General features: G+C 33.7%; 48 protein-coding genes and 2 pseudogenes. 39 read left to right on the top strand and 11 right to left on the bottom strand.

Translation table 11 applies throughout. The features are described from left to right. Both ACN4EE_RS09565 and ACN4EE_RS09560 read left to right on the top strand, forming a co-directional pair. Positions 1-189, top strand: a 189-nt coding sequence (locus tag ACN4EE_RS09565; protein WP_431706209.1) for a hypothetical protein, incomplete at its 5' end; no start/stop codon positions are given. Next, positions 189-617: a type II toxin-antitoxin system VapC family toxin gene (locus ACN4EE_RS09560; protein WP_431706208.1), complete on the top strand. Its 429-nt coding sequence runs from the start codon at positions 189-191 to the stop codon at positions 615-617. The genes ACN4EE_RS09565 and ACN4EE_RS09560, both read left to right, overlap by 1 nt. Before the next feature lie 88 nt (positions 618-705). Here the strand turns inward: ACN4EE_RS09560 and ACN4EE_RS09555 are convergent, their stop codons facing one another. Next, positions 706-882 carry a hypothetical protein gene (locus ACN4EE_RS09555; RefSeq protein ID WP_431706207.1) on the bottom strand — a complete coding sequence of 59 codons (177 nt, stop codon included), beginning with the start codon at positions 880-882 and terminating at the stop codon, positions 706-708. Positions 883-930: 48 nt separating this feature from the next. On the opposite strand from ACN4EE_RS09555, the gene ACN4EE_RS09550 reads away from it, so the two are divergent. From ACN4EE_RS09550 to ACN4EE_RS09540, 3 genes are all read left to right on the top strand, one after another. After that, positions 931-4,668 (top strand): DUF1156 domain-containing protein, encoded by a 3,738-nt coding sequence (locus ACN4EE_RS09550; RefSeq protein ID WP_431706205.1) that lies wholly within the window; start codon positions 931-933, stop codon positions 4,666-4,668. A gap of 240 nt (positions 4,669-4,908) precedes the next feature. Continuing rightward, positions 4,909-5,166, top strand: a complete 258-nt coding sequence (locus ACN4EE_RS09545; protein WP_431706204.1) for a type II toxin-antitoxin system Phd/YefM family antitoxin — start codon at positions 4,909-4,911, stop codon at positions 5,164-5,166. A 5-nt stretch (positions 5,167-5,171) separates the two neighbouring features. Further along, a complete protein-coding gene (locus ACN4EE_RS09540; protein ID WP_431706203.1) occupies positions 5,172-5,426 on the top strand; it encodes a Txe/YoeB family addiction module toxin in 255 nt (84 codons plus the stop codon). A 39-nt stretch (positions 5,427-5,465) separates the two neighbouring features. On the opposite strand, the gene ACN4EE_RS09535 is transcribed toward ACN4EE_RS09540, so the two are convergent. The 5 genes from ACN4EE_RS09535 to ACN4EE_RS09515 form a co-directional block, all read right to left on the bottom strand. Then, positions 5,466-6,419, bottom strand: coding sequence for an ABC transporter permease (locus ACN4EE_RS09535; RefSeq protein WP_431706202.1), 954 nt, complete (start codon positions 6,417-6,419; stop codon positions 5,466-5,468). 116 nt (positions 6,420-6,535) lie between these two features. Beyond that, positions 6,536-7,507 (bottom strand): DNA cytosine methyltransferase, encoded by a 972-nt coding sequence (locus ACN4EE_RS09530; protein ID WP_431706200.1) that lies wholly within the window; start codon positions 7,505-7,507, stop codon positions 6,536-6,538. Positions 7,508-7,646: 139 nt separating this feature from the next. Continuing rightward, a complete protein-coding gene (locus ACN4EE_RS09525) occupies positions 7,647-8,828 on the bottom strand; it encodes a DUF4336 domain-containing protein (protein ID WP_431706199.1) in 1,182 nt (393 codons plus the stop codon). A gap of 82 nt (positions 8,829-8,910) precedes the next feature. Next, positions 8,911-9,480 (bottom strand): FKBP-type peptidyl-prolyl cis-trans isomerase, encoded by a 570-nt coding sequence (locus tag ACN4EE_RS09520; protein WP_431706198.1) that lies wholly within the window; start codon positions 9,478-9,480, stop codon positions 8,911-8,913. Between the two features lie 159 nt (positions 9,481-9,639). After that, positions 9,640-10,317 (bottom strand): ABC transporter ATP-binding protein, encoded by a 678-nt coding sequence (locus ACN4EE_RS09515; protein ID WP_431706197.1) that lies wholly within the window; start codon positions 10,315-10,317, stop codon positions 9,640-9,642. Positions 10,318-10,338: 21 nt separating this feature from the next. Between ACN4EE_RS09515 and ACN4EE_RS09510 the strand changes: the two genes are divergently transcribed. Then, positions 10,339-10,503, top strand: a complete 165-nt coding sequence (locus ACN4EE_RS09510) for a hypothetical protein (RefSeq protein WP_431706196.1) — start codon at positions 10,339-10,341, stop codon at positions 10,501-10,503. A gap of 41 nt (positions 10,504-10,544) precedes the next feature. Here ACN4EE_RS09510 and ACN4EE_RS09505 read toward each other — a convergent pair whose 3' ends face one another. From ACN4EE_RS09505 to ACN4EE_RS09490, 4 genes are all read right to left on the bottom strand, one after another. Then, entirely contained in the window at positions 10,545-10,820 is a 276-nt protein-coding gene (locus tag ACN4EE_RS09505) for a hypothetical protein (protein ID WP_431706195.1), read from the bottom strand. A 39-nt stretch (positions 10,821-10,859) separates the two neighbouring features. Next, a complete protein-coding gene (locus ACN4EE_RS09500; protein ID WP_431706194.1) occupies positions 10,860-12,125 on the bottom strand; it encodes a hypothetical protein in 1,266 nt (421 codons plus the stop codon). Positions 12,126-12,246: 121 nt separating this feature from the next. Then, positions 12,247-14,970 (bottom strand): cation-transporting P-type ATPase, encoded by a 2,724-nt coding sequence (locus ACN4EE_RS09495; RefSeq protein ID WP_431706193.1) that lies wholly within the window; start codon positions 14,968-14,970, stop codon positions 12,247-12,249. A gap of 150 nt (positions 14,971-15,120) precedes the next feature. Further along, positions 15,121-15,996 (bottom strand): NAD(P)-dependent oxidoreductase, encoded by an 876-nt coding sequence (locus ACN4EE_RS09490; RefSeq protein WP_431706212.1) that lies wholly within the window; start codon positions 15,994-15,996, stop codon positions 15,121-15,123. A gap of 26 nt (positions 15,997-16,022) precedes the next feature. Here ACN4EE_RS09490 and mltA point away from each other — a divergent pair, with 26 nt between their 5' ends. After that, complete coding sequence (mltA, locus tag ACN4EE_RS09485; protein WP_431706192.1) at positions 16,023-17,243, top strand: murein transglycosylase A; 1,221 nt, start codon at positions 16,023-16,025, stop codon at positions 17,241-17,243. Positions 17,244-17,326: 83 nt separating this feature from the next. On the opposite strand, the gene ACN4EE_RS09480 is transcribed toward mltA, so the two are convergent. Beyond that, positions 17,327-18,028: a cupin domain-containing protein gene (locus tag ACN4EE_RS09480; protein WP_431706191.1), complete on the bottom strand. Its 702-nt coding sequence runs from the start codon at positions 18,026-18,028 to the stop codon at positions 17,327-17,329. Positions 18,029-18,123: 95 nt separating this feature from the next. Between ACN4EE_RS09480 and metK the strand changes: the two genes are divergently transcribed. The 32 genes and pseudogenes from metK to ACN4EE_RS09320 all read left to right on the top strand — a co-directional run bounded on the left by metK (position 18,124) and on the right by ACN4EE_RS09320 (position 44,566). Continuing rightward, the gene (gene metK / locus ACN4EE_RS09475) at positions 18,124-19,380 is read left to right on the top strand and encodes a methionine adenosyltransferase (protein WP_431706190.1); all 1,257 of its coding nucleotides are present in this window, start codon (positions 18,124-18,126) and stop codon (positions 19,378-19,380) included. A gap of 513 nt (positions 19,381-19,893) precedes the next feature. Next, complete coding sequence (locus tag ACN4EE_RS09470) at positions 19,894-20,697, top strand: ABC transporter transmembrane domain-containing protein (protein WP_431706189.1); 804 nt, start codon at positions 19,894-19,896, stop codon at positions 20,695-20,697. Continuing rightward, complete coding sequence (locus ACN4EE_RS09465) at positions 20,660-21,427, top strand: sulfotransferase family protein (protein ID WP_431706211.1); 768 nt, start codon at positions 20,660-20,662, stop codon at positions 21,425-21,427. Before ACN4EE_RS09470 ends, ACN4EE_RS09465 begins: the two co-directional genes overlap by 38 nt. Positions 21,428-21,654: 227 nt before the next feature. Beyond that, positions 21,655-22,056, top strand: a pseudogene (locus tag ACN4EE_RS09460) (sulfotransferase family 2 domain-containing protein); the annotation flags it as partial. Positions 22,057-22,149: 93 nt separating this feature from the next. Then, positions 22,150-22,242: pseudogene (locus ACN4EE_RS09455) on the top strand (acetyl-CoA carboxylase, carboxyltransferase subunit beta); the annotation flags it as partial. A gap of 132 nt (positions 22,243-22,374) precedes the next feature. Next, complete coding sequence (locus ACN4EE_RS09450) at positions 22,375-22,833, top strand: DUF4351 domain-containing protein (protein ID WP_431706188.1); 459 nt, start codon at positions 22,375-22,377, stop codon at positions 22,831-22,833. Between the two features lie 63 nt (positions 22,834-22,896). Further along, entirely contained in the window at positions 22,897-23,481 is a 585-nt protein-coding gene (locus ACN4EE_RS09445; RefSeq protein ID WP_431706187.1) for a Uma2 family endonuclease, read from the top strand. 51 nt (positions 23,482-23,532) lie between these two features. Continuing rightward, positions 23,533-24,243: an Rpn family recombination-promoting nuclease/putative transposase gene (locus tag ACN4EE_RS09440; protein WP_431706186.1), complete on the top strand. Its 711-nt coding sequence runs from the start codon at positions 23,533-23,535 to the stop codon at positions 24,241-24,243. Between the two features lie 29 nt (positions 24,244-24,272). Next, positions 24,273-24,842, top strand: coding sequence for a Uma2 family endonuclease (locus ACN4EE_RS09435; protein ID WP_431706185.1), 570 nt, complete (start codon positions 24,273-24,275; stop codon positions 24,840-24,842). Between the two features lie 341 nt (positions 24,843-25,183). Further along, positions 25,184-25,765: a Uma2 family endonuclease gene (locus ACN4EE_RS09430; protein WP_431706184.1), complete on the top strand. Its 582-nt coding sequence runs from the start codon at positions 25,184-25,186 to the stop codon at positions 25,763-25,765. A 118-nt stretch (positions 25,766-25,883) separates the two neighbouring features. Beyond that, a complete protein-coding gene (locus ACN4EE_RS09425; RefSeq protein WP_431706183.1) occupies positions 25,884-27,206 on the top strand; it encodes a flippase in 1,323 nt (440 codons plus the stop codon). Between the two features lie 2 nt (positions 27,207-27,208). Beyond that, positions 27,209-27,955, top strand: a complete 747-nt coding sequence (locus ACN4EE_RS09420; RefSeq protein ID WP_431706182.1) for an FkbM family methyltransferase — start codon at positions 27,209-27,211, stop codon at positions 27,953-27,955. A 147-nt stretch (positions 27,956-28,102) separates the two neighbouring features. Beyond that, a complete protein-coding gene (locus ACN4EE_RS09415; RefSeq protein WP_431706181.1) occupies positions 28,103-28,975 on the top strand; it encodes an Rpn family recombination-promoting nuclease/putative transposase in 873 nt (290 codons plus the stop codon). A 247-nt stretch (positions 28,976-29,222) separates the two neighbouring features. Further along, positions 29,223-29,426: a DUF4351 domain-containing protein gene (locus ACN4EE_RS09410; protein WP_431706210.1), complete on the top strand. Its 204-nt coding sequence runs from the start codon at positions 29,223-29,225 to the stop codon at positions 29,424-29,426. Positions 29,427-29,441: 15 nt separating this feature from the next. Then, on the top strand, positions 29,442-29,681 hold the full coding sequence (locus tag ACN4EE_RS09405) for a glycosyltransferase (RefSeq protein WP_431706180.1): 240 nt from the start codon (positions 29,442-29,444) through the stop codon (positions 29,679-29,681). Between the two features lie 30 nt (positions 29,682-29,711). Beyond that, positions 29,712-30,128, top strand: a complete 417-nt coding sequence (locus tag ACN4EE_RS09400; protein ID WP_431706179.1) for a XisH family protein — start codon at positions 29,712-29,714, stop codon at positions 30,126-30,128. Then, on the top strand, positions 30,116-30,457 hold the full coding sequence (locus ACN4EE_RS09395; RefSeq protein ID WP_431706178.1) for a XisI protein: 342 nt from the start codon (positions 30,116-30,118) through the stop codon (positions 30,455-30,457). Before ACN4EE_RS09400 ends, ACN4EE_RS09395 begins: the two co-directional genes overlap by 13 nt. 184 nt (positions 30,458-30,641) lie before the next feature. Continuing rightward, positions 30,642-31,250, top strand: coding sequence for a Uma2 family endonuclease (locus ACN4EE_RS09390; protein WP_431706177.1), 609 nt, complete (start codon positions 30,642-30,644; stop codon positions 31,248-31,250). Then, a complete protein-coding gene (locus tag ACN4EE_RS09385; protein WP_431706176.1) occupies positions 31,222-32,139 on the top strand; it encodes a hypothetical protein in 918 nt (305 codons plus the stop codon). Before ACN4EE_RS09390 ends, ACN4EE_RS09385 begins: the two co-directional genes overlap by 29 nt. A gap of 28 nt (positions 32,140-32,167) precedes the next feature. Next, positions 32,168-32,422 carry a hypothetical protein gene (locus ACN4EE_RS09380; protein ID WP_431706175.1) on the top strand — a complete coding sequence of 85 codons (255 nt, stop codon included), beginning with the start codon at positions 32,168-32,170 and terminating at the stop codon, positions 32,420-32,422. Between the two features lie 171 nt (positions 32,423-32,593). After that, complete coding sequence (locus ACN4EE_RS09375) at positions 32,594-32,839, top strand: hypothetical protein (RefSeq protein ID WP_431706174.1); 246 nt, start codon at positions 32,594-32,596, stop codon at positions 32,837-32,839. Continuing rightward, on the top strand, positions 32,832-33,248 hold the full coding sequence (locus tag ACN4EE_RS09370) for a putative toxin-antitoxin system toxin component, PIN family (RefSeq protein WP_431706173.1): 417 nt from the start codon (positions 32,832-32,834) through the stop codon (positions 33,246-33,248). The genes ACN4EE_RS09375 and ACN4EE_RS09370 overlap by 8 nt, the downstream gene beginning before the upstream one ends. Positions 33,249-33,423: 175 nt before the next feature. After that, complete coding sequence (locus ACN4EE_RS09365) at positions 33,424-34,761, top strand: flippase (RefSeq protein ID WP_431706172.1); 1,338 nt, start codon at positions 33,424-33,426, stop codon at positions 34,759-34,761. Positions 34,762-34,833: 72 nt separating this feature from the next. Next, entirely contained in the window at positions 34,834-35,436 is a 603-nt protein-coding gene (locus ACN4EE_RS09360; protein ID WP_431706171.1) for a methyltransferase domain-containing protein, read from the top strand. 101 nt (positions 35,437-35,537) lie between these two features. Then, positions 35,538-36,623, top strand: a complete 1,086-nt coding sequence (locus ACN4EE_RS09355; RefSeq protein ID WP_431706170.1) for a nitroreductase family protein — start codon at positions 35,538-35,540, stop codon at positions 36,621-36,623. A 6-nt stretch (positions 36,624-36,629) separates the two neighbouring features. Beyond that, positions 36,630-37,784, top strand: a complete 1,155-nt coding sequence (locus ACN4EE_RS09350; RefSeq protein ID WP_431706169.1) for a polysaccharide pyruvyl transferase family protein — start codon at positions 36,630-36,632, stop codon at positions 37,782-37,784. A gap of 32 nt (positions 37,785-37,816) precedes the next feature. Beyond that, the gene (locus tag ACN4EE_RS09345; protein WP_431706168.1) at positions 37,817-38,965 is read left to right on the top strand and encodes a glycosyltransferase; all 1,149 of its coding nucleotides are present in this window, start codon (positions 37,817-37,819) and stop codon (positions 38,963-38,965) included. A 169-nt stretch (positions 38,966-39,134) separates the two neighbouring features. Next, positions 39,135-40,523 (top strand): O-antigen polymerase, encoded by a 1,389-nt coding sequence (locus ACN4EE_RS09340; protein WP_431706167.1) that lies wholly within the window; start codon positions 39,135-39,137, stop codon positions 40,521-40,523. Between the two features lie 65 nt (positions 40,524-40,588). After that, on the top strand, positions 40,589-41,752 hold the full coding sequence (locus ACN4EE_RS09335) for a glycosyltransferase family 4 protein (RefSeq protein ID WP_431706166.1): 1,164 nt from the start codon (positions 40,589-40,591) through the stop codon (positions 41,750-41,752). 29 nt (positions 41,753-41,781) lie between these two features. Next, complete coding sequence (locus ACN4EE_RS09330) at positions 41,782-42,972, top strand: glycosyltransferase family 4 protein (RefSeq protein WP_431706165.1); 1,191 nt, start codon at positions 41,782-41,784, stop codon at positions 42,970-42,972. 62 nt (positions 42,973-43,034) lie between these two features. After that, entirely contained in the window at positions 43,035-43,949 is a 915-nt protein-coding gene (locus ACN4EE_RS09325; protein WP_431706164.1) for a DUF2887 domain-containing protein, read from the top strand. A 71-nt stretch (positions 43,950-44,020) separates the two neighbouring features. Next, positions 44,021-44,566, top strand: coding sequence for a Uma2 family endonuclease (locus ACN4EE_RS09320; RefSeq protein WP_431706162.1), 546 nt, complete (start codon positions 44,021-44,023; stop codon positions 44,564-44,566). The last annotated feature ends 168 nt before the right edge of the window (positions 44,567-44,734 follow it).

Raw genomic sequence — 44,734 nt, 5'->3', positions numbered from 1 at the left:
AGAATACAACTTAATAAACAAAATAAAAATAGCCAACAAATGATTGGTAAAGTTGAAGATAACAGTTTGATAAAAAGACAAGGAAAAGCATTTGAACCACCTTTAGATGAATATATAAAAATTACCAGAGATGAGCGTATTGCCCAACATGATGAACTGATAAATAGTTGTTTTGGAAGTAATAAATAATGATGAGTATTAATAAAATTTGTCTTGATGCTAGTTTCGTAATTCGTTATTTGAGTCAAAATAATTCTGATTCTATTTATGTTCAAAAGTTACGAGAATGGCAGGAAAAAAATTATACTTTGATAGCACCCACCTTGATAATGTATGAAGTTACCAATGCTTTTCACCGTGCTGTTATTGCAGGGCAAATAACTGAATCTGAAGCCAAAAATTTCCTAGAAGAAGCTATGGCTTTAAATATTAATTTTTATGGAGATAAAGACTTGCATAGAGATGCAATGAAACTAGCAAATTTATTTCGTCTTCCTGCTACTTATGATGCCCATTATTTAGCTTTAGCTAATCGTTTCAGTGTGGAATTATGGACTGCCGATTCTCGATTATATAATTCTGTTTCTGCTTCTTTGTCGTGGGTTAAATTAATCTAAAATTATGCTAATTTTTGTTAGCTTACTGATTGTCTTGCAATATTTTATTAGTCTAAAGTACAATAATAAATAATCATTAAATAATCTGTCATTGTAAGGCAATCTTTTTGTCATTACAAGGTAATCTTTTTTTTGTCATTGCGAGTGCTAACGAAGCAATCTCTCTTACTTTTATACCCTGAGATGCCTTCACGATCGAACTCCATGACACCAATACCGTCCGAAGCAAGGTAACAAAGCAATCTAAAGCAATCTTATTCGCCATGACCGCCATTTTGCTTTACACTTAAAATAATTACAAGTGCTAAAGTTTATGAGTGACGATCGCCGCCTAATTGAAGACTACATCCCCATAGCTGAAATATCCAAAGAATCCGCTAGAGAAAAGTCGATTCGTAAAGGACATATTTCTACACTACATTTATGGTGGGCGAGACGACCATTAGTAGCGGCACGGGCGGCGGTTTATGCTTCCCTTATTCCTGCACCAGAAACTCCTCAAAAACGCACGGCATTAAGTAAGGCGATGATTGATTTGTGTAAGTGGGAAGCGGATGAGAATACCATAAACAAAGCGAGAAAAAGTATTTTAGAGGCACAGCGAGACAGATTAGGTTTACCTGCTAATACGCCCTTAAAAGAAGTACCACCGCCGAAGGTGTTGGATATGTTTGCAGGGGGTGGGGCGATACCTTTGGAGTCGTTGCGGTTAGGGTGTGAAACCTACGCAGTTGATCTCAATCCCGTTGCCCATATCATCGAACTTTGTACTCTGGTTTATCCCCAAAAATACGGTAAGCAGTTGGCTACGGAAGTGGAAAAGTGGGGTAATTGGGTTATTGAGAAGGTGAGAGCAGAAATTGGCGATTTATACCCAGAGATTAAGATAGGGGAAGATATAGAGCCTTCCCATGAGCAAGGGGAGTTAGATTTAGGGGATATAGTCAAAACTAAGCCAAAACAGTTAAATTTAAGTTTATCCCAAAGGCTTGTACCCGTTGCCTATTTATGGACTCGCACGGTAAAATGTCCTAATCCTGAATGTGGGGCGGATGTGCCTTTAGTGCGTCAAACTTGGCTTTGTAAGAAGTCGAAAAAGTATATAGCTTTGAAAATTAGTCCTAACCATCAGACTAAGAAGGTAGAGTTTAAAGTAGTGGAAGCCACAACGGCTAAGGATTTGGGTTTTGATCCTTCCCTCGGTAGTTCACGGGGTAACTCTACTTGTCATCATTGTGGCACTACTATTAATGTCAAGCAAGTGAAAGAAGAAGGAAAAGCTGGAAGAATCGGACATCAGTTAATGGCGATCGTCTGTACAACTCCTGACGCTCAAGGTAAAACTTATCTCTCCGCTAATGATTTTCAGCAATATATCCCCGATGAGGAAGCCATTAAGCAACGGTTAGATAAACTTTGTCAAGATACTGGTTTAACTATACCTGATGAACCTTTACCCGATTATGGTGTTTTAGGTTTTCGTGTGCAACCCTACGGTTTAGTTAAATGGTATCAGTTATTTACATCTCGTCAATTACTCTCTTTGATGACGTTTGTTAAGTGGGTGCGGTTAGCTTATGAGGAAATGATGGAAGTTGGGGATTCGGGGTTGGGAGTTGGGGATTCGGAGTTAGGGAATAATGAAAGTGGCGATCGAACCGTCATAGCGAACACTTCCCCTTCTGTCATTGCAAATAATTCTCCTTCTGTCATTGCGATCGAAGTGAAGCAATCTCAAGGTTTTTTGCAGAATAAAGGGATTGCTTCGGGGGAGAGAAACTTTACTAATGAAGACTTAACTGGAAATACCCTTCCCAATGACGGTAATGTTGTCATGGCGATCGACAGTGAAGCCATCTCAGAGTATCAAAATAAAGGCGATCGCTTCGTACCTCGTAATGACGATGAAAATAGCACTTCTGATAATCCTAATGATAATGCGGCAGTCTCGAAAATTGTTAAGGGCATAAACAGTAATAATCATGAAGATAATATCGTTAAGGATTCCATTTTTAAAACTGGTAGTTGGCAATCTGAGGAAGAAAAACAAGAGTTTGCAAAGGCAGTTACTACTTATTTGGGCATTCTGTGCGATAAACAAGCCATGTTCAATAGTTCATTAACTAGATGGCATAATCATCAAGAAAAAACTTGTCCAGTATTTTCAAATCAGGCTTTACCTATGGTGTGGGATTTTTCTGAAATAAACCCTTTTGGTAATGCTTCTGGAAATGCTCAAAGTGGATTAGGATATATCAATAATTTCATACAAAATAACACACTACAAAAAGATAATATTCAAAAAGAGGCGAATGTATTTCGTTATTCATCAACAAATCTTTCATTACAAGAAAAATATTTAGACGCAATAGTAACAGATCCACCTTACTTTGATAGTGTACCCTATGCCGACTTATCAGATTACTTCTATGTCTGGTTTAAGCGTAGTATTGGAAGTTTTTACTCTGAACACTTCTCTAGTCAACTGACACCGAAGAAAAAAGAGGCAATCATGGAAGCATCACGGCATGGGGGAGATAAAAAAAAGGCATCTCAAGCGTATGAAGACATGATGCACCAAGCCTTCTGTGAAGCCAATCGAGTTTTAAAAGATTATGGTATCATTGTTGTTGTTTATGCTCATAAAACTACATCAGGCTGGACAACCTTAATAGATTCCCTGAGAAGGGCTGGATTTATGATTACCGAAGCCTTCCCCCTAGATACAGAAAAAGCGGGAAGATTGAGAGAGCAAAATTCCGCCGCCCTTGCTTCGAGTATCTTTTTAGTTGCCCGTAAACGAGTTTCAAAAAATGTCATACCAAACTCATTTTCTTCTGTCATAGCGAACGACAGTGAAGCTATCTCAGAGTCTCAAAATAAAGGAGATTGCTTCGTTTACACTCGCAATGACGGTGGAGATTGCTTCGTTTACACTCGCAATGACGGTGGAGATTGCTTCGTGCCTCGCAATGACAACCTAGTGGGTGATTATGCCATGGACGTACAACCCCAATTAAGGGAAATAGTGCAAGAAAGGGTTAAAACCTTGATGAATGAGGGCGTTAGCGGTGCAGATCTCGTTATAGCTTGTGTTGGTGCAGGATTAAGAGCCTATACCCAATATGACACCGTAGAACTGCCCAACGGGGAAGAATTAGAAGCTAGTACCTTCCTAGACGAAGTGCAGAAAGAAGTAGCGGAAACCATCCTCAAAGAAGTATTAGGATGTGACCAAAAAGGCGTTTCTGCGGTGGATAAACCCACTCAATACTATATCCTAGCCCGTTATGAGTACGGAGAAGCAGTAGTAGAATTTGACGAAGCCAACACTTTAGCTAGGGGTGTCGGTGTGGAATTAGACGGCATAGGAGGCTTAACCGATGGTAAAACCGCCCTTATCAAGAAGGATAAAAATAAAATTCAACTGCGTAACTACCTAGACAGGGGAAACCATGAAACATTAGGCATTCGAGCCGATACTTTAGGCAAACAGGAATTTAACCAAAAATCCCCCCCTTACTCAAGGGGGGCTAGGGGGGATCAAACATCCTTTACTCAAGGGATACTAGGGGATGAGGTTAATTCATCTTCTGGTAATGGGGGTTGGGGAGATCAAACATCTTTTACTCAAGGAATGCTAGGGGGTGAAGTTGATTCGTCAGAAACCAATACTAAACCGAAAAAAGGTCAAAAAGGTGATACTACTGTGAAACGAAGTACGACTTACGAACCTACCCTAATCGACATTTTACACCGTTTATTATGGTTAGCAGAACATAAACCGTCAGAAATTAATAATTATCTCGCCCTAGCTCAACCAGACGGCAATAAACTTAAATTAGTAGCCCAATCCTTAGCAGGAAGAGCATTAACAGGCAATGTTACCCCATCAACCACAGGAGAAGGGGAAGAAGGAGATACCCTCACCCAACCCTCTCCCACAGGAGAAGGCTTAAGTAGAAGTGCTGAACAAAAGGCTATAGATACATTATTAGCATCATGGAAGCGCTCGATCGAAGATAACTTATTCACCAGAGGAGGAGGTTAAATGATGATTTATTAAGTCATTGCGAGGCACGAAGCAATCCCTATTGTTATTGCGACAATCTTTCTTTGTTGTCATTGCGAGGTACGAAGCAATCTCTATCAGTCATTGCGACAATCCCTGTTGTCATTGGGAGGCACGAAGCAATCCCAAACGTCATGGCAAGACACAAAGCAATCTCTTATAATTAACCGTATAAGTACATAAACGGTAAACTAAAAATAAAATCGGTTTCTAAAGGTTATGGATGCAATCACTTATACTCAAGCTAGAAAAAACTTTACTGGTGTAATGAATCAGGTTTGCGAAAATCATGCCCCAATTATCATTACCCGTCAATCGGAAAAACCAGTAGTAATGATGTCTCTTGAAGATTATAGTGCGATAGAAGAGACATTATATTTATTACGGAGTCCAAAAAATGCCCAACGACTTTATAAAGCATTAGGAGAATTAAAACAAGGAAAATACGAAAATCATGACTTAATAGAAGAAGAATAAAAACCATGAAAATTTCTTTTTTAGAAGACGGTTGGCATGATTATTTATATTGGCAAAATCAAGATAGAAAAACTCTAAAAAGAATTAATCAAATCATTAAAGATATAGAAAGAAATCCTTATGATGGTATAGGCAAACCTGAACCCTTAAAGTTTAATTTTAGTGGATTATGGTCAAGACGTATTAATCAAGAACATCGCTTAATTTATCAGGTATTAGACGATGAGATTATTATTATTCAGTGTCGTTACCATTATTAATTATCATACTCAAAGAGCAAAAATTACTGCTCCTATCTATCATAACCTAACTCTAGGGTCTAACCATGAATAACTTAAATCCGCAATTAGGTTAAATATCACAATTAAAATACCATAAATCATAGCGATCGACATGACTACTGGTGTATCACTACGATAAATCGATTCAATCAATAAAGCGCCAATACCGGGGATACGAAAAATTTGCTCTGTCACTAACGCACCAGTGAAGATACTAGGAATATCTAAGGCAATGAGAGTGACAACAGGTATTAAAGCATTACGCAAAATATGATTGATAACCACTTTAGAAGTGCTTAATCCTTTACTGTAAGCCGTGCGTACATAATCATGGCTTAATTCTTCCGTGACGGACGATCGCATAAATCGCATTAACACCGCCGTTTGGTATAAACTTAAAACTAGAATGGGCATTAATGATTGTTTTATTTGTTGAAAAAAGCTGTTTAAATCCGTTACTTTTAAATTGCTATCGTAAATAAAAGGCAACCATTTTAATTGTACACTAAAGATAATTATTAACAATAATCCCGTGAAAAAAGGCGGTATAGAATAGCCAAAAAGTGCGATCGAGGTGAAGATATTATCTAGTAAAGAATAGCGCTTAATCGCTGAAATTAAACCCATAGGAATAGCAAGAATAACGCTAATTAAATAGGCTAAACCCACAATCATTAAAGTATTAGGAAGACGTTGTAAAATTAAATCTAAGACTGGACTTCGGCTTGTAAAAGAGTAACCTAAATCCCCTCGAAAAAAAGCAAATAACCATTTAAAATAACGAATATAAATAGGTTGATCTAAACCTAAAGATTTTCTAATATTTTCCCTTATTTCCGCAGTAATATTAGGATTAGAACCAAACTCACTTAAAGGATCACCCGGAGCTAGAGCTAATATAAAAAATATTATCACACTAATAGCCAATAATGTGGGTAAAGAAATCAGAACTCTTTTGATAAAATAATTCATGGAGAATTGAGAATAAAGAATGAAGAATGCAGAATTAACACTCAATTTTTTTACGTCTTACTCCTTACTTTTGTCTATCTTTATCAATAATTTATCATAGTCAAAGTCAAAAAACCTTATTTTAAGTCAAAAACACTCTCAACGATCGACTTTAACACATTAACTACCACACTATTCCCGAATTGTTTATAAGCCATATTATTACTATTACTAAAAATAAAATCATCGGGAAACCCCATAATTCTCGCACATTCTCTCGGTGCTAATTTCCTAATTTTACCATTAATTAAATAAATACCAGTCTTCGCCCCAATACCGCCTCCATAAGCCGATAAAGTGATAGCGTGTCCATTTTGATGATAAATTCTTTCACCCTGCCCACCTTTATTAATCGTACCAATTCTAATAGGTTTTTGCGGATAATTTCCTAAAATATCTCTAGTTATTCCTAAATTGTCCTTAATTTTTATATCCATTCTATTAATAATAAAATCTTTAGTTTCTGAGTAATCTAAACAAAAATCGATTAAACTTGTTGCCTTACCATAACTATTAGGAAAAGTAAATTTTTTAATGTTTAAATTTTTTTTAAAACCTAAAATATAGATTCTTTCTCGCTTTTGAGGTACACCAAAATTAGAAGCATTTAAGACTTGATAAAAAATATCATAACCAATTTCATTTAAAGTATTTTTCACAACTTTTAAAGTTTTACCCTCATCATGTCTAGCAAAATTTTTGACATTTTCTAAGATTAATAATGACGGTTGATGATATTTAGCAATTCTCACTATATCAAAAAATAAAGTCCCCCTAGTATCATTAAATCCTAATTGTTTTCCAGAAATACTAAAGGCTTGACAAGGAAAACCCGCACACAAAATATCATGACTAGGAATCTCATTTTCGGGAATAATTGTTATATCTCCTTCGGGTAAAATACCGTAATTTTTTAAGTAAATTTCTTGACAATATTTATCCCATTCGGAAGCAAAAACACACTTAGCACCATAATAACTTAATGCTTGATGAAAACCACCAATTCCTGCAAATAAATCGATAAAAGTTTTTCCTTTTAATAAGTTCATTATTCTATTATTATAAATATGCCAATAGCTACGATGAAAATCTGAGTAAACTATAAGATGATTAAAAAGCCATTACAAAAGATTTATCGAGATAAACTTATTAATGTAATTTTATGATAAAAACAAGGGTTCGATCGAGCTATTGATTATAAATTTTTGGTGGTTTTGCAATACCAAGTTTAATCAATTGGCTTTCTAATTCTTTGATAAACTGACTATCTTGTTGATAAATTTGCTCATTGCCACTAGGATAAAGGGGTTTTTTTTCTAAAAACGAAAATGCTTGACGAAATTCGAGGGGATTTGCTTTAAAGGGTGCGTCAAAATGAGCAGGAATAATTTGCTCAAAATCCCATGTCGCAATATAATTCGCCCAATTAATCACATCTTTTGGCGCTTGGGGTAAAATTAACGTCTCTAGTATGGGTGCAACTAATAATCTTTCTTTGATGGCTTCAAAGGATTTTTGCCACTGATTGCGCCATCGGAAAGGGTATAAGCCAAAATAGTTACGATTCGATCGATCCTTCGCCTTGAATGCCTCTTGAATTAGTTGTTTGAGGGGGGTTGTATCAATCATGCTAGGACGAAAATAAAGGGCAAATAAACAGATTCTGTGCCATCCTTTCAGACGATTTTCTGGGGTATTTTCCAGATTATCTAAAGCGGATTCTCTACCATGAAAAAGCAAGGGAAAAGGATTTAATTCAATAATTTTCGGCAGATAATAGGGAATTTTGACAACACTATCCGTAACTAATAAAGTCTTAGAACTTTTATGTAAGAAAGCGACTTCCACAAACGAACCTTGACTCAAATCAATATCTAAAATGTGATACTTAAATTCATCAGCAAAAGGTGACTCAGTATAATCGAGGGGTAAAATTTTCGTGCGTTGGGGCGGAAAACCAAGCCATGTTAAGGGTAAATTAACAGGAAAACTCCATTGACTAGGCGCACTCCACACTTCGGCAGTGGGAAAGTAACGGGAAAAAGGACCGACAAATATTTTATGTTCTAACCCTGAACTGGTAGAGTGAATGATATATTTAACTTTTCCGTGCTGATTTTCTAATTCCCTCACAAGGTTAACACATTCAGCAGTAGGGGCGATCGGACAATACACCAATAAACCACCCTTAGCTAATTTTACGATCGTCATGCGAATTGGCACAACGGCATATAATAAACCGTGAGGTTGCTCAAATGTCCAAAGGGCATCTTTAACTATTTCTTCTCTAACAGTGGGGCGCTGTTGATAAGGGTAAAGGGGTAAAACAAACCAGTATCGCCAATGTTGTGCTTTTTTTTCACTTCCCATAAAAAGAATTAAGAATGCAGAATGGAGAATGAAGAATTAGAAATGCAGAATTGAGAATTACTTATTACCTATTACCTACTTCTTACTTAATTCCTAATAATTCTACGTCAAAAATTAAGGTTGCATTGGGGGGAATCACACCTCCTGCACCTCTGCTTCCATAGCCTAAATCGGGAGGAATGATTAAAGTGCTTTTTGTTCCTACATTCATGTTGGCTACTCCTTCATCCCATCCTTTGATAACTTGCCCTACCCCAATGGTAAAGGTAAAGGGTTGATTTCGATCGAGAGAGCTATCGAATTTTTTGCCTCTTTTAAAGCCGTCTTCGGCTAAATAACCCGTATAATGTACCGTTACTTTTTGCCCTCTTTGGGGAGTAACTCCTTCTCCGCTAGTAGTTTCAATATACATTAAGCCTGTGGAGGAGGTTTGTGCGGTTGATAAATCTATGTCCATATTTCCTTGAGGTTTTAATTTACTTGCATCTGCCATTAAGGTTGATTTTGCAGATACATTCTGAGTAAGTGTAACATTATTTGTCCCCATTTCCGAAGCGATGGCTTCTGGTTTACTGTTGTTAAAGATTAGGGAAATGATCAAAAATCCTGCACAGACAAAAATAATTCCAAAACTAAATATAATTGGCTTCATTATCAATAAAATTTTATGGTTAAGTTCAGTTATTAATTGTCCATCAGAATCAATCTTTTGTCTATCTAAGTAGGGTTTGCTTTATCGTCTTTTGATAAACATAGGAAAAAGGGTATCTCGACTACGCTCGATAACCAAGGAATACAAAAACACCAAAGGTTACAAACAAGATTGCTCATTAACAATTTTACCATCGGCAAAGTGAATAACTCTTTTGGTTTGTTCTGCTACATCGTGTTCGTGAGTTACTATAATAATAGTCATTTTCTCCTCATTTAGTTGACGAAATATTTGCATAATTTCCTTTGTGGTTTCGGAATCGAGCGCCCCTGTCGGTTCATCTGCTAATAATATTAAAGGATTATTGACGATTGATCTTGCAATAGCAACCCGTTGTTGTTGCCCCCCTGAAAGCTGATTTGGTTTATTATTAAGACGATGTTTTAAGCCCACTTTGGTTAAAGCTGAAATTGCCCGTTTTTTTTGCTCTACAGGAGAAACATCTGCATAAATCATGGGCAGGGTGACATTTTCTAAGGCACTTAACTGAGGTAAAAGGTGAAATTGTTGAAAAATAAAACCTATCTGCAAATTGCGCACTTTAGCTAATTGTTTACTGGAAAAAGAAGCGACATTTTTGCCATTGAGATAATAATTACCCGATGTAGGTCGATCGAGACACCCCAAAATATTCATCATGGTTGACTTTCCCGAACCTGATGAGCCCATAATGGCACAATATTCACCCTCTGTTATCTCCAGATTTACTCCTGAGAGGGCATGAACTTCAATTTCTCCACTACCGTAGGTTTTATATATGTTTTCTAATTTAATCATTCAAAGAAAGGAAAATTTACTATGAATATATCGAGAAAAGAACAAATTAAATTATTAAGTAATATGAAAGATGAAGACATTGATTTTAGTGATATTCCTGAGACTGATGCAGAGTTTTGGGCAGATGCAAAAATTGATTACCCGAATAAAAAGAGTCTTAAATCATTTGTGAGAAAATTAAACTAAGTTCCCCCTTTGTTTAAGGGGGGTTAGGGGGGATCATATTCTCAATTTGAATTTAATTTTCCGTATTTATTTTCATAGTGACGCATAATCGATTTTACCTTGATTTCGATCGAATCTTGGGCAGGATAAGTTAAAGTTAACCCCCCCACTTGACTTTGTAAATAATCAAAATTTGTCGCTGTTTGGGGTAACAAATCGGCGTTTACCCCCTCAATTTGGCGAAAATGGGCTTTCATTTCTCGATATACCGCTAAGGGTAGTCGATCGAGCGTTAAGGTAATACTTTTTGTTGTGGGTTCGATCGTGGTATTAGACAATGTACTTAAAACCTCCTTTATATTGTTTATTTATTTTAATTATCTCCATTCTTCTAAACTCATATCTATTTTTTCTGTGGTGTTAAACTCAGGTGCATTAGCCACAGTACCTCTAAAAAGAGTAGTTCTACCGGGTAACAAAGATCGTGCTTCTTGTACTGTTTGAGTACCTCTAGTTATATCTCCTTGTGACAAACCTTGAAATACAGCATTAAAAGAAGGTAGCTGTCTATTCCCAATGCTCAAACTAAAAACAAGCTCTCTAACTTTTAAAGTTCTTTCTGTATTATTACAAATAATGCCTGAAATTTCAATATTTTCTCGCGCTGCAACGACAGCTTCATTAGACTGACTGGTAACAACTTCTCTACGGGGGATAATATCTTCTATTTTTATTAATTTAATACCGTTATTTTCAGGCTGAATAATATTAAACTGTTCTTTTCTCAAATTTAGCTTAAATGCTTGAGTTTGTGTTGCTTCAGATGCTTGAGTTTGGGGTTGTTCTCCTACCCTTCTCACAATAGGTGTTCCATCTGGTAAGGTAAATACAACACCTCCTGATAAACCACCACCTGAAAAATTAACAAAACTAGGAAGCGAAGCCAAAGTAATATTTGGTTGTAAATTATAAGCACCAATTTGTCTAACGAATAAAACATTGTTGTCATAAACAATCGATTCACCTTCTTGTATTTGGCGAACTCCTGTTTCATCTCCCAGTTTGATTAAGGCTTGATTTCTGCCATTTACATTGATAACTCCCACAACGGTAATATTTGGCTCTGGAATCGAAATCTCTTCTATTAAGTTTTCAGTTTCACATAAATTAGGAGCAGAAGACATTTTACCATCTGCACCTATACGTCCAGCACCAGTTCTTTGATTAACCTGATTACCAGAGATACCTCTATTTCCCGTTGCTTGATTTGTAATTGTTACCTCTTGCATCTCAATGGTGGGTGCTGGTGTTCTGACAATAGCTCGATCGAGTTGAGCGAAAGGAATAGTTTGATCTTCTCTAACCCGAATTATAGCAGGAGGACTAATAGAATTAAAAGGATTGTTTCTGCCCTGCTCAATTTGTCTTAATCTTTCTTGGGGAGTCGTGGCAGGAATTAAGCCCCCCGTGCTGATTGCCCCTTGATTATTGTCTGTCGTCTCAGGAGTTTCCGTTACTTCTGGGGTAGGAGTAGGTTGAGGGGGAATGGGAGTAATAGATATATCATCGCTTCCGCCACCGAATAAACCACATCCCGTTAACAAAAATACACTCGATATTACTAATAAAGATATTTTGTTCATATTAAATAAATTTTAAAATAATTAAGTTAAATTATACTCATCAACTAGAATTAACAACAAGAATTTGAGAAATCCATTAATTACAGTCATTTATCAAAACCCTTCACTTTTTATTTTCCTGTTAGTAAGCAGGAAATAACTTATTCACAATCCATGCCACAGGAATCATAGGAATAGCTGGAATTAAACAAATTAACCACTGAGATAAATCTAACATTTCCGTTTTAAATAGATTATTCATTAAAGGCACTTGACTAAAAACAATTTGCAAAAATACTGCCCCACTAATGCCCAAAACAATGGCAGAAGTATTCTTAAAGGGAGAAACACCCGAAGGGTTTTTTTTGTTAGAAAAATCAGTTATTTGACTCAGGCTTAATAAGTAGATAATTCGTGCGGCAACAAGGGCTTGAATTGCCATAGTTCGAGCTAAAGCTAGATTATCATAAGTGTTATTTACCCATTCAAACATACCAAAAATTAAAATCCAGTTAAATATAGAAATAGCAACGACTCTTTTAAGGAGATTTCCCGATAATAAGGCTTCATTGGGGTTGCGAGGACTGCGTTTCATCAATCCAGAAGATTTAGGCTCAAAGGCAAGAGGTACAGTCATGGTGACAGAATTAATCATATTTAACCACAATACTTGTAAAGATAAAATAGGTAAATCTCTGGCTAACAAAACACTAATTAAAATTGTCATGGATTCTCCCCCATTCACAGGCAAGAGAAAGGCAATGGCTTTTTGTAAATTTTGATAAACTGTGCGCCCTTCTTCCACCGCCGCCTCAATGGAGGCAAAATTATCATCCGTCAATAGCATATCAGATGATTCTCTTGCTACATCTGTTCCTCCTTTCCCCATAGCAATACCGATTTGAGCTTGTTTCAACGCAGGGGCATCATTAACGCCGTCTCCTGTCATCGCTACGACATGGCCTTCATTTTGCAGAATTTCCACTAACTGCAATTTTTGTTCCGGGGCAACCCTTGCAAATACTACTCCATCACTAACGGCTTTTTCTTGCTCATGGGCTTCCATTTTGGCAATTTGTCGCCCTTCATAAGCTAATAATTGCCCATTTTTGTTAATTCCTAATCTCTGTGCGATCGCCCTTGCGGTGGTGACATGATCTCCAGTAATCATTTTTACTTCGATTCCAGCATCTTGACAAGCCTTTACTGAGGCAATAACTTCGGGGCGAGGTGGATCGATCATGCCCTGCAATCCCAAGAAAGTCAAACCAGTTTCAATATCTTCATGATCAATAGAGTGTTGATGGTGAGGGGTAACTTTTCGGGCAAAAGCCAAGACTCGTAACCCCTGAGAAGCCATCGATTCCACTTGTTGATTAATTAAGTTAGGATCAAGGGATACTAAATCCCCATTAAGATTATAACCCTGTTGACAACGCTCTAAAACTTTTTCTACTGAACCTTTAACGTAGATTATTCGCTCAGTGTTTTGATGATGATTACTGACATCGTGCAAGGTAGCCATATATTGATACTCCGACTCAAAGGGAATCGAGTCTAAACGGGGATATTCATTATTCATTGCTGACTGACTTAAACCAGCTTTCGAGGCAACGGTAATCAAAGCCCCTTCTGTGGGGTCTCCTACTACAGACCAATTTTTCTGATTATGCTCTAAATAGGAATCATTACATAATAAACCGCATAATAAAGTCTCTTTGAGAGCAAAAGGTAAATCTTCGACAATTTCCGTTGATTCAGGGCTTAAAATGTCTCCTTTGGGGCTATAACCACCTCCTGTGACAGTATGGGTTTGCTCTCCTGTGTAGATGGCTTGTACTGTCATTTGATTTTCTGTTAAAGTTCCTGTTTTATCGGAACAAATTACCGTTGCACTACCCAAAGTTTCCACCGCAGGTAATTTACGAATAATGGCATTTCGAGAAGCCATACGATTTACCCCAATGGCAAGGGTAATGGTAACAACGGCGGGTAAACCTTCAGGAATGGCACTCACGGCTAATGCTACCGCCCCTTCAAACATCTCGACTAAATCTTGCCCTCTGCCGATTCCCACAAAAAAGGTGAAACTAGCTACACCGAGAATAACATAAAGTAAAATTTTGCTAAATTCCCCAAATTTACGGGTTAAAGGTGTCATTAAGTTGACTTTTTTCTCCATTGATTGAGAAATTTTCCCTACCTCAGTATTTTCTCCCGTTGCCACTACGATTCCTTTTCCTTGTCCAAATGTAACAAATGTACTCGCATAAGCCATATTGAGGCGATCGGCTAAAGGAGTATCTTCTTCTAAAATATTAGAGGATTTTTGTACAGGCACGGATTCTCCGGTGAGGGCGGATTCATCTACTTGTAAGTTACGCACGTTAAATAATCTTACATCTGCGGGAACTTTATCCCCTGACACCAATAAAACTATATCCCCCGGCACTAAATCCCTTGATGGTAAACGAATTTTTTGACCTTCTCGAAATACTGTTGCTTCCGTTGTTACTGCTTTTGCCAAAGATGCGATCGCCCCCTCTGCTTTTGCCTCTTGCACATAACCGATAATAGCATTAATCAGAGTTACACCCCAGATAACCCAAGCATTTGTCCAAGAATTTAAAAAAGCCTTAATTGTACCTGCAATAATGAGAATGTAGAGTAGAGGTTGATTGAATTGTAAAAGAAAACGCAACCAAGCAGGAGTTGGCTTCTTTGGCTCTAGCTCGTTTCTACCGTATTGTTCATAATATTGAGCAACTTGTTCGGTGGTTAAACCCCTTTCTAAATCACTATTAAAAATTTGACTAATTTCTTTCTCATCGATTTGATAATAGTTTTTTTGAATAGTTGCACTCATAATTAATTTTATCTGTTTATCTTTGGTACTGAGTAAATTGTAGCAAAAGAAACAAAACTACTGTAGGAGTGAATTTTTTTGATTTTTAAACCTGAAACCTGAAACCTGAAACCTCCAATCAATAACTTTTGCCATTGCCCATTGCCCTTCTTAATTCTCAATCCCTTCTATCAAAGCAGAATAATCTCCATCGGTAAATCCTTTTTTCACCGCTTCACGGACGATCGAACCTACTCCTTGTAAGCCTATGGTATTTAATTCCAGAGTTTGAGCAGAATCGAGGAATAAATTAATATCTTTTTCAAGGTGTTTAGTAGGAAAATTCGGGTTATCATAATTTCGATCGATCATGCGAGTTAATTTTTTATCGAAAGTAGGAGCATATAAAGCACTATGGCGTAAAATGTCCATAAAAGTATCTGTATTTACTCCTTGTTTTTGTAGGTAAGTCAAACTCAAGGCAAAAGTCGCTGTTAACCCTGCAATCATCTGATTCAAAGCCAATTTTAACGCCGAAGCCTTGCCTACTTCTCCAATTAACAACGGATTCGGACTATAATTTTTTAGTAACCATTGCCATTGAGTAAATTGTTGATTTGTCGCACCTACCATTACCAACAAATCTCCTGTTTTTGCTTCGGGGATGCTTCCTAACACGGGCGCTTCTAAATATTCTCCTCCCTTGTTTTCCACTTGCCACAATAGTTTTTTACTCTCATCGGGGGAAATTGTACCCATTTGAATCAGGGTTTTTCCTGTTAAATCTTTGTCACCTATAACCTCTTGAATTGCCTTAAAATCCGCTAACATCAAAATTAAAACATCGGCAAATTCGATCGAATCTTGTATATTGCTCGTAACGGGAACATTTATTTGTTTTAAAGGCTCTAATTTTGCAGGAGTGCGATTATAGGCAATTACTGGTATATTTGCTTGAACTAATTTTAATGTCATGGGAGTACCCATTAATCCCATGCCCAAAATTCCTACTTTTTTCATAATTTTGTTTTTTAATCTATAATCAATTTTGTTAATTATCCAGTTATTTTAAGATGTATTTAAACAACCTCAAAAATCATTATTCCTATCATTTTAATCAATTTATCAATGGTTTTTCTTTAAAACAGACTAGATATTCTCAACATATTTTCAGTTTTGTTTTAGTTAATATCGGATTAAATTTGTTATTTAATAATCCTTTATTAGCTCAAAATGCTCCTTTAATTCCCGTAGAAACTTTGCCCATTCAAGTATTAGATGAAAGGTTATTTAGTCGGGATAAACAGGCATTAATCAGATCGATCGATCATAGTTTAAAATATCTTAATACTGAAAAAGCCAAAACCGTTTACGCTAATTATCCCATACCAGAGTTCAGTCGTGAACGAGTCATCGCTTCCCTAAGACGTTTTCGACAATTATTAGTTAATTCTAGCAACGCGCAACAATTACAAACCGCCGTAGAAAGGGAATTTCGTTTTTATCGATCGATCGGTTATAATGGACAGGGTACAGTATCCTTTACAGGTTATTTTCAGCCTTTATACCGTGCCAGTCGTCAAAAAACCGATGTTTACCGTTATCCTCTTTATCGTAAACCCAGTAACTTCGATGCTTGGCAAACTCCTCACCCTACCAGAAAAGCCATTGAAGGAGAAGACGGTTTAGGCAACAATAGTATTTTACAAGGAAACGAGTTAGTTTGGTTGAGCGATCGACTTCAAGCCTATCTAGTGCAAGTGCAAGGTTCAGCAAAATTGCAACTAACAGATGGTACAATTATGACGATAGGCTTTAATGGCGCAACGGATTATCCTTATGTCAGTTTAGGTAAAGAGTTAATTCAAGACGGCAAAATCCCCGCCGATGAGATGAGTCTTCCCCGTTTAATGGCATATCTGGAAAATAACCCCGATGAGTTAAGCGTCTATTTACCTCGCAATAATCGCTTTATCTTCTTTCAAGAAACAGGAGGGCAACCTGCAATCGGTAGTTTAAATGTACCTGTCACCGATGGAAGATCGATCGCTACCGATAAGTCTATCATGCCTCCCGGTGCATTAGCGTTAATTTACACTCGCATTCCTCAAGTAAATAGTAATAACCAACTAGAAACTCCCACAGTAAGCCGTTTTGTGCTGGATCAAGATACAGGAAGTGCCATCAAAGGAGCAGGTAGAGTGGATATTTATTTTGGCACGGGAGATATAGCCAAAGCCAAAGCAGGGCTTGTAGATTGGACGGGAGACTTGTACTATTTATTATTAAAGTAAACTTAATCTGTTATCAATAAATTTTATGGATATTTTGTTGGGTTACGCTATCACTAACCCAACCTACACCTAACTTATCACAGCTATTTTTTCAACATAACTATAGCATCTTTATCCTGTTTAAAATCAGATAATTTAAGCCCAATAATCGCTTCTATTAGCTTGGGGTTCATCTGTACGATCGAATCGCTTAACTCGAAAGTTTCAAATCCCGCAGGAAAAATTAACAGAAAACTAGCAGTTTCATCTCCTACGGCTTCGGACCAATGAGTCCAACCTTGTGGTACAAAGAAGATATTACCCGGTTCTAAAGTTTCTTCAAAAACCTTACCTTTACTGTCAATAACTACTGTTTTCGCCTTTCCCGATAACAAAATCTGTTCTTCCCAAGTATCATGCCAATGAGGAGTACGAGAAGCACCTGATTTGATTTCTACCCTTGCCGAATCATTTTGGGCGATGGGAAAATTTTTCTTGCGACAATAGGCAACCATCCCCGCATCATAATTATAAACCTCTACATCCCTAGGTTCACAGGCAAATCTCATTCGATCGGTTTCCATCGAAGCACTAATGACTATCGGTTGTTTTAATACAGATATATCGGTTTTTGTAAATACGTCAGATTCTTTGATATTAGGAGGCAAAAACACCTCTATTTGAGGTTGATTTTTGTTATTTAACGATGATGATTCATTGATGGATTGTGCCTTTAATCCGAAGGAAAAAATCGCTATAGTAATTACGACACAACAAACATATAGCAATAGCTTTTTGATTTTCATAATATATTTTGACAATATTGACAATATTAAGTTAAATTAACCAAATTAACTTAGATGATGTATGATAATATCAAAAATTATCGAGGATAAAAGAATTGAGTCGTAACTATCTATTTACGTCCGAGTCCGTTACAGAGGGGCATCCGGACAAAATTTGTGACCAAATCTCCGATACAATTTTAGATGCTTTGTTAACAGAAGATTCTTCTAGTCGTGTGGCGGCGGAAGTGGTTGTTAACACAGGTTTAGTTTTGATTACTGGAGAAATTTCATCAAAAGCCCATGTCAATTATATTGATTTGGCTCGTAAAAAAATCGCTGATATTGGTTATACTGACGCTGGTAATGGCTTTTCTGCGGATAGTTGCTCAGTTTTAATCGCTTTAGATGAGCAGTCTGCGGATATTGCCCAAGGGGTTGACAAAGCCCAAGAACAACGGGAAAATCTCAGTGATGATGAACTCGATCGAATCGGTGCGGGGGATCAAGGTATCATGTTTGGATATGCTTGTAATGAAACTCCTGAGTTAATGCCTTTACCCATTAGTTTGGCTCACCGCATGGCAAGACGTTTGGCGGTGGTGCGCAAATCTGGGGAATTACCCTATTTAGGACCCGATGGAAAAACTCAGGTTACGATCGCCTATGAAGATGGTATTCCTGTGGGTATCGATACTATTTTGATTTCCACCCAACACAGTGCCACCATTGGCAATATTACGGATAACAATGCCATTCAAGCTACTTTAAGGGAAGCAATTCAAGAGGTAGTGATTAGCCCTGTTTTCCACGATTTACAACTGCAACCAACGGATAAAACTCGTTTCTTACTCAATCCTACTGGTAAATTTGTAATTGGAGGTCCTCAAGGAGACTCAGGCTTAACGGGACGTAAAATTATTATCGATACCTATGGCGGTTATTCTCGTCATGGTGGCGGTGCATTCTCTGGAAAAGATCCCACTAAGGTCGATCGAAGTGCATCTTATGCTTGTCGTTATGTGGCTAAAAACATTGTAGCGGCTGGTTTAGCTTCTAAGTGTGAAGTGCAAGTTAGTTATGCCATCGGTGTTGCTCAACCAGTAAGTATATTTATTGAAACCTTTGGTACAGCGACCGTTCCCGAAGAAAAATTATTACCCTTAGTCAAAGCTAATTTTGATTTACGTCCTGCTGGTATTATTCAAATGTTCAATTTGCGTTCTTTACCTGCTCAAAGAAACGGACGTTTTTATCAAGACGTAGCAGCCTACGGACATTTTGGACGGACAGATTTAGATTTGCCTTGGGAAAAAACCGATAAGGCTTCCTTACTCAGAGACTCCATTAGTCAGACATTATCGATCGTCTAATTAGGGGTTGTCTCATAGTCTTTTTCTGAAGGTAAGTAATAAGTAATAAGCTAGAACGCATCTAAGTTTACTGATTAAGAGAGGGAAAAGGGAAGAGGGAAGAGTTAAGAGGTAAGAGTTGTAGTTATTTTCAAGAATTAATAAAAAATGTAAGTTAAATGTGTCTTAGCTTAAAAAAGTGTGCAGTTTTCACAATTTTTGGTCAAAAACAGGGTATTTTAAATCTTATTGCTTACAATATAGCTAAAGAAAACTCTGGCTAATTTAATCAGTTTACACCAACCATTTTTCTCGATCGAAGGACATAATTAGAAATTGCTGGTCGATCGGTTATAAGGTTAGCTTTTAGGTTTAAGCATAATATTTAGCTATTTATTTATGATTCAGTTAAAATAAATTCCACATAATGTTTTTTCTGTGCCAATCGGTTTTAACCATGTTAAGATGTTTTCCAGATTATACTCCCTATGTATAAATACATATATTTTAAAAATTTAAAACTATATCTATGATATGAAAAAAACTAATGAGCAGGATAAAAATCAGGAAAGTAACAACTCCTTAATTAAAGACTTAAAAGAATTATTGACTTATATTACTCCTCGTCGCAGAGTACAAATGATTTTTCTGCTACTTTTGATGATATTATCTTCCCTGAGTGAAATGATCAGTGTGGGCTCTATCTTTCCCTTTTTACGAGCATTAAGTAATCCAGAAACTCTTCTGAACAATTCCAAGTTACAATCTATTTTAAAAATTTTTGGCATCGCCAATTCCACCGATTTAGTGACAAAATTAGCAATAATATTTATTATCGCAGTAGTTGTAGCTAATAGTTTGCGCCTTCTTACCTTGAATTATCGGATTCGGTTTGCTTCCGCTCTCGGTGCTGATATTAGTAATGAAGCCTATCATAAGACTATCAGGCAACCTTATAGCTTTCATCTTACCCATAATTCTAGTGATCTCATTCAAACCGTTAGTGTTGATACAGATTCACTTACCCAGAGTGTTCTAAACCCTTTAGTTGCTTTTCTTAATGATATACTCATTGTTCCATCCCTTATCATAACTTTAATGTTGATTGATGGTGTAATTGCTTTTACCACAGCATTAATTATTGGAGGGGCTTATGTTTTGATTTATCGCACTCGTCAAAAATTACTAAAAAGAAATAGTAAGATTGTAACGGAATCTGGACAAAAGAAAATTAAAATTGTACAGGAAGGAATCGGTGGAATTAGAGATATATTATTAAGTAAAGTACCTCAAAAACCAAATAAAACTTCTACAGTGCCAAAAGTCGCCATTTTATAAAATCTATCCTCCCAACATAAACTGTTTAACAGTAAATTCAAGAATAAATATTAGCCATACGAGAAAATTTTGTTATTTTAGAATCCCCAAAGCGGCTAATTCAACGGTGATAATTTCTCTATTTAATGCTGAATATGAAAACCTTGATTTCGAGATTTCTGATAATCATTCCAACATAAAATCACAAATATCAAGGATAAAATCGCAAATGTATGATCATCCTTCTTCTTTGTCTGTAAAACAGTTGAAAGAGTTATTAGACAATTACTATAAGTTTACTTTTGTGAGAAATCCCTACACTCGATTTCTTTCCTGTTTTCTTGATAAAGTGAAGCGTCCTGAAGCTGAACAAAGAAAAATGATCTGTAACTTTCTGAAAAAATCATCAAAAGAAAATATTAGTATCCATGATTTTTTGGACTTTTTAGAATATAAAACAAATTTGAATTGTAACGCTCATTGGTGTTTGCAAAAGGATATTCTCCTTTTACCAAAAGAAAAAATAGATTTTATCGGTAGAGTTGAAAATCTCCAGCAAGACTTAATCACTGTAATGCAAGTAATTTTTAACAAGGAAATAGATGATCAAATTGTTAACATCAAAAGTCATTCTACTGGAGCGAATAGCAAACTTGCAATGATTTGTGATCCTGAAATCAAGGAAAGAATTTTTAAAATATATGAGGCTGACTTTGAATATTTTGAATATTCCCAAAAACTTGAATTGTAATAATCAGTTATAAGTTTTGATAATTATCTTATTCTAAAATGGTATCTTTAACATTTATTCCTCATTCTAAAAATAATGGCTGTCTCATGTTCATCATTTTGTTTCTGTTAAACTGAAATATTAGGGATGGTTTGATTTTCCATTAATTTTTAACAAAAATGTGCCATAATCATACTGTTTAAATTGCACCCCAATTGTTATTATTTATTCTTTCATAAAATAAAAATATGAAAATCAACTTGGATCAAAAAATAAAGCAAAAAAATCTCCCAGAACTTATTACAAGAAAAATTAAAAACAATACGCAAAAAACTGTCAACTATATTTCTGATAAATCAGGATTGTCTTTACTCTTGGCAAATTTATTTACACCATCTAATCAAAATGCAGTGTTTATTTGGATTCCAAAAACTGCTGGAACAAGTTTATTTAATCTACTCAATAACAAGTTTTCTTGTCCTAAATTAAAAGAGGCTAGATGGGTAAAATCTCGTTTTCCCAACAAGGGAGTGGTTACGTTTGGACACATGGACTATTCTCAACTGGTGGATACGGGCTTGGTTTCCTCAGAATTTAATGATTCTTCTTTCAAATTTGCCTTTATGAGAAATCCTTACGATCGAGCTGTATCCCTTTATTTTTATCTAAAAAAACAAGCTCCTCTGGATTCTCCCATGGATAAATTGAGTTCTTTTTTGGATTTTTGTTACTATATTTCTGAAAATTCGATCGTGCCTCGTACTCAATTAAAGAAAACTCTGGCTAATTTAATCAGTTTACATCAACCATTTTTCTCGATCGATCGGCATAATTAGAGATTGTTTAGCCTTAATTCTTATGAAAAAAATCTGGAATTAGAACAAGTAATCATTTTTCTGCGTAGAGATACTTCCCCCTAAGTCTTTGAGGAGAGTTTTCAACTAGGTAAGACAACCCATTATTATCGGGTGATTAGGATTTGGGAATGTGATCCCACTCCGTTACTATCTAAACCAGAATTGTTACCATTAGCGGTATTAGCAAAAAGTGAAAAACCAGAAATGCTATTATCTCAGGTAGCGGAAAAAGTCAACGCCATTGAAAATCAACGACAAAAAAGCAACATTTCCGCTTGTGTGGAATTGTTGGCAGGTATCAACTATTCGGAGGAATTAATCAAAATGTATTTACACGATGATATTTTAAAAGAATCGGTGACATATCAAAGAATCCTTAGTGATGGTTTTGAAAAAGGCGAAATTGCTTTAGTAAGTCGTCAACTAAAAAAACGATTTGGTGAGGATTCGGAAACCATTAAACCCCGTCTCAGTACCTTATCTGTAGAGCAATTAGAATTATTCGGAGAAAGTCTATTTGATTTTAGTTGTTTTGAAGATTCGATCGACTGCTTAAATAATCTGAATTAAATTAAGTTTATCTGTTTTAAATACTAAATATTTTTCCTCAAAATAAAAGGAGAATTAAACATCATGGCAACATTACTAGAAAATCGTCCAACACAATCTAATCAATTAGTTTTAGACGGAATTAGTTGGGAAAAATTTGAGCAAATAGAAACCATATTTCAAGATATTGAAGGAGTAAGATTTATTTATTTAGATGGAGAATTAGAAATTATTATGAGTCCAAGTCAAGCCCATGAATTCATCAAAAGTCTTATTGGTAATTTACTGGAAACTTACATGAGGCACAAGGGCATTAGATTCTATATGTGGGGAAGTACAACTTTAGGTAGCAAAGAAATAACAGGAAGAAAAGAACCCGATGAATCTTATAATATTTATAGCAAAAAAGATATTCCCGATTTAATTATTGAGGTAATTGTCACCAGTGGGGATATTAATATCCTAGAAATATATCGTCGAATTGGTATCCCTGAAGTGTGGTTTTATGAAGATGGTTTATTAACAGTTTATAGCTTAAAAAATAGTCAGTATATTAAAATAAATAACAGTGAATTATTACCAGAATTAAGGCTAGAAACTTTAACGAAATATATAAATTATCATGATCAATATGATGCCGTTACTGAGTTTATTGATGAGCTAAAATAAATAATACTCACTAAGCTCGATCGAATGGTTAAATAATCTTAATTAAATTATATGAGTTACGATAGTATTCTCAAATTCCTCATTGATGAATATACAAAACCGATTTTAAGTTGGTTATTAAACCGAGAAATTAACGAGTCGATCGAAATGCTACCTACGGAATTAAATATAGAACCCATTAGAGCCGATGGAGTATTCTTTTTACAAGTAGGGAATAAAATTATTCATCTGGAATTTCAAACTCGCCCAAAATCAGAGCCCCCTTTACCCTTAAGAATGTTAGATTATTGGGTAAGATTGTATCGCCTTCATAAACTCTATGAAAGAAATCTGGAATTAGAACAAGTAATCATTTTCCTACGGCGAGATACTTCTCCCAAAGTGTTTGAGGAAAGTTTTCAAGTAGGAAATACAACCCATTATTATCGGGTAATCAGAATATGGGAATGTGATCCCACTCCCTTATTATCTAAACCAGAATTGTTACCTTTAGCGGTATTAGCAAAAAGTGAACAACCAGAAATGCTATTATCTCAGGTAGCAGAAAAAGTCAACGCCATTGAGAATCAACGGCAAAAAAGTAATATTTCCGCTTGTGTGGAACTATTAGCAGGTATTAATTATTCGGAGGAATTAATCAAAATGTACTTACACGACGATATTTTAAAAGAATCCGTCACTTTATCAACGAATGTTAAAAACAGAAGCGATCGCGCCTTTTTAAAGACAACGGAGATAAAACAGATCAATCTAATTTTGTAGTAACAAATAAAATACAAAGGAGACAAGCCATGGTTGCGATTGCTGAAATAAAATCTCAAATAACCTTAAAAGAGTTTTTAACACTTCCTGAAACGAAACCTTACAATGAATACCTTAATGGAAAAATACAACAAAAACCCATGCCTCAAGGAGAACATAGCACTTTACAAACAAGATTAGTAACAGTAATTAATGAAGTTGCTTTACCTAAAAAATTAGCTCATGCTTTTACTGAACTACGATGCACTTTTGCTGGTAGTTCTATTGTACCAGATATAAGTGTTTTTACTTGGGAGCGTATTCCGAAAACCGAAAAAGGTAGGATTGCTAATCGTTTTGAAATTGCTCCCGACTGGGCGATTGAGATTTTATCTCCCGAACAATCTGCTAACAAAGTGATCAAAAAAATTATGTTTTGTATGAGTAAGGGATCACAAATAGGGTGGTTGATTGATCCTGAAGATGAATCAGTGATGATATTTAAACCTAATCAATTTCCAGAGATGAAATCTGAAGACAACATTTTACCAGTTTTAAATAGTTTACAAGAGTTACAATTATCCGTTCAAGAAATGTTTACTTGGTTAGATATTAATTAATATGTTGTCTTTTTAATTTGTCACTTTTTTAAAAACATGAGGATAAATGGTTATGACAAACAAAATAACGATCGAATTGCTCTCAGAATTCGCCTTCAAATTGACCAATCAGGCTCTGGAAAAACAAATTACTCTTGAAAATATGATTATCAATCTCTTGTCCCAAATCAGTAGAACAATTAGAATTATTCGGAGAAAGTCTGTTCGATTTTAACACCTTTGAAGATGCGTGCGCGCAGCGTGCCTTTGGCATCGACTGGTTAAATAACCTGAATTAAATTAAGTTTATCTGTTTTAAATACTAAATATTCCCCCTCATAATAAAAGGAGAATTAAACATCATGGCAACATTACTAGAAAATCCTCAAACACAACCCAATAAATTATTTTTACATGGTATTACTTGGAATCAGTTGCAAAATTTAGAAAGTAGTTTTAATGATATTGCAGGAGTTAGACTAATCTATTTAGATAGGATATTAGAAATTATGATTTTAGGAACAGAGCATGAATATTATAAAAGAACTATTAGCCTATTATTAGATGCTTATTTAAGAGCAAACAATATTAGATTTTATAGTGGCGGTAGTGCAACTTTAGGTAATAAAGAAATAACAGGTAGAAAAGAACCCGATGAATCCTATAATCTATATACAAAAAAAGATATTCCTGATTTAATTATTGAGGTAATTGTTACCAGTGGTGATATTAATATATTGGAAATATACAGAAGAATAAGTATTCCAGAAGTTTGGTTTTATGAAGATGGTTTGTTAACAGTTTATAGCCTAAAAAATAACCAATATTTTAAAGTAAATAAAAGCAAATTACTGCCTGAGTTAAACTTAGAAACTTTAACGAAATATATAAATTACCATGATCAATATGATGCGGTAACAGAATTTATTAATGAGTTAAAGTAAATATGGTAAATAAAAGTGATCGCACTTTCCCTTAATTCTCATAGATGAAAAATATTGATTATGATGGTATATTAGGTTGATCATGTATGGAAAATATTATCATCTTTCATAACTTTATATGCTCCTTCAATCCATCGGCAAAAAAATAAATCATCTCAAAAACCATACTGAGTTCCGAAAAATACTAGGAAATACAGGTTGGTTATTTACCGATCGCATCTTGAGAATGGGTATCGGTTTATTTGTCATGGTATGGGTTGCCCGTTATTTAGGAGTTGAGCAATATGGTACTTTAAACTATGCTTCTGCTTTTGTCGCCTTATTTGGCACGATCTCTACTCTTGGTTTACCATCTCTAGTGATTAGAACCATTACCGAATCTCCAGAAGATAGGGATAAAATTTTAGGAACGACTTTTTGGCTACAGTTGGCAGGAGGTATTGTTACCTTGATCCTAACTGTTTTAACTATTTTTCTAGTTAAACCTAATGATACCTTAATGATTTCCTTAGTGGTCATTTTAGGCTCAATGGGAATTTTTAAATCCTTTGATACGATCGATCTTTGGTTTCAATCTCAAGTTCAGTCAAAATATACAGTTTTAGCCAAAAATACTGCCTTTATTATCCTTGCCATTGTTAAAGTAATATTAATTAATCTTAATGCTCCCTTAATCGCTTTCGCTTGCGCTACCTTAGCAGAATTTATTATAGGTGCGATCGGCTTAGTCATTGCTTATCAATATCAAGGTTATTCCCTAAGATTATGGCGATGGAGTTTAGCTTTAGCGAAAAAATTACTCAAAGAAAGTTGGCCTTTGATCTTGTCAGGTATAACTATTATGATTTATATGAAAATAGATCAAATAATGCTTGGTTCAATGATTGATACTACCGCCGTTGGTTTATATTCATCAGCTACCAGAATTTCAGAAGTATGGTATTTTATTCCCACGGCTATTGCTTCTTCCGTTGCTCCAAGTATTTACCAAGCGAAAAAAGACGGCAATGAATCACTTTATTATCAAAGAATTTCCAGACTATTAAGAGTGTTAAATCTAATAGCCATTTCCATCGCTTTACCCATGACATTTTTATCTAAACCATTGATTTTATTACTATATGGTCAAGAATTTATGGAAGCAGGAACAATTCTCGCTATTCATATCTGGGCTTCTCTATTTGTTTTTATGGGAGTTGCCACATCTCCTTGGTTTATCGCTGAAGGTTTAACGGATTTATCATTTCGGAGAACTTTTTTAGGGGCAATTACCAATGTTGTGTTAAATTTCATTCTGATTCCTAAATATGCAGGAGTGGGAGCTGCGATCGCTACTGTTATTTCTTATGGGTTAGCCGCTTTTATTGCTAATAGTTTTCACTATCAAAGTGCAAAAATATTTAAGATACAATTATCGTCTTTGTTACCACTAAAATTATAGAAATGCAAAAAGATACTAGAGTCAATATTAAACAAAGTATTCCAAAACCGATTAAAACATTTATTAAATATATTTTACATTGTCTTAAGTATGATCCATTTTTTGTTAGATCATACTCTCAAGAGGGTGAAGATCTTTTGTTACAACGTTTTTTTGGGGACAAAAAGAAAGGTTTTTATGTTGACGTTGGAGCTCATCATCCTAAGCGTTTTTCAAATACTTTAATTTTTTATCGACGTGGGTGGAATGGAATTAATATTGATGCCATGCCCGGAAGTATGAAACTTTTTTCGAAAGAGCGTCCCAGAGATATAAATTTAGAGATTCCTATTTCAAAAGAACCCAAAACTTTGACTTATTTTCAGTTTGATGAACCTGCATTAAATGGATTTGACGAACAATTATCTTTAACTAGAGAAAAATCTACTAACTATAAGATTGTTTCTAAAAAAGAAATAAAAACTTCTACTTTAAAAGAAATTCTCGAACAACATTTAACTGAACAACAAGAAATTGATTTTTTGTCTGTCGATGTTGAGGGGCTAGATTTAGAGGTTTTACAGTCTAACAATTGGTTAAAATTTCGACCTAAAATGGTTTTAGTAGAATGTTTAAAAAGTTCTTTATCTCAAATAACAAATGATCAAATTTATTACTTTTTAACTGAAAAAGGCTATAAAATCTACGCCAAAACTGTCAACACAGTTTTTTTCATTAGTCAAGATTATTTAGCGGAAAAACTTAAATAATACTTTAATTTATCTGCCATCATTTACAAACAAACATCCTCTTAATACTTTATTTATAGATCCATTAGAATTGTTTGGAGAAAGTCTATTTGATTTTAACTGTTTAGAAGATGCGATCGCATGGTTAAATAACTTGAATTAAATAATATGAGTTACGATAGTATTCTTAAATTCCTCATCGATGAATATACAAAACCGATTTTATCTTGGTTATTAAACCGAGAAATTCATGAAGAAATCGAAATGTTGCCTACAGAATTAAATATAGAACCCATTAGAGCCGATGGAGTATTCTTTTTACAAGTAGGGAATAAAATTATTCATCTGGAATTTCAAACTCGCCCAAAATCAGATCCTCCTTTACCCCTAAGAATGTTAGATTATTGGGTAAGGTTATATCGTCTTCATAAACTTTATGAAAGAAATCTGGAATTAGAGCAAGTAATTATTTTCCTACGACGAGATACCTCAAGCAAAGTATTTGAGGAGAATTTTCAAGTAGGAAATACTACTCATTATTATCGGGTAATTAGAATCTGGGAATGTGATCCCACTCCCTTATTATCTAAACCAGAATTGTTACCATTAGCGGTATTAGCAAAAAGTGAACAACCAGAAATGCTATTATCTCAGGTAGCAGAAAAAGTCAATGCCATTGAGAATCAACGGCAAAAAAGCAATATTTCCGCTTGTGTGGAATTGTTAGCAGGTATCAACTATTCGGAGGAATTAATCAAAATGTACTTACACGACGATATTTTAAAAGAATCGGTGACATATCAACGAATTTTGAATGACGGGGTAACTAAAGGAGAAAAATTAGGAGAAAAAAAAGGAGAAAAGAACGAAGCGATCGCACTTATTTCTCGATTACTAAAAAAACGTTTTGGTGAGGATTCTGAAACCATTAAACCTCGTCTTAATACCTTATCAGTAGAGCAGTTAGAATTATTCGGAGAAAGTTTATTTGATTTTAATTGCTTTGAAGATGCGATCGCATGGTTAAATAATCTTAATTAAACCCACGTTCCGCACGTCAAATTGTATTTTTGAGAGAATTCAGGAGTCAGGAGTCAGAATTAAGAATGTATTTTATACTTTACTTATTGGGGCAACGAAAATTCTTAAGTAAATTTTATAATTCTAATTGGTATTATGTGCAAAACATTAATTTAAGTATCATCTTTTAGAATGAAGTATGTTTCTACTGACTACTGACTACTGACTACTGACTCCTTTGCCCAAGTATGACATTTAGAAGTGCGGAATAAAGAACGAAGCGATCGCACTCATTTACCGACTACTAAAAAAACGGTTTGGTGAGGATTCTGAAACCATTAAACCTCGTCTTAATACCTTATCAGTAGAGCAGTTAGAATTATTCGGGGAAAGTTTATTTGATTTTAACACCTTTGAAGATGCGTGCGCGCAGCGTGCCTTTGGCATCGACTGGTTAAATAATCTTAATTGAATGAACTAATACATTATGAGTAATAACAACTTTGAATTAAAAACTCCTGTTCTATTTCTTGTTTTCAATCGTCTGGATACCACAAAACAAGTATTTGAAGCAATCCGACAGGCTCAATCCCCTCGATTTTATGCCGTTGATGTTTTTGTCGCCCCTTCTGTAGAAGATAATCTTCCTAATACTGTTATGGAATCTTTAGCTTGTGGAACGCCAACTGTAGCATTTAAAATTAAAGAAACAAGTATTTTAAGATAATTTTAGAAACAATAATGATCGAAATTTATTATGTCAGCTAAGGATATTTTTCATGATGCAGTTAAACATGGATTAGAAAAAGAAGGGTGGAATATTACTGAAGATCCTCTTAGTTTAAAATTTGGAGATACTCGTATTTATATTGATTTAGGTGCAGAAAAAATTATAGCCGCTCAAAAAGGAACGGAAAAAATAGCTATTGAAATTAAAACTTTTACTGGTGATTCTGTATTATTTAATTTTCATGTTGCCATTAGGCAGTTTATTAATTATCAGGTAGCATTGGAAAATAAAGATCCAGATCGTAAACTTTATTTAGCAGTTCCTGAAGAAATTTATTCTACTTTTTTTCAATCTTTATTAGTGTTATCTGTTGTCAAAAAATATCAGATACCTTTAATTATTTATGAGCCTGAACGTGAGGTGATTTTAAAATGGTTAACTTAAATTTATATCCACAAATTATCCAAGATTTATTGACAGAAATTCATACCCGTGATGCTTGTGGAAATAAAAATGGTGTTGAATCACAATTAATTTTTGACACGCAAAATCATCATTATCTTTTAGTTGATCTGGGGTGGGAAGGAAAACACTTTACTTATGGGACAATTATTCATATAGATATTAAAGATAATAAAATTTGGATTCAACGTAACAATACTGAAATCAATCTTGCTGAGTCTTTGGTTGAAAGAGGAATTGATAAAAATAATATTGTGATTGGTTTACACTCTCCCTTTATGCGTCAATTTTCTGGTTATGCCATAAATTAACATAAGGTTCGATCGCACCTACTGGTTCATCAAGATTAAAATGAGGGATAGCAAATAACCAACAATCAAGAACTTAAACCCGAGTAAATCCCTCAAAATAAAATTGTTAGATCACTACCAAAAATAATGATAATTCTTGTTAAAATCAAGGGGTAAAAACCCCAAGAAAATCGAAAGATAAATTATGACTGCCACAATTATAGAAAGAAAAGAGACTCCGACTAAAGAGCGAAAAAAAATCTATACCCCCGAAGAATATTTAACCCTAGAAGAAAAAGCCGAACAGAAACATGAGTATAGAAATGGAGAAATTATCGCTATGGCTGGAGGTACAATCAATCATAACCAAATTGCTGGTAATCTATATGCTAATTTAAAATTCCTATTAAAAGGGCAAAAATATAGAATTTTCATTGGGGATGTACGGTTATGGATACCTCGAAATAATCAATATACTTATCCTGATGTCATGGTAATTAGTGGTGAGCCAATTTTTCATAAAGGAAATACTACTATTACAAATCCTTTGCTAGTCATGGAAGTATTATCTCAGTCAACCCAAGATTATGATCGAGGCACAAAATTTACTTATTATCGCTCCATTCCTAAATTACAAGAATATATTTTAATTGATCAATATAGTTGTAAAATCGAACAGTTTAGCAAAAATAATCAAGGGCAATGGTTACTAAAGGAATATGAGACGCAAGAAGAAACTATATTTTTAGAGTGCTTAAATTTAGAGTTAAATATTAGTGATATTTATGAGCAAATCAAATTTGACAATGATTAGAGAGGGGGTAAAAGAGTTTTTTACACCCCCTCAGACAAAACAACCCAAAAGTAACGTTTATAAAACCCAATCAGAGGATACAGATATAGTATCAGAAATGATTTTATTTTCCCTCTGGCGATCGTGGCATGAGACAAAAAAAGCAATTAATCTTAATAACAATACCAATAACGCTCGTACTACTGCTTGGCATATTGCGACAGCTACTTTAGCAAACAAAAGCAAAAGGGAACAGATACATTATTTTTTAAGGAAAGTTTTAGATTCAGATTGTATAGAGAAATTATCCATAGGAGAAAAAATCACTATGACAGGAGTAATAGAAGAAACTTTATTAGTGACGAAAATACTTGATTCTATGGGTATCTCTTATCATGTGGGAGGTTCAGTGGCTAGTGGTATTTGGGGAGAAATGCGTTATACACAAGATATTGATCTAGTGGCAGATATTCAAGAAAGTCAAATTATATTGTTACTTAAGGCTTTTTCTCCTCGATTTTATATTAGTGAAATAGCGGTGAGAGAAGCAATTAAATTTAGACAATCATTTAATTTAATAGATAATGAAACAGGTTGGAAAATTGACATTTTTATTTTAGATGAAGATCCTTTTCAAATTTCAAGATTTCAACGAAAAAGGAAAATTACTGTTAATGAAATGGGGGAAACACTCAATTTTTCTAGCCCAGAAGATACTATTCTGCAAAAACTCCTTTGGTATCAGAAAACAGAAAAACAGTCTTCTCAACAATGGCGGGATATTTTAGGGATTTTTAAACTTCAACAGTCTGATCTTGATTTAGTCTATATTAAACAATGGGCAGAAATTTTGCGACTTTCCAAGGAATTAGATCAAGCATTACTCGAATCTAGTTACGAGGAAAATTGATAAGAAATCAGATTTAAGGAAGAGTCAGATGGAATATCAAAAGCACAAAATGCGATCACGCAGTGGCAGGCTTCGCCTGATCGCATCTCCCCTTAATTATTATATAAGCGATCGCACCTCCTCAATTCCTCTAAGCACGATCGCACCTCCCCTTAATTCCTCTATACGCACGATCGCATCTCCCCTTCATTCTTCTATAAACTCGATCGCACCCCTTAATTTCTCTAAGCACGATCGCACCTCTCCCTCATTCCTCTATAAGCACGATCGCACCTCTCCTTAATTCTTCTCTAAGTTCGATCGCACCTCCCCCTAATTCCAATAAGTTCGATCGCACCTTCCCCTCATTTTGATAAAGAGCGATCTCACCTGTTATTAATAGTCTATAAATAAGAGCTCAAGCGAATCTTTTGATATTAGAATAGGAACAAATAAATGAAAGCGTTATGATATTATGACTCAATTACAGGAAATAACTATCAAAGTTCCCCTAACCATAGCAGAGGCTTACAACCAAGCAGATGAGGAAAAAAAACAAGAAATTATCAACAGAATTACTTTCTTTTTACAACCTGCTACCATTGATAAACAAACTGCGATCGCACAACTAAGACAAACAATGGTAGAAATAGGGAAAGAAGCCCAATCCAGAGGTTTAACTCCTGAAATATTAGAAGAAATATTAAACGAAGATGAGTAACATTAGAATTGTTATTGATATTAATATTATCGTCAGTGCATTGCTTTTTCCTAATAGTAAGCCCGACTTAGCCTTACAAAAATCTTTGGACATAGGAGATATATTAATATCTTATTCGGTTTGGACTGAGCTGGAAAATGTTATTGTTAGACCAAAATTCGATCGTTATATTTCATTGGAAAAGCGACAAAAATTTTTAAGAGAATTTTATCAAACGGTAACTATTATAACCAATATTTCAGAAACTATTACTGACTGTCGAGATCCTAAAGACAATAAATATTTAGAATTAGCTTTTATTGGTAAAGCCAAGTATTTAATCACGGGAGATAATGATTTATTAGTCTTAAATCCTTTTCGTGGGATTGAAATAATAAAACCTGAAGAATTTTTAGTCAACGTGAATTAAGCTCAAAATTCCAAATTTCTACCAATTCCTATAAGTTCGATTGCATCTCCTCTTAATTCTTCTAACAGCGATTGCGCATTTTAGCCAATTTTGACATAAATAGTTTACAATCTGGGGAAAAGTACAGACTTAAAAATTAAATTGTAATCATCATCATTTATCTTTTGTTCTTCAAATGAACCAGAATTTAGCAAGTAGAATCAGAGAAAAATTATTTTCCACACCAGAAAAGAGAAAAATTTTAACCAACATATCTTGGTTAATGGGAGATAAAGGCATAACCCTTGCATTATCACTATTATTGAGTGTTTTGTTAGCTCGTTATCTTGGACCTGAACAATTTGGAGTTTACAACTATGCTTTAGCTTTTGTTAGTATTTTCCAGATTTTATCTAGTTTAGGATTAAACGGTATAGTAGTTCGGGATTTAGTAGAATTACCGAACCAAGACAAAGAAATACTTGGCACTTCTTTTGTACTTAGATTTTTGGGATCTTTACTAAGTATTGTTGTGACAATAATAATTGTTACGCTTTTTGATCATACGGATAAGCAAATATTACCTTTAATACTCTTACTGTCTTTATCTAATGTAGCTTCTGCTTTTCAAACAGTTAGCTTCTATTTTGAGTCAAAGGTTCTTTCAAAGTATGTTGTAAAAGCCCATTTATTAAGTCAAATTTCCTATTATATATTACTGGCAATTTTGATATTTTCTGAAGCTTCTTTAACTTTTATTGCGATTACATTTGTCTTCCAGTCAGTGGTTAATGCTCTTTTATTATGTTTTATGTACTCGGCACAAAAACAACAAATTTTCGCTTGGAAATTTCGGTGGAATAGGGCAAAATCCCTTTTATCTCGTTCATGGCCTTTGATCTTATCTAGTTTTGGAGCAATTATTTATTTAAAAATAGATCAGATCATGTTAGGACAAATGACATCAAATACAGAGGTCGGAGTTTACTCAGTTGCTGTCAGATTTTCAGAAGTATGGTATTTTATTCCTAATCTAATTGTTGCCTCTTATTTTCCTTCATTATTAAAAAGTAGAGAAAAAAGTTATCAAGAATACAATACTAGAATTCAAAAACTCTATGATTTATTGATGTTAGGTGCTTTAGGTCTTTCTATCGCTATGACTTTTTTGTCATCTCCATTAATCAACTCACTATATGGTCAATATTATCAAAATTCTGCTATTATTTTATCAATTCATATCTGGGCTTCCATTTTTATTTTTATGAGAGCTCTTTTAAGTAAATGGTTAATCGCTGAAGATTTATATATTTTTTCTTTTGTCACTCATAGTTCAGGGGCGATTGTCAATTTAATTTTAAATCTTTTTCTTATTCCTAGTTTTGGAGGAATAGGAGCTGCGATCGCAACTGTGATTTCTTATTCTGTTGCTTCTTATGTTTCTTTATTTTTTCACCCTCGAACTATTATTTCAGGAAAAATGATGACTATAGCTTTATTAAGCCCTATTAGGTATATTATTAAGCACTATTAAGGTATATTGAGAGTAATTAAACTTTCTCCATAAGTCTATAAAATCAAATAATAAATAGTAATACAGCAGACTATGTCTCGAAAAATAGAAAAAATCAAACTCGCATTAGAAAAAAACTTGTGTCAACTGCGTAATATCACTAAAATCAACTCTGATAGAAGAGAGTGTCCATTATGTGGATGGAAGGGGTTCTCTTTTCTTCCTCATGGCTATGGAATTACATATAGAAAAGATGCCTTATGTCCTCAATGCCATTCCCTAGAAAGACATAGAGCGATGAAAAAGATGGATTTAACCTCGCTGACATTGCCCGATTCATCTCAAACCTTAATTTTTTGTAGTCATGTTTTAGAACATATTCCCAATGATATTATGGCCATGAAAGAAATGTTTCGGGTTTTAAAACCCAAAGGTGTGTCAATTATTCAAGTGCCTATTTGGAGGGAGAAAAGCTATGAAGATTTTTCCATAACATCCAAAAAGAAAAAATTAGAAATTTTCTTTAATCAAGATCATGTTCGTCTTTATGGACTTGACATTGTAGAACGTTTAGAATCTGTTGGATTTTCTGTCTTTATTAAGACTATCGATTCTTTTTCAGATGATACAATCAAAAAATATTCTCTTAGTTTTCAATCAACTAAAGAAGTTTTCTTTTGCTATAAATCAAAATAAGATATAGCCATTGTATTGTTTATTTAAATGAACTTTTTAGCACCAAGCTAAAAACTCCAGTAATCCTACAGTAATCTCAAAAGAAGAAGAAAAAATAGCAAATGTTTATTAAACTAATAAAAAAAACAGTTCCAGAACCTGTTTTATCTACCTTAAAGACAAGCTATTTCAAAATAGGGGGACTGTGTGACTATGTAATTCTTAATGTTGCTCGATTATCTCCTTGGTTAAGCTCATTCTACTACTTCTTAGGCTCTTCGCAATTCCAACGAGAACACTATGCGGTAGTTAGAGGAAAACTTAATTATTATTATTCTCTTAACTCAGGTAAGAGTAAATTCTATCTGCTAAGAAGAAATATTCATCGACTGGAAAAGGGCTTGATAATGAAACCTCGCCGAGAAATCTTTGCTCTTGAATATATTCAAGAAACGATTGAGGCTTATGAAGATATTTTACAAAATAAAACAGAATTTGAAGATGAGCAACAGCTTCGTTGGTTTCACGATGTTTTAAGTGAGTATTTTAATATTGTTTCTTCCCATCCATTAATTGATAATGCTAAAAACAATTTCTTAGAGATAGAAAACAAATATACTATTACTAAGGGAAATTTTATCCCTTATCAACGAAATCTAAATATACCGCCATCCATTAATTATGATCAATTTTTGGAATTATGTTACAGGAGAAGGTCTGTTCGTTGGTATCTACAAAAGCCAGTTTCAAGAGAACTGCTTGATAAGGCAGTAGCGGCGGCAACACTTTCTCCTAGTGCTTGTAATCGTCAGCCTTTTGAGTTCAGAATCTTTGACGAACCTGAGTTAGTGCAAAAAGTGGCCTCACTAGCTGGAGGAGTTAGGGGCTTTGTACATAACTTCCCAGTAATTATTGTGGTGATAGGACAACTAAGAGCATATTTTGATGAAAAGGATCGACATCTTATTTATATAGATTCTTCTTTATCTTCAATGTCATTAATGTTCGCACTTGAAACAATGGGACTGAGTTCTTGTGCGATCAATTGGGCAGATATTCCAACTCCTGAGAAAAAAATGAAAAAATTACTAAATCTTGCTGATGATGAACGTCCTATTATGTTGATTTCAGTGGGGTATCCAGATCCAGAAGGAAAAGTTCCTTACTCTCAAAAAAAAGCATTAGATCAAATTAGAAAATACAATTAAAAAACTATGTTTATAGAGATTAGAAAAGCTGGTTTTGTCAATAAAGGTGCCGAACTTATGCTGAAGGCCATCATTGAAAAAATTGGATTAAGATACTCTGACAGCAAACTTGTAATGGAACCGAATAGAATTAGTGCTCCTTTTGATAAACGAGCAAAATTGGGACTATACCAAAAAATATTGCCTGGAAGATACGCAACACTCCCAATCATTAATTCCTTTCCTAATTTCATTCCTTCAAGTTTTAGAAGGATGTACGGTCTGGTCATTGAGAATGAAATTAAAGTGGTGTTTGATGCTTCTGGTTTTTCCTATAGTGATCAATTGGGCATAAGCCCCACACAACATTTAGCTCAATTGAGCAAAAAATGGAAAAAACAAGGAACAAAAATAATTCTACTACCTCAGGCTTTCGGTCCATTTAGTTCACCTAAAATTAAAGATGCAGTAAAGATTATTGCTGACAACGCAGATCTAATTTTTGCCAGAGAGGCAACTTCTTACTCTCATCTCACTGATGTTGTGGGAAAAAGAGAAAACATAAAAATAGCACCTGATTTTACAAATCTAGTTGAAGGTGTCGTTCCGAATTATATTGACAAAGAAAATCATGGATTTTGCATAGTTCCCAATTATCGTATGATTGAAAAAACCTCAAAAGAAGAAAGCAAATCATATTTGCCATTTTTGACGAGTTGTCTAAGGTATTTATTAGAAAAAAATGCAAAGCCTTTTATTCTAGTTCATGAAACAGAACATGATAGAGAAATAGCAGAATACTTGAAAACATCAGTAGGAACGGAAATACCAATTATAGAAGAAGAAGATCCACTGAAAATCAAAGGCATACTAGGAATCTGCGATGCTACAATAGGTAGTCGCTTTCATGGTTTAGTCAGTGCATTATCTCAGGGAGTTCCATCGATTGGAACGGGATGGAGTCACAAATATCAAATGCTTTTTCAAGAATATTCTTTTGAAGAAGGATTAATTGATATTCTCGGGGAGGAGAAAATTTATAGAAATATTTTGGAGAAATTAACAACTGAGACGACTCGGCAGGATATTGCTCAAAAATTAAAGATAAAATCAGAACAATTAAAAGATGCGTCCGAACAAATGTGGCACAATATTTTCACTCTGATTGACAAGTTTAATTGAAAAACAACAAAAGTATAAACTAAATTAGTAGAATGCAAAAAAAGTTAAAAATCGCCTTACTTGTACCTAGTTTAAATGGTGGTGGTGCCGAAAGGGTTATAGTAAATTTGGCAAATTACTTCAATAGACAGAAAGAATCTACTGTTTGGATAATTACAACTCAAAAAGGTGTTTATTTTGATATTCTTGATTATGACATAATGAGGTATTTTTTGCCAGATCTAAATCTTAGGATATTTAACTTGAATATTTTGAAATCAGTATCTCAACTTATTTCTCTTTGTTTATTTCTCATAATAAATAAACCTGATATTCTTATGTCAACGACTCATAGCTCTAATATTTTGGGTCCAATAGCAAAGATTTTAACTGGGGTCAAAACCAAAGTGGTTGTTAGAACAGCTAATACTTTTGATGATTTTCGTGTGGAGAAATTATCTCTTAGGCAAAGATTGTATCTTAGAGTATTAAAATTATCGTATTATCTTGCTGATTTTCACATAGCTAACTCACCTGATACAAAAAAAGATGTTAACTTTTTTTGTTGTGTTCCTAAAGAAAATATAAAAGTAATTCCTAATCCTGTTTATGATCCAAAAATTGAAAATCTTTCATTAGAAAAAATAGGACACAAATGGATCGATAACGGATGTAAGTATATTGTTTCCGCAGGTAGGCTACATCCCCAAAAAGATTTTGATACGCTGTTAATGGCATTTTATGAACTTCAAGCTAAACATGATGTCAAGCTAATCATTTTAGGCACGGGAGATCAAGAAAAACGTCTTAAAGAATTAGTTAAAAAGTTAGGAATTGCAGAAAAAATAGATTTTGTAGGTTTTCAAACTAATCCATATCCGTATTTTAAAAATGCCCAAGTTTTTGTTCTAACTTCTAGGTGGGAAGGCTTTGGTAACGTTTTAGTAGAATCTCTTGCTGTAGGAACACCGATTGTCTCAAGTGATTGTTCTGGAGGTCCTCGTTTTATTCTGAAAGATGGAATGTATGGTACATTGGTAAATATTGGAAATTCTCAGGGCTTTGCTGATGCAATAGAACAAGTTTTACTAAATCAGAATATTTATCCAAAAGAATTCCTTATAAAACGGGCGAAAGATTTTTCTATTGATGAAATTGGAGAATATTATTTTAATGAATTTATTTCAATTCTAAATATATAGTCTAAATATGTCAAAAAATCCTATCCGCTCAATGAAATAATAGGGGCACACTAACATTTTAACAACGATTTTACGCCTTTAGATACGTGTTCTTGAGCAATTTATTCTAGATTATTGAATAGATACAAAAAATGAAAAATCCGCATATCAATCACAAGTATAGTTAAAAATGAATGTATTATTATTGCTAATTTCTATCTTCTATTTTTTTTGTCTAAGTCTTTTTTTTTATATTGAAAACAAGAATAAAAAGAAACCTGATTTCTTTTCTCCTGGTAATATATTTATTTATTTTCAGGTACTATCAGCCATACCTTTGTTTTTTTTATCTATTAATAATTCGTCTATCGAAAACTTAATTTTTAAACAATTATCCAATGAGTTTAAAAGTTATAACTACATAATTTTTGCGTATATTATGACAGTTATCGCTTCTATTATTAGCTATTCAGGAATCGTTTTTGGCTATAGCCTCAAAAATAAAAATCTATTTTTGATATTGAACACAATTATAGGCATAAGAATCTTTAGAATAAAAAAAACAAGTGACATAAAAAATATATTTACTATAGGTCTTGTTTTTATTGGGTTCGGAATATGTGTCTATATTTATTTTTTAACAAGGATAGGAGGATTAACAGACTTATGGCTAAATCTGAATGAAAGAGCTGACAGAACTGCAGGTTTAGGATATTTTCATTTTTTTTACACCTTTGCAATTACTATGGGTAGTCTTATATGCTTGTATGTCACTTTTTTAAAGAAAAAACACTTTATGTCCATGTTAATTTTCCTACTAAATATTTTTGTTTTATTATCTTTAGGACAAAGGGGACCATTGCTATATTTTATTATTTCTGTGATGATATTAAGATACTATGGAATTAAAAGATTAAAAAAATTATTTACCTTAAAGCGTGTTTTGCTTATTATTTTTATGGTAATTATTTCTTTAGTTTCTGTTCAATTTAGACAAATTAATGCCGTGGAAAAATATTCTGATAATCCACGTTTACTCATGACGGATGCTTTCAAATCTTTTGAAAGTCATCTTCTATTAAGATTTTCACGAGTTGAGAGAGATATTGTAATTTTAAAGTATTTTGAGGAACATGATTTTTGGTTAGGTAGTTCTTATTTATCTTTAGTAACTGCTCCAATACCGAGAAATATTTTTCCAGAAAAACCTCCTATTGACACAGGAAGATATCTTTTGGGTATGGCTCAAGGTCGAACTATAAATCCTCCGATGTCGGTTAAACAACTTCCCCCTAGTTCTTGGCCTGAAGGTAATTGGGCAGGATATATGAATTTTGGAATATTTGGTTTTATATTATTTTTTTTTATATCTGGAATTATTCCCGCTTGGAGTTATAATTTGATGAAGTTCAACTCTTTTTCCATCGGCTCAATACTTTTTTACACTCAATTTTGTCGTGTTATAAATCTCTCACCCAGTGGTATTGTAGAGATAATAATGAATTTAATTCTTTTTTTTATTTTGTTTTTTATATCTAAGATTTGTTTTTTCTTGTTGAAAAGTAAACAAAAAACTTGAAAAATTAATTTTAAATAGTATGAAAAATTGCTAATAAAATATTCTCTTATAAAATCTAAAGAAAAATGAAAAATAAAATACTGCTTATTGGTTATTCTTCTCAAAACATGGCTTCAGGAGCGTCTTTAGGTTTTGATTCTCTTGTAGATGGATTTCAACTAATATCTTGTCAGCTTGAAGTTATATATATCTCTGATTCTAGGAAATCAGGCACATACGGCAGTTTCTCTTTCACTCGTGTCAAAGATTCTCTAAAAGCTATTTTTGAGGCATTACAAAAGATTCCCTCTCAAGAAGTTATCTATATGACGATCGCATCTTCAAAACTTGGTTTTGTTAGAGATATGGTAATCATTTGGTTTGCTTGGTTTTGGAAAAAAAGGATTATCTTGCATCTTAAGGGGGGGGGTTATAAAGACTTTTATCTGAGTCAATCAATCTTATTTCAAGGATTAATTAGATCAACATTAGGAAAAAGTAATCATATTGTTGTGTTAGGTGAGTTACTACGAGATCAATTCTATTTTGTTCCAAATATTGAAACAAAAATTAAAGTCATACCGAATGGTTTAACAACAGACTTAAATATTAATGTAGCAAGGGTTAAGTCCCTACCATCGACAGATAAATGTCTTCGGTTATTATATTTATCTAATTTAATTCCTTCTAAAGGTTATCTTATTTTGCTTGATGCTTGTATCAAATTAATTAAAAATTATGATATTAAACTAATCTGTGATTTTTGTGGAGACTTTACTTTAACAGTAGTTGACGATAAATCTTCGAATATAGAAAAACAAAAAGAAGATTTTTTTTCTCAAATAAAAAAAGTTGGTTTAGAAGATTATATTATCTACCATGGCAGGGTATCAGGGGAAAAAAAAGAAAAAATGTTAAAAGAAGCTCACTTTTTTGTTTTACCAACATTTTATCCGTGGGAAGGACAACCTCTCAGTATTATAGAAGCTCTTGCTTTTGGAACTCCCGTTATTAGCACTTACCATAAGGGAATTCCAGAACAAGTAAAAGATGGATATAATGGTTATTTGATGAAAAAAAATGATCCTCAAGAAATTATTGATGCTATTTTGCAAGGACTAAAATCGCCTGAAAATTACAGTAAACTAAGTGAAAATGCTATTAAACACTTTCAATATAACTTCACAAGGGAAGTTCATTTAAAACGTTTAATATCCCTGATTTGTGACGATGAGAATATTAAAATCTAAAATTTTATTTATATTGATTTATAAAATTTATGCGATCTCTTATAATTATTAGTCAATATTTTTATCCTAGCGAAGCCTCTACCTCTCAGTTGTTAACTGATTTGGCAGATGGCTTATTTGCTAAAGGTTTAAAAATCAAGATTTATACGGGTACTCCTTCTAATGGGGAAAAATCTAAACCTTTTACTATATTGCGATCGCCCGATCCTTTTCAAAAAAGTAAAAGTATCTTAGGAAAATTAGTTAGCTCATTATTTTTTCTATTAGGGGCTTTATTTTTTGTCTTGTTTAAGGTTGATAAAAGAGATTCTTTGTTAATTGCGTCTAATCCTCCTTATGCAGGAATATTAGGACTTGTTTTTAAGTTTTTAAGAGGAGGTAAATATTATTTTTTATTGCAGGATGTTTTTCCTGAATCAGCAATTTTAAGTGGAATTATTAAACAAAAAAGTTGGCTAGTAAATGTTTTTAATTACTTAATTTATTTGGTTTGTTTTAACAGTGAAAAAACCATCGTTTTAAGTGAATCAATGGAAAAATTATTGCAGTCCAAATATTCTGATTTAGATAATTTTTCTATCATTGAAAATTGGTCGATCGCACCTATTGAGTTATCAGATAAAAAAGATAATGAATTCGCTATTAAATACGGTTTAGATAAAAAATTTACGGTACTCTACTCAGGAAATATTGGTCGGCTTCATGATATTGAAACTATTGCAGAAGCAGTGAAAATATTATATGAAAAAAACCAAAATATTCAGTTTGTCTTTATCGGCGATGGTGCAAAACTTAAAATATTAGAACAATATAAAAATCAGTATAAATTAGAAAATTTATTATTATTGCCTTTTCAACCAAGAGAACTTTTATCACAAACTTTAACCGCCTGTGATGTTTCTTTAGTTAGTTTAGTTAAGGGTGCAGAATCTGTAGTTGCTCCTTGTAAATTCTATGGAATGTTAGCTTCTGGAAGGGCGATAGTTTCTGTTTCCGAAACTGGTTCATATATCGATAAATTAATTACAGAAAAAGAATGTGGTATTAATTGCCCTTGTGGCGATGCGGAAAAATTAGCCGATATTTTAATTGAGTTATGTAATTCTCCTGATAAAGTGAAAAATATGGGGATTAATGCTCATCAACTTTATTTAAAACAATATAGGCTCGATCGAGCCTTAAAAGAATATATAGAAGTTTTAAACTTAAAAGAATCATAGTAGTTGTTATGTTTTATTAATATGGTTGAATAATAGTAACATTTTAGACAAAAAATATTATCATGAAAACCGATAAACTTTTTTATCAAATATTTATCAATCAACCCAGTTTAATTCATGAATTATTACCCGATATTCCTAATGACTGTCAATTTGAATATACTGCCCCCGTAGTCAAAGAAACAGAATTCCGTTTAGATGGACTTTTGACACCTTTATCGGATAATCCTAACGTACCATTGGTGTTTTTAGAGGCACAAATGCAAAAAGATGTTAAATTTTATCGCCGATATTTTGGGGAAATATTTCTCTATTTAAGTCAATATGAAGAAACCAGAACTTGGAAAGGTTTATTAATTTTAAAGAATAGAAATTGTGACTTAGGTTCAGAAATTCCTTATAAAATATTATTAGATAATCAGATTACTAGGCTATATTTAGAAGATTTATCAGAGATAAAAAATCTCAGTCCTAATTTAGCTTTATTGAGGTTAATTGTTGCCCAAGATTCAGAGATAACAAATTTAGGAAAATTAGTATTAAATAGTGCAAAAACCGAAGAAGATTTCCAAAAACAATTCACTTTAATCGAAGCTATACTAAAAAATAAATTACCCCAATTAAGTACAGAGGAGATATTGACCATGTTTGACTTAAAAACTGCCACAATGCCTAAATTAGACGCTTACGAAACCTTAGTCAAGTATTGGCAAGATAAAGCCAAAGAAGAAGGTTTACAGAAAGGTATTGAAGAAGGTTTACAGAAAGGTATTAAAGAAGGTTTACAAAAAGGAAGACTCGAAGGAGAAGCGGATTTATTGATACGTCAATTAACTCGCCGTTTTGGTAATTTAACTGATAGTCAAAAGGAAAAAGTTCGATCGATCTCTATTGCTCAGTTAGAATCTTTAGCAGTAGCATTATTCGATTTTCAGGATATATCTGATTTGGAAAAGTGGTTTGAAACTCAAATTTAGATATTTATTATCATCAAATGTATGAATCAAAACAAATTTTTAGTAATAATAAAAAATTGTAAATAATTATTATGAAAACTTTAATGAAATGGTCATTAAAAGACTATCATGATTTAATTGATAACGGATTATTAGCGGATAAAAATGTTGAATTATTAGAAGGAGAATTAATTGAAATGGCTCCAGAAAGCCCCTTACATAGTTATATAACCAGAACGGGTACTCAATATCTTCGGGAAAAATTAAGTGGATTAGCATTAGTTATAGAAGCACATCCTATTACCTTAGCTAATTCTGAACCTGAACCAGATATAGCCATTGTTAAACCTCATGCTCATAACTATAAAAATCGACATCCATTTGTTGAAGACATTTTTTTGTTAATAGAAATTTCTAATAAAACTCTCGCTTATGATCTTAATGATAAGAAAAAAATCTACGCTAAAGAAGGTATAAAAGAATATTGGGTGGTGGATATTAATAATCGTCAAATTCATGTATTTTTTAATCCTGATAATAATGATTATTTAAACAAAATAAATATATCTACAGGGATTATAACAACTCAATCTTTCCCTGATTTAGAATTAGTAATTGAACAATTATTTTCTTGGTAATTTGTTTTATATAAAAAAGCAAAAAAAATTTATTATCATGTTTGATTATACATTCGCTAGAAATCTATCCCTTACCGTTATCTTCTGAATCCTTTATGATAATTGAATCATAACACCTAACCTAAATCATCGGAGATAATTGTAATGCAATCTTGGGCAGAACAAGAA

The sequence above is a fragment of the Geminocystis sp. CENA526 genome (genome assembly GCF_050753365.1).
Lineage (GTDB): Bacteria > Cyanobacteriota > Cyanobacteriia > Cyanobacteriales > Cyanobacteriaceae > Geminocystis.
The sequence above is the reverse complement of the archived record's forward strand: the minus strand, read 5'-3'. Positions and strand labels throughout refer to the sequence as shown.

Excerpts from the sequence above, each read along its gene's own strand:
- ACN4EE_RS09500 (WP_431706194.1), bottom strand. The coding sequence starts at position 12,125 with ATGAACAAAATATCTTTATTAGTAATATCGAGTGTATTTTTGTTAACG.
- ACN4EE_RS09440 (WP_431706186.1), top strand. The coding sequence starts at position 23,533 with ATGAGTTACGATAGTATTCTCAAATTCCTCATTGATGAATATACAAAA.
- ACN4EE_RS09530 (WP_431706200.1), bottom strand. The coding sequence starts at position 7,507 with ATGAACTTATTAAAAGGAAAAACTTTTATCGATTTATTTGCAGGAATT.
- ACN4EE_RS09405 (WP_431706180.1), top strand. The coding sequence starts at position 29,442 with ATGAGTAATAACAACTTTGAATTAAAAACTCCTGTTCTATTTCTTGTT.
- ACN4EE_RS09425 (WP_431706183.1), top strand. The coding sequence starts at position 25,884 with ATGCTCCTTCAATCCATCGGCAAAAAAATAAATCATCTCAAAAACCAT.
- ACN4EE_RS09335 (WP_431706166.1), top strand. The coding sequence starts at position 40,589 with ATGAAAAATAAAATACTGCTTATTGGTTATTCTTCTCAAAACATGGCT.
- ACN4EE_RS09480 (WP_431706191.1), bottom strand. The coding sequence starts at position 18,028 with ATGAAAATCAAAAAGCTATTGCTATATGTTTGTTGTGTCGTAATTACT.
- ACN4EE_RS09340 (WP_431706167.1), top strand. The coding sequence starts at position 39,135 with ATGAATGTATTATTATTGCTAATTTCTATCTTCTATTTTTTTTGTCTA.
- ACN4EE_RS09560 (WP_431706208.1), top strand. The coding sequence starts at position 189 with ATGATGAGTATTAATAAAATTTGTCTTGATGCTAGTTTCGTAATTCGT.
- ACN4EE_RS09550 (WP_431706205.1), top strand. The coding sequence starts at position 931 with ATGAGTGACGATCGCCGCCTAATTGAAGACTACATCCCCATAGCTGAA.
- ACN4EE_RS09330 (WP_431706165.1), top strand. The coding sequence starts at position 41,782 with ATGCGATCTCTTATAATTATTAGTCAATATTTTTATCCTAGCGAAGCC.
- ACN4EE_RS09415 (WP_431706181.1), top strand. The coding sequence starts at position 28,103 with ATGAGTTACGATAGTATTCTTAAATTCCTCATCGATGAATATACAAAA.
- ACN4EE_RS09385 (WP_431706176.1), top strand. The coding sequence starts at position 31,222 with ATGAGCAAATCAAATTTGACAATGATTAGAGAGGGGGTAAAAGAGTTT.
- ACN4EE_RS09360 (WP_431706171.1), top strand. The coding sequence starts at position 34,834 with ATGTCTCGAAAAATAGAAAAAATCAAACTCGCATTAGAAAAAAACTTG.
- ACN4EE_RS09540 (WP_431706203.1), top strand. The coding sequence starts at position 5,172 with ATGAAAATTTCTTTTTTAGAAGACGGTTGGCATGATTATTTATATTGG.
- ACN4EE_RS09535 (WP_431706202.1), bottom strand. The coding sequence starts at position 6,419 with ATGAATTATTTTATCAAAAGAGTTCTGATTTCTTTACCCACATTATTG.
- ACN4EE_RS09355 (WP_431706170.1), top strand. The coding sequence starts at position 35,538 with ATGTTTATTAAACTAATAAAAAAAACAGTTCCAGAACCTGTTTTATCT.
- ACN4EE_RS09520 (WP_431706198.1), bottom strand. The coding sequence starts at position 9,480 with ATGAAGCCAATTATATTTAGTTTTGGAATTATTTTTGTCTGTGCAGGA.
- ACN4EE_RS09470 (WP_431706189.1), top strand. The coding sequence starts at position 19,894 with ATGAAAAAAACTAATGAGCAGGATAAAAATCAGGAAAGTAACAACTCC.
- mltA (WP_431706192.1), top strand. The coding sequence starts at position 16,023 with ATGTATTTAAACAACCTCAAAAATCATTATTCCTATCATTTTAATCAA.
- ACN4EE_RS09495 (WP_431706193.1), bottom strand. The coding sequence starts at position 14,970 with ATGAGTGCAACTATTCAAAAAAACTATTATCAAATCGATGAGAAAGAA.
- ACN4EE_RS09325 (WP_431706164.1), top strand. The coding sequence starts at position 43,035 with ATGAAAACCGATAAACTTTTTTATCAAATATTTATCAATCAACCCAGT.
- ACN4EE_RS09390 (WP_431706177.1), top strand. The coding sequence starts at position 30,642 with ATGACTGCCACAATTATAGAAAGAAAAGAGACTCCGACTAAAGAGCGA.
- ACN4EE_RS09525 (WP_431706199.1), bottom strand. The coding sequence starts at position 8,828 with ATGGGAAGTGAAAAAAAAGCACAACATTGGCGATACTGGTTTGTTTTA.
- ACN4EE_RS09400 (WP_431706179.1), top strand. The coding sequence starts at position 29,712 with ATGTCAGCTAAGGATATTTTTCATGATGCAGTTAAACATGGATTAGAA.
- ACN4EE_RS09320 (WP_431706162.1), top strand. The coding sequence starts at position 44,021 with ATGAAAACTTTAATGAAATGGTCATTAAAAGACTATCATGATTTAATT.
- ACN4EE_RS09395 (WP_431706178.1), top strand. The coding sequence starts at position 30,116 with ATGGTTAACTTAAATTTATATCCACAAATTATCCAAGATTTATTGACA.
- ACN4EE_RS09430 (WP_431706184.1), top strand. The coding sequence starts at position 25,184 with ATGGCAACATTACTAGAAAATCCTCAAACACAACCCAATAAATTATTT.
- ACN4EE_RS09545 (WP_431706204.1), top strand. The coding sequence starts at position 4,909 with ATGGATGCAATCACTTATACTCAAGCTAGAAAAAACTTTACTGGTGTA.
- ACN4EE_RS09420 (WP_431706182.1), top strand. The coding sequence starts at position 27,209 with ATGCAAAAAGATACTAGAGTCAATATTAAACAAAGTATTCCAAAACCG.
- ACN4EE_RS09555 (WP_431706207.1), bottom strand. The coding sequence starts at position 882 with ATGGCGAATAAGATTGCTTTAGATTGCTTTGTTACCTTGCTTCGGACG.
- ACN4EE_RS09380 (WP_431706175.1), top strand. The coding sequence starts at position 32,168 with ATGGAATATCAAAAGCACAAAATGCGATCACGCAGTGGCAGGCTTCGC.
- ACN4EE_RS09370 (WP_431706173.1), top strand. The coding sequence starts at position 32,832 with ATGAGTAACATTAGAATTGTTATTGATATTAATATTATCGTCAGTGCA.
- ACN4EE_RS09350 (WP_431706169.1), top strand. The coding sequence starts at position 36,630 with ATGTTTATAGAGATTAGAAAAGCTGGTTTTGTCAATAAAGGTGCCGAA.
- ACN4EE_RS09375 (WP_431706174.1), top strand. The coding sequence starts at position 32,594 with ATGACTCAATTACAGGAAATAACTATCAAAGTTCCCCTAACCATAGCA.
- ACN4EE_RS09510 (WP_431706196.1), top strand. The coding sequence starts at position 10,339 with ATGAATATATCGAGAAAAGAACAAATTAAATTATTAAGTAATATGAAA.
- ACN4EE_RS09515 (WP_431706197.1), bottom strand. The coding sequence starts at position 10,317 with ATGATTAAATTAGAAAACATATATAAAACCTACGGTAGTGGAGAAATT.
- ACN4EE_RS09365 (WP_431706172.1), top strand. The coding sequence starts at position 33,424 with ATGAACCAGAATTTAGCAAGTAGAATCAGAGAAAAATTATTTTCCACA.
- ACN4EE_RS09345 (WP_431706168.1), top strand. The coding sequence starts at position 37,817 with ATGCAAAAAAAGTTAAAAATCGCCTTACTTGTACCTAGTTTAAATGGT.
- ACN4EE_RS09445 (WP_431706187.1), top strand. The coding sequence starts at position 22,897 with ATGGCAACATTACTAGAAAATCGTCCAACACAATCTAATCAATTAGTT.
- ACN4EE_RS09435 (WP_431706185.1), top strand. The coding sequence starts at position 24,273 with ATGGTTGCGATTGCTGAAATAAAATCTCAAATAACCTTAAAAGAGTTT.